The following is a 52649-nucleotide window of genomic DNA, read 5'->3' as shown; positions in this document are numbered from 1 at the left end:
GTGTCCAGCCGGACGGACGCAAGGGTGGGGGGGGGGGGGGAGGCCGGGCGGGTGGGGGGGGGGGTTAACCCCCCTCCCCCGCTCTCCCCCGGCGGGTGGCCGGCCCCGCCCACTCGCCGGCGAGCAGCGAGTACAGGTACGAGTCGGACCGGACCCCGTCCTCGGAGCGGTCGTGCCGCAGCCGCCCCTCCAGCCGGAACCCCAGGCCGCCGAGCACCCTGACGGAGGCCGTGTTGTCCACCGCCGTCCGGGCGGTCAGCCGGTGCAGGCCCAGCTCCCCGAAGGCGAAGCCGCAGAGCAGGCCGACGGTCTCGCCCGCGTAGCCGCGGCCCCAGCACTCGCGGGCCAGCACGCACCCGAGGTCGCCGGCGCGGTGCCCGCCGAGGGTGAGCGAGGCCTGCCCGATCGGCGGCGCGTCCCACGGGTCCTCGGCGTCGGCGAGCCGCGTGACGGCGAGCCGGTAGGTGTCTCGCTCCTCGGCCAGCGCCTCCTCCAGGTAGAGCTCCACCTGGTCGGCGCAGTCCTCCAGGCCGCTCGGGCCGAACGGCAGGTACCGGGTGACCTCCGGGTCGCCGAACAGCGCGTGCAGCGCGGCGACGTCGCCCTCGGTGTGGTGGTACTCGCGGAGGGCCAGTCGCGGGCCGGTGAGTCGTACGGGGACCATGGCTGCCGACCCTATCCCCGCCCGGCGGCTACCGTTCGGACCATGAACGACGAAGACCTGCGGCTCGCCCCGCGCACCAAGGCCGCCGACCTGCTCTCCTGGGCGGCCGAGCAGGGCCGCGCACCGGTGGCCGAGGAGCCGCTGCGCGCGGTGCTGGCGCTGCTGGAGCTGGGCGAGGGCAGGATGCACGACGGCTGGCCCGAACTGACCTCCGACGCGGTGGAGCACCTGCTGTACGAACGGCTCCACCTGTACGTCCAACCCGCCCCCGAGGAGGACCCGCTCGCCTACGGCGAGGCCGTCCGGCTGCTGATCGACCACCAGCGGGCGGTCCGGCGGCTGAACGCCAAGCGCCAGGAGCGGCTGCACGCCGAGGCCGAGTGGCAGGGTGAGGTCGCCGCCGGGCTGCTGCGCCGCGCCGACCTGGTGACCTGGCCCCGGCTGTACGCGCTGCTGCTGTACGCGTACGGGGTGGACGTCACGGACCCGCAGGCCGTACGGGACTGGCTGGCCGGCTTCGGCGAGCTGGCGCCCGAGGAGCGGTCGGCCGCGTTCGAGGCGCTGGTGCCGGCCGGCTGGCTGGACGAGCCGGACGAGCAGGGCTGGGGCCCGGGCCGGGTGCTGTCGGTGGGCATGGCCACGGACGGCGCGCGTCGGCTGCTGGAGCAGGGCCTGATGCGCCGCAGCTACCGCAACCTGGCCGAGCTGACCGCCCTGGGGCGGCCGATGCCGGACGAGCTGGCCGGGGACTTCGAGCGGTTCGAGGAGGCGGCGGTCGGCGCGGCCCTCGACCTGTTCGGCGAGTGGACGGTGCCGGGGCTGCCGCGGCTGCTGGTGACGGAGTTCCCGGAGCTGGCGCCGGAGCCGGGCCAGGAGGAGATCGAGGCGTACCTGGCGCAGCTGCCCGCCGAGGAGTGAGGACGCGCGGAGCCCCCGGGCCGGGGGCTCCGCGGCCGCGTCAGGGGTTGAGGCCGTGCTGCTGGAGCCAGGGCTCCGGGTCGACCGGGGCGCCGCCGCCCGGGCGGACCTCCAGGTGCAGGTGCGGGCCGGTGACGTTGCCGGTCGCGCCGACCTTGCCGATCTGCTGGCCGCCGGCGACCGGGCCGGAGCCCTTGGTGATCGAGGAGAGGTGGCAGTACCAGATCTCGGTGCCGTCGGGCAGCGTCTCGACGATCCGGTAGCCGTACGAGCCGGCCCAGCCGGCCGAGGTGATGGTGCCCTGGCCGAGCGCGTGGACCGGGGTGCCGGTGTCGGCGGCGAAGTCCAGGCCGGTGTGCAGGTTGGCCCAGTAGCGGGCGCTCTGGCCGTAGTGGGCGGAGAGCCGGTAGTCCGTCACCGGGAGGGTGAGGGCGGCGGCCTTGGCCCGCTCGGCCTCCTCGGCGGCGCGCTTGGCCTCGGCCTCCTTGGCGGCGGCCTTGGCGGCGGCCTCCTGCGCGGCCTGGAGGCGGGCGCTCTCCTCGGCGGCGGTGCGCTGGCTGTCGGCCTGGTGCTGGATGCGGGCGGCGAGCGCGAGGCCGGGGTCGGCGGCGAGCGCGACCGGGGTCTCGTCGGGGGCCTCGATGGCGGGGGCGGCGGCCGGGGTCGCCGAGGCGAAGCCGGTGGCGCCCAGGGTGGCGGCGACGGCGGTGACGCCGAGCAGCGGGGAGGCCCCGCGGGTCTGACGCGGCATCCGGTGGCGGTTGGTCTCGGCCTCCGCGGCGAAGGCCTCGGGACCGAAGTCCTCGGGGCCGTCCGTGCCGGGGTGGTCGAGGAGCTGGGTACCGGCCGCGAAGCCGGCCGGGTGTGCCGGGGTGTGCGTCGACGCCACGGAGGCGCGCTCCTTTCCTTCCTTCGCGCCTACCGGGTTAGCTGACGGGTTCGGAGCAGGAAGGTCTCCTACGGCCGGGCCGGAGCCCCGCCGATTCACCCCAAGGAACGTGGTTCCCCGGCTCCCTGGCCTGCCCGGAGGCCGGCCGGCGGGATTAGGCGACGGCGCACGGTGCCGTCTGGTTACGGCGTTGACGACCGCGCTGCGTTATCAAACGTTAATCCTAGGAGGCCCTGATTCCAAGCCATCCGTTTGGAGCAGCTTAGGCCCTGGTGAACGAACGTCAACGAACGACCCCTCATGCGGGCCCCCTCATGCACGGGCCCATCTGAGTACCCCTACTCATGTGCGGCCCGTCCCGGCGGCCACATCCTGGCGCCATGAACGCACCGATGCAGACCCGCACCACGGCCGCGTACTACGTCCAGGCCGTCCTCTCCTTCGCCCTGTCGGGCACCGCCCTCGCCGTCGGGATCGCCCGCCTGCCGGTGGGCGGGTGGACCAGGGCGTTCCTCGGGCTCGGCCTCCTCTACACCGTCACCTCCGCGTTCACCCTGGCGAAGGTGATCCGGGACCGCCAGGAGTCCAACGAGATGGTCACCCGGGTCGACCAGGCCCGGCTGGAGAAGCTGCTCAGCGAGCACGACCCGTTCAAGGTGGACGGGGTCTGAGCGCCTCCCCCGGCGCCGGGCGGTGCGATCGCTTGACGGCTAAGGCTATTAGCCTTAGCTTTATGGCTATCGGCAGCACCGCCGATTTCCCGCACCGGCGGCCCGAGGAGGACCACCCATGAACGGCACCGTCACCCCGAGCACCCAGTACCTGACCGTTCCCGGCGGCAGGATCTCCTACGACGACACCCGGCAGGGCGACGGCACCCCCGTCGTCCTGCTGCCGGGCATGCTCGACAGCCGGGCCGCCTACCGACACCTGCGCCCGCTGCTCACCGCCGCCGGCCACCGGGTGGTCACCATGGACCTCCGGGGCTTCGGCGAGTCCTCCCTGGTCTGGGACGACTACGGCCCGGCCGCCCTGGCCGGCGACGTCCTCGCCCTGCTCGACCACCTCGGCATCGAGCGCGCCGTCCTCGCCGGGAACTCGTACACGGGGGCGACGGTCGTCAAGGCCGCCGGGGACGCGCCCGAGCGGGTCGCCGGGATCGTGCTGATCGACGCCTTCATCGAGAACCCGCCGCCGGGCGCCCTGATGCGCGGCGCCATGGGCCTGCTGGGCGCCGCCTTCGTCCACTGGCCGGCCGCCTGGGGCTTCTACCTGCGCAAGATGGCCTTCCCCGGCGCCAAGCCCGCCGACTTCGACGCGTACGTGGACGGGCTGGTCGCCGCCCTGCGCACCCCCGGCCGCAGGACCGCCACCCGCGGGTACGTCCGGGGCGACTCGATGCCGGTCGGCTGGACGGCCGCGGTGCGCTGCCCGGCGCTGGTGGTCATGGGCAGCGAGGACCCCGACTTCCCGAAGCCGGAGCTGGTCGCCGACCGGCAGGCGGCCGCGCTGGGCGGCGCGCGGAAGGTGATGATCGAGGGCTCCGGGCACTACCCGATGGCCGACAACCCGGCGGCCACCGCGGACGCCCTGCTGCCGTTCCTCGCCGAGCTCGGCTGAGTCCGGCCCCGCCCCGCCCACCGAACTCCGCACGAAGGACCCGAGCCCATGCCCCGCGTAGGACTGACCCCCGAGCAGGTCGTCGACCACGCCCTCGCCCTCATCGACGACCAGGGCACCGAGGCCCTCACCCTGGCCTCGGTCGCCGCCCGGGCGGGCGTCGCCACCCCCTCGCTGTACAAGCACGTCAGCGGCGGCCTCGCCGAACTGCGGCGGCTGATCGCCGTCCGGGTCACCGGGGACCTCGCCGACCGGCTGGCCGAGGCGGCGGTCGGCCGCAGCGGGGACGACGCCGTGGCCGCCGTCCTGCGCGCCTACCACGCGTACGCCACCGAGTACCCGCACCGCTACGGCGCGCTCCCCCAGGCCCCGCAGCCCGACGACGAGCTGACCCGGGCCGCCGGGCGGCTGGTCGGCGTGATCATCGCCGTCCTGCGGGAGTACGGCCTCGACGGCGCCGAGGCGGTCCACGCCGCCCGGACCGTCCGCTCCCTCGCCCACGGCTTCGCCTCGCTCGCCGCCGCCGGCGCCTTCCAGCTCGCCGAGGACCTCGGCACCACCCACGACCGCCTCATCACCACCCTCACCACCGGCCTGCGCACCTGGCCCGCGTAGCGGGGCGCGATGGGGGCGTGCGACGGGGACGTGCGACCGGGGCGCGCCCACCCGACGGGGGCGCCCTCGCACCGGACGACGCCCCTTGGGAACACCGTGCGCACGAACCCCACACATTCCGGGACGCGATCCGGCCAACCGGCTCGAATCCGACGCTCGTCGCCGAGGCCGGTCGGACCGGCTCGATGCCTCGTCAGGCCGGGCGGTCGCGGGCGAACCAGTGCCGATTGACGCCGAATTGACTCGATATTGACGAGATCCGGTCACTTGGCGAGATCCGTTCACACCTTCGTAGGATCATCACCCTAGAATTCGCGGCGTGACGATGACTCAGTGGTCCGTAACGGCAACCGGCGTGCTCGCCGTCCTCGCCCTCGTGGCCGCCGCGCGGTACCGCGCCGTGTCCGTCACCCAGCGCGGCCGCGCCGACCGGCTGCAACGTGAACTCGCCACCCTCCAGGAAAGACTGGCCACCGAGCTGGCCCGCCGCGGCGCCGACCTCGCCGCCGTCCAGCAGGAGCACGAGCACACCGCCTCCACCCAGCGGGCCTTCCTCAGCGTCGCCCGCCGCATCCTGGTCATGGCCCACGACCAGCAGGCGCTGCTGGACGAGATGGAGCGCACCCACGACGACCCGGCCCTGCTGGAGGGCCTGCTCAAGGCCGACCACGCGGCCGCCCAACAGGCCCGGCTGGCCCAGACCCTGGCCGTGCTGTGCGGCGCGCGGGCCGGCCGGCACTGGCCGGAACCCGTCTCCCTGGAGGACGTCGTCCGCGGCGCCCAGTCGCGCATCCTGCCGTTCCAGCGCGTGGTGGTGCGCAGCCGGATCGAGACCGCGGTGGTCGGGGCCGCGGCCGAGGCGCTGATCCACGCGATCGCCGAGCTGCTGGACAACGCCACCCGCTACTCCCCGCCCAGCACCCAGGTGTTCGTCACCCTGATGCCGGTGCACAACGGCGCCGTCATCGAGATCGACGACGGCGGCGTCGGCATGCCGGAACAGGCCGTCGCCAAGGCCGCCGCCGCACTGGCCGGGGGCAGCACCCTGGAGGTCTCCCGGCTGGGCGAGGTGCCGCAGTTGGGCCTGGCCGCGGTCGGCCGGCTCGCCGAGCAGTACGGGTTCCGGGTCACGCTCAGCTCGGCGCCCTCGCCGTACGGCGGGGTGCGGGTGGTCCTGCTGCTGCCGAACGCGCTGCTCACCGACCCGCTGCCGCCCACCGTCCCCGGCCTCGGGCCGGACGACCGGGCGTTCAGCCCCGACCCCCGGCCGGCCCCTCCCGCCGGCCACCCCCTGGTGGAGACCCCGCCGCCCGGCCGGCCCGCCGCCACCGGCGACACCCCGCCGCCCCTGCCCCGCCGCAGCCACCGCCGGGGCCGTACCGGCCGCGCCGCCCAGCACGCCGCTCCCCAGCCGCCGCCCGAGCCGCCCTACCGCTCGGCCCGGGACGCGCAGGCGTTCATGGCGATGTTCCAGGCCGGCACCGCCAGCGGTCGATCGGCCGCCCGGACCCAGCTCCCGCCCGGCCCCCACTGACCGTTCCCCGCTTCCCCCGACTTCCCCAGCGCTCCGGAGATTCCCATGACCACCACCCCCGATCTCGGCTGGCTGCTCGCCGACATCATCGCCGTCCCGCAGGTCCAGCACGCCGTCGTCGTCTCCAACGACGGCCTGGAGATCGGCCGCAGCGGGGACATCGCGCGCGAGGACGCCGAACGGCTGGCCGCCGCCTGCTCCGGGCTCCAGTCGCTGGCGCGCGGCGTCGCGGCGGGCTTCGGCGGGCCGGGCAGCGCCACCCGCCAGATCATCATCGAGTACGGCGGCGGCTACCTCTTCGTGGTCGCGGCCGGGGCCGGCGCGCACCTGGCCGTGGTGGCCGGCGAGGCGGTCGACGCCGGGCTGGTCGCCTACCAGATGCAGGTCCTGGTCGAGCGGATCGGCGCCCACCTCACCAGCCCGCCGCGCGTCGACCACGCGTCGGGGGGCCACCGGTGAGCGGCCCGGTCCGGCCGTACGTCATCACCGGGGGGCGCAGCCGCCCCACCCGGGCCGAACTGGCCGTGGAGAGCCTGGTCAGCGCGTTACCCGGGCCCACGGAGCTGCCCGAGCACCCGCTGCTGAACCGCGAGCACCGGCGCATCCTCGGCCTCTGTCACAGTCTGCTGTCCATCGCCGAGGTGGCGGCCCACCTGGGGTTGCCGCTCGGCGTGGTCAAGGTGCTGGTCGGGGACCTGTGGGACCTCGGCGCCGTGCAGGTGCTCCCGCCCGTTCCGCAGGCCGAACGCCTGCCCGCAACCCTCCTGGAAGAGGTGCTCGTTGGCCTCCGCCAACTCCGCTGAAGCCGTCCCCGGGGCCTCCGGGTCCGCCGAGGGACCGCAGTACCTGCCCTCCTCGGTGCAGGGCGCCGTCAAGATCCTGGTCACCGGCCCGTTCGGGGTGGGCAAGACCACCCTGGTCGGCTCGCTCAGCGAGATCACCCCACTGCGCACCGAGGAGACCATGACCGCCGCCAGCAGCGGCATCGACGACCTGACCGGGCGCCCCGGCAAGACGACCACCACGGTGGCACTGGACTTCGGCCGGATCACGCTCAACTCGCGGCTCGCGCTGTACCTGTTCGGCACGCCCGGACAGCAGCGGTTCTGGCCGCTGTGGGACGACCTGTCGCGCGGTGCGCTCGGCGCCATCGCCATGGTCGACCTGCGCCGCCCGGACGAGAGCTTCGACGTGCTCGGCCGGCTGGAGGAGCAGCGCATCCCGTTCGCGGTGGCCGTCAACACCTTCCCGGACACGCCGAGTTACCCGGAGGAGGAGCTGCGGTCGGCGCTGGACCTGCTGCCGGAGGTGCCGATCCTGTTCTGCGACGCCCGGGACCGCCGGCAGTCGTACGACCTGCTGATCGACTTCGTGGACCACCTGCACCGCAGCTCGATCCTGGAGCTCCAGGGATGACCGCCCCCGAACCCCCCGGCACGCCGCCCGGGTGCCCGGTCGCCCACGGCGGCGGCCTGCCCGGCGGGCTGCCCGTCGGCGTGCCGCTGACCCCGCTGTACGGCCCGGCCCTCGCCGAGGACCCGCACGGCCTGTACGCCCGGCTTCGCGAGCGCTACGGGCCGGTCGCGCCGATCGAGCTGGAGCCCGGGGTCGAGGCCTGGCTCGTCCTCGGCTACGGCGAGCTGCTCGAACTCACCCGCAACGAGGCGCTGTTCTCCAAGGACTCGCGCCGCTGGCGGGTGCCCGCCGAGGGCCGGCTGGCCCCCGACTCCCGGCTGCTGCCGATGACCTCCTGGCGGCCCACCCTGCTCAACCTGGACGGCGCCGAGCACCAGCGGCTGCGCGCCGCCGTCTCGGACACCCTCGCCCAGATCGACCACCGCCAGCTGCGCGGGACCACCGAGGCCGCGGCGAACGGGCTGATCGACGACTGGGGCCCGGACGGCACCGCCGACCTGGTCGCCCAGTACGCGGAGCGGCTGCCGCTGCTGGTCTTCACCCAGCTGCTCGGCCTGCCCGCCGACGCCGGCCCGTACCTGATCCGGCTGATCAACGACATCTCCGACAGCGGCGCCGAATCGGTGCGCGCCAACGAGGAGTTCCACACGATCGTGGTCGACCTGGTGCGGCGCCGCCGGGCCGAGCCCAGCGCCGACCTCACCTCCTGGCTGCTGGCCCACCCGGCCGCGCTGACCGACGAGGAGGCGGTGCACCAGCTGGTGGTGATGATGGTCGCCGGGAACGAGACCACCATCGGCTGGACCGGCAACACGCTGCGGCTGCTGCTCACCGACCGCCGCTTCCGGGCCACCCTCACGGGCGGGCGGCTGACCGTCGCCGACGCGCTGGAGGAGGTGCTCTGGCGCGACCCGCCGACGCAGAACTTCCCCGGCCGCTGGGCCACCAGTGACACCGTGCTCGGCGGCCAGTACATCAGCCGGGGCGACCTGCTCGTCCTCGGCCTGGCCGCGGCCAACGCCGACCCCGCCGCGCAGGGCGTCTCGGCCGCCGCGCAGGGCTCGCTCGGCGGCAACCGGGCGCACCTCGCCTGGGGCGCGGGCAAGCACGTCTGCCCGGCCCAGCACCCGGCCCGGATCATCGTCGAGACCGCCGTCGAGACCCTGCTCCACCGCCTGCCGGACCTCCAACTGGCCGTTCCGGTGGGAGACTTGACCTGGAGACAGTCGCCGTGGGCGCGGGCCCTGACCGCCCTGCCGGTGCTGTACAGCGCGTTCACCCCGCCCCGCCCGCCAGCTCCCGAGAGGCCCGCATGGACACCGCCACCGGCTCCGGAAACCGCGCCGAGCCCATCAGACTCGACCCTTACGGCCGTGACCAGCACGGCGAGAACGCCCGACTCCGGGCGGCCGGGCCCGCGGTCCTGGTGGAGCTCCCTGGCGGGGTGGTGGTCTGGGCGGTAACCCACCACGAGACCCTCCAGTCGCTGCTGGCCGACCCCCGGGTCGGCAAGGACCCCCGGCTGTGGACCACCTTCCGGGAGAACCGGCTGCCGGACAACTGGCCGCTGCTCAGCTTCGTGACCGTCCCCGGCATGGTCACCGCCGACGGCGAGGACCACCGGCGGCTGCGCGGGCTGGTCTCACAGGCCTTCACCCCGCGCCGGGTGGCCGCGCTGGCGCCCGCGATCGAGGCCCGGACGGTCGCGCTGCTGGACCGGATCGCCGAGTTGGAGGGCGAGTTCGACCTGCGGCGGCACTTCGCCTACCCGCTGCCGATGCAGGTGATCGGCGAGCTGCTCGGCCTGGCCGTGGAGCAGCAGGACGATCTGCACGAGCTGTCCGACACCCTGGTCTCCAGCTCGGCCACCCCGGCCGAGGCGCTCGCCGCGAAGCTGGGCCTGGACCAGTTGCTGGCCTCGGTGGTGGCCGCCAAGCGGGCCGAGCCCGGCGACGACCTGACCAGCGACCTGATCGCCGTCCGCGAGGCCGGCCAGCCCGGTGAGCGGCAGCGGCTCAGCGAGGCCGAGCTGGTCGGCACCCTGCTGCTGATGCTGGTCGCCGGGCACGAGACCACGCTCAACCTGATCACCAATGCCGTGCGCGCGCTGCTCACCCACCCCGACCAGCTGCGGCTGGTGCTGGCTGGGGAGCAGCCGTGGTCGGCGGTGGTCGAGGAGACGCTGCGCCACGACTCCCCGGTCGGGCAGTTCCCGCTGCGCTACGCGATCGAGGACATCGCGGTCGGCGACGTGGTGATCCGGCGCGGCGAGGCGCTGCTGGCCTCGTACGCGGCGGCCGGGCGGGACTCCGGGCACCACCCGGACGCGGACCGCTTCGACCTCACCCGGCAGCCCGCCAGGCACCTGTCGCTCGGCCACGGCCCGCACTTCTGCCTCGGCTCCGGGCTCGCCCGGCTGGAGGCGGAGACGGCGCTGCGGCACCTGTTCGCCCGCTTCCCGGGGCTGGCCCTGGCGCCGGGGCGGAGTGAGGAGCCGATCGCGTCGTTCGTCAGCAACAGCGTGCGCGCCCTGTGGGTGACGGTCTGAGCGTGCACGGGTGACGGTGCGGTCCTGCCGGTTACCTGAGGGCGGTGCGGGTCGTTCGGCAGGGCATGAAGAAACTCGCCACCCTGGCCGCCCTCACCATGGCCGGCCTCGCCCTCGCCGTCCCGGCGGCCTCCGCCACCACCCAGACCGCCTCCTCGCCTGACGTCACCGGCGGGCTCACCGACGGGCTCACCCTCTCCCCGGCCGACCTGGCGCTGAGGACCGCCGGCAAGCTCCCGGTGGTCGGGAAGGCCGCCAACGAGATCGAGGCCATCGGGGACAACCAGATGGAGCACCCGGGGCTCAGCGGGCACGTCCTGAACTGACCGGCCCGTGGACTGACCGGCCCCGATCCGGTGTCCGGCCCGTGGGCAGCCGACCGACCCCCGAACGGCCGGCCGTCCACGGCGCCGCGGCGCGCGGGGCTCAGCCGGCGGACAGCCGGTTGAGTTCCGGGTAGCCCAGCCCGTCGGCGAGAGCGGTGTAGGTGCCGCTCGCGTACACCTCCTCGGCGGCTCGGCGGACCGCCGCGTACGCCACCTCGGCCAGGCCCGGGCCCAGGCTGATCCGGGCCACGCCCAGCTTCGCCAGCTCGGCGACCGGCGGGGCGGCCGGGCCGGCCAGCACGTTCAGCGGTGCCGGGACGGCCTCGACCAGGGCGGCGATGGTCTCCGGGTCGGACACCCCGGGGACGAAGACCCCGTCCGCGCCCGCCGCCAGGTACGCCCGCAGCCGGTGGACCGCGTCGTCCAGCCGGCCCTCCGGCGCGCCGATCCCGCGCAGGAAGACGTCGGTGCGCGCGTTGACGAAGAGCGGCACCCCGGCCGCGTCCGCCGCCGCCCGGGCGGCCGCGATCCGCTCGGCGGCCTCCGCCGGCGGGCGGCCCTCGTCCTCCAGGTTCACCCCGACGGCGCCGGTGGCGAGCAGCGCGGTGACCGTCTCGCCGACCCCGGCGGCGGTGGGCGCGTAGCCGCTCTCCAGGTCCGCGGTGACCGGCAGGTCGACCGCGCTGACGATCCGGGCGGTCCGGGCCAGCACCTGTTCGCGGTCGGCGCCGCCGCCGTCCGCGCTGCCCAGCGACCAGGCGACGCTCGCGCTGGCCGTCGCCACCGCCCGCGCTCCCGCCTCGGCCACCAGCCGGGCGCTCGGCACGTCCCAGGCGTTCGCCAGCACCAGGGGCTCGCCCGGGCGGTGGAGCTCGCGCAGCAGCCGGGCCTTCTCCCGCCGGACGACCGGGTCGACGGCGCTCACTTCGCCGCCGGGCTCATCCGGGTGGAGATGCTGAGCCGGTTCCAGACGTTGATCGTGGCGATGACCGCGATCAGCTGGGCCAGCTCGCTCTCGTCGAACCGGGCGGCGGCCTCCGCGAAGACCGCGTCCGGCACGTGGCCCTCGGTCACCCGGGTGATCGACTCGGTGAGGGCCAGGGCGGCGCGCTCGCGGGCGGTGAACCACGGGGTCTCGCGCCAGGCCGGGAGGGAGAGCAGGCGGTGGTCCTGCTCGCCGAGCTTCTCGGCGTCGGTGGAGTGCATGTCGATGCAGAAGGCACAGCCGTTGATCATCGAGGCGTGCACCTTGACCAGGTGGGCGAGCCGCGGGTCCAGGCCCTGGCGGGAGGCCCGTTCCACGGCGATCATCGCCTGGTAGTACTCGGGCGCGAGCTTGAACATGTCGAGTCGCTGCTCGGGGGCGGGCACCGGGGCCCCGTTCGTACCGGCGGTCTCGTTCGTCGTCATGCCGCCAGCCTAGGAGCGCGGTGGCCTGCCGTCCTGGTGCGTTCGGCCGCCCGGTTCTTGGGCCACTTCCGGGGTGCGAACGGCTGTGCGAGGATCGCCGCATCGCAGGTGGCCGAGATCAGGGGGCAGTGGGGTGTGCACGGCGTTCGTCAGCATCGAGCCGGGAGCGGCGGTCCCGGTCCTGCTGCTGTCCGTGCGGGACGAGTACCTGGGCCGCGCCTGGCTGCCGCCGGACCACCACTGGCCGGAGCGGCCCGAACTGCTCGGCGGGCTGGACCTCGTGGCGGGCGGCACCTGGCTGGCCGTCGACCCGGTCCGGCGCACCGCCGCCTGCCTGCTGAACGGCTTCGGTCCGCTCGCCCCCGCCGACGCCCGGCTCACCCGCGGCCGGCTGCCGCTCACCGCCGTCCGGGAGGGCGGCATCGGCCACCTCGACCTCGGCCCGTACGACCCGTTCCACCTCGTCCTGGTCCGGCCCGACGGCGCCCGGGTGTCCAGCTGGGCGGGCGGGCGGCTGGTGGAGCGCGAACTGCCCACCGGGCTGAGCGTGGTGCTCAACGACGGGCTGGAGGGCCTGGCCGCCGAGGGGGCGGCCTCCGAGCGGATCCGCGCGCTGATGGCCGCGCGCGCCGCCCACTTCCGCGCCCGCTTCACCGCCGAGCCCCGGCCCGAGCCGACCGGCGCGCAGCCCGCCGCGGCGGCCTGGGACCGGTGGCTGCCGATCGTCACCGGGGACGGCCTGGCGCCGGACGCGGACGCCGCGCTGGTCCAGCGGCGGGACTTCGGCGACGGGCGGATCTGGGGCTCCTCGTCGATCTCGCTGCTGGCGTTCGGGCCGGAGCGGGTGCGCTACGACTTCTCGCCGGCGCCGGCCGCCGCGGACGGATCGGGGTGGCGCCGGATCGCGGTGGACTGACCGGCCCGGCCCCGCCCGCGGCAAAAAAGACTTGAGCCTTACGCTGCGGGAGGCGGCATCGTGGCGCGGGCCGAGCCCGAAGGAGACCCGCCATGGACCGCCCCGAGCGCCCCCGCCGCCTGCTCCCCTTGCTGACCGTCGCCCTGCCCCTGGTGGCCGCGCCCGCCGCGGTGACCGCCGTCGCCCTGCTCGGCGACGCGGCGCACCGGGTCGTCCCGTCCGCCACCGTCCTGGCCGCCGCGGCGGCGGAGCTGCTCGGGCACCTCTGCCCCAATGTCCTTCAGCCGTACGGTCGGTGAACTTCTGACGGCGGACACGACCGGGGTTGGCGAACGTCTACATGTGCGTAGTAGCTTCGCGACGGCCCCGGATCCGGGCGGCCACCGACCCCCTCCCCGAGCGAAGGTGCGCGATGTCGACCCTGACCTACCCGGAAGCGATAGGCGTCGGCCTGCTCCAGGGCGTGACGGAACTCTTCCCGGTCTCCAGCCTCGGCCACAGCATCCTGGTGCCCGCCCTGCTCGGCGGGAAGGTCCAGCACGACCTCGACATGACCGCCGAGGGCTCCTCCTACCTCGCCGCGCTGGTCGCCCTGCACCTGGCCACCGCCCTCGCGCTGGTGGTCTACTTCCGCAAGGACTGGGTCCGGGTGATCGACGGGCTGTTCGGCTCGGTCCGGCACCGCCGGGTGGAGACCCGCAACGAGAGGCTCGCCTGGCTGCTCGTCCTGTCCACCATCCCGGTCGGCGTGGCCGGCCTCGCCCTGGAGAAGGCGCTGCGCAACGCGCTCGGCAAGCCCGTCCCGGCGGCGGTCTTCCTCGCCCTCAACGGACTCGTGCTGCTCGGCGCCGAGCGGCTCAAGCGCGGCGGCACCGGGCGCCGCCGCGCGGGGCACGCCGCCCCCGCGGCCTCCGGCTCCGCCTCCGCCGACGGGCCGGAGCCGGACCCGGCGATCGCCTCCGACCAGCGGCTGACCAGGCTGAGCTTCGGGCAGGGCGCCTGGATCGGCGCCGCCCAGATCCTCGCGCTGTTCCCCGGCATCAGCCGCTCGGGCGTCACCATGAGCGCCGGCGTCCTGCGCGGCCTGCACCACGAGGACGCCGCCCGGTTCTCCTTCCTGCTCGCCACCCCGGTCATCCTGGCCGCCTCGGTGCTGAAGGTGCCCGAGCTGTTCCGGCCGGAGAACTCCGGCGTGCTCGGCCCGGTCCTCGCGGGCAGCCTCGCCGCCTTCGTGGCCGGCTACGTCTCGGTGCGGTTCCTCACCAAGTACTTCGAGACCCGCAGCCTGACGCCGTTCGCGGTCTACTGCTTCCTGGCCGGCGCCGCCGGTGCGGTCTACCTGTCGCTCTGAGCCATCCGGACCGCCCCGGCCAGGATCCGGGCGAGTTCGGCCGGGCGGGAGAACATCGGCCAGTGCCCGGTGTCCAGCTCCACCAGCCGCCAGTGGCCGGCCGAGACCAGCTCGGCGACCACCGGCGGCGGCTCCGGCCAGTCCAGCAGGCACTTCACGTACACCGCCGGAAGCGCGGCCAACGGGCCCTCCAGGAACGCCGGTTCGGTCAGCGACGGGCCCGGGTGCGGGGTCGCCCCGGCCGCGATCCGGTTGATCTGGCCGACCGTCAGCCCCTGTTCGGCGAACTCGGCCGGAGGCAGCGGCGGCCACCAGCCCCCGTGCGCGGCGAGGTCCGCCCGCAGCGCCGCCGGCTCCGGCAGCTGGTCGGCGAAGGACTCCCCCGACACCGGCACGTTGGCGTCCACCAGGACCAGCCCGGCCAGCCGCTCGCCGATCCGCTCGGCGGCCTGCCCCACCGGGATGCCCGAGTAGCTGTGCCCGACCAGCACCACCTCGCGCAGGTCCAGCCGCTCCACCTCGGCGACGACGTCCGCCACATGCGCCTGCTGCCCGGCGGGCACGCCACGCTTCTCCGCGAGCCCGGAGAGCGTCAGCGGGTACGCCCCGTGCCCGGCCTCCCGCAGCTGCGCCGCCACCTCGTCCCACGCCCAGGAACCCAGCCAAGCACCCGCCACCAGCACAAAGTTCGCCATGGGCGGCACCGTAGCGCGCGGCCGCGACGGCGGCCCGGGAACCGCCGGGAAACAACACGTGGAGGAAGCGTGGCGACCGTGCCCGGCCCCGGCACCGGCACCGACGTCGGGCCCGGCGCCCCGCCGTGCCACGGGAGAATGGGCCCGTGAGCACCTCCTGGACCTCCTTCGGCGGCGACCTGCACCTGGACCTCACCGAGCGCCGGGCCGCCGGCGCCGGGCTGCGGGCCGCCCTGGAGGACGCGCTGCGCGAGGCCGTCCAGGACGGGCGGCTCGCCCCCGGCACCCGGCTGCCGTCCTCCCGGGCCCTCGGCGAGGACCTCGGGATCGCCCGCAACACCGTGGTCGAGGCGTACGGCCAGCTCACGGCGGAGGGCTGGCTCAGCTCCCGGCAGGGCTCCGGCACCACCGTCGCCCGGCGGAGCGTGCCCTCGCCCGCCGTACGGCCGGCCCGGCCGCCGGCACCGCGGCGCCGCGCCCGCCACGACCTGATGGCCGGGCGGCCCGACCTGTCGCTCTTCCCCCGCACCGCCTGGCTCGCCGCCGCCCGCCGCGCCCTGGCCACCGCGCCGCACGAGGCCCTCGACTACGGCAGCCCGCTCGGCCGGATCGAACTGCGGCAGGCGCTCACCCACTACCTGGCCCGGGTCCGCGGCGTCCGCACCGACCCCGACCACCTGCTCGTCTGCACCGGCGTCACCCAGGGCCTCGGCCTGGTCTGCGCGGCCCTGCGGGAGCTCGGCGCCCGCTCCCTGGCCGTCGAGGAGTACGGGCTGCCGCCGCAGCACGCGACCGTCCGGGCCGCCGGGCTCACCACCGTGCCCGTGCCGCTGGACGCGGACGGCGCCCTCGTCGACCGGCTCGACGCCCGGGCCGGCGCCGTCCTGCTCACCCCCGCCCACCAGTTCCCCACCGGAGCGGCGCTGCCCGCGGAGCGGCGGGCACAGGCCGTGCGGTGGGCGCGGGAGCAGGACCGGTACGTCATCGAGGACGACTACGACGGCGAGTTCCGCTACGACCGGCAGCCGCTCGGCGCGATGCAGGCGCTGGACCCGGACCGGGTGGTGTACGCCGGGACGGCCGCCAAGAGCCTCGCGCCGGGCCTGCGGCTGGCCTGGCTGGCGCTGCCCGACGCGCTGGTCGAGCCGGTGGCCCGGCTGAAGACGCGGGCCGACACGATGTCCCCGGTGCTGGACCAGCTGACGCTGGCGGAGCTGATCACCTCCGGCACGTACGACCGCCACGTGCGGCGCTGCCGGCTGCACTACCGGCGCCGGCGCGACCAGCTGGTGGCGGCGCTCGCCGATCACGCCCCGCACGTCCGGGTCACCGGCATCGCCGCCGGCCTGCACGCCGTCCTCCAGCTGCCTGCCGGCTCCGCCCCCGAGGCCGAGCTCCTCGCCCGCGCCGAGCGGGCCGGCCTCTCCCTGTCCGGCCTCGGCTGGCACCGCGCCACCGGCCCGGCCCCCGCCGGCACCCCGCCCGCCCTTGTCATCGGCTACGCCACCCCGCCCGACCACGCCTTCCCGGCGGCGGTCCAGGCCCTCTGCGCACTGCTGCGCGAGGCGTGAGCGGGCCGCCCGACCGCTCCCGCACCGGCGCCCGGACACACCGGACGCCCGCCTCCCCCGGGGGTGGGAGGCGGGCGTCCGGGGCCCTGACTACTTGTTGCGGCTGCCGAGTTCGAACAGGAGGATGATGAAGCCCGCGAAGGCGTGGCCGCCGACGGTGTAGATCAGCAGGCGGAGGTAGATCCGCTTGTTGGCCCACTTGCCGGCGTCCATGGTCTTCGGGCCGGCCGGGGTGTCCGGGGCGAGGGTGGTGGTGGGATCGGCCATGGTGATCTCCTCCGGGGTGTTCTGACGGCGGCTCAGTGGGCGGCGGTGGGGCCGCCGCCGAGGCAGAGCTCGCCGCCCGGGCTCTGCAACAGGGTGTGGACGAAGAGCAGTTCGACGCCGGCGTCCGACTCGGCGGCGATGCAGTGCGGGGTGAGCGAGTCGTAGTGGGCGGAGTCGCCCACACCGAGGTGGTGGACGCGGTCCCCGAGGGTGACCCGGAGCGCGCCCCTCAGGACGTACAGCCACTCCTCGCCCGGGTGGACCCGGACCACCGCGTCCTGGACGCCCGGCGGGACGTGCACCCGCAGGGCCTGCATGGCGCGGCCCGGGGCCCCGGCCCGGCGGTAGCCCCAGCCACCGGCCCGGCCGGGCTCGATGTCGCCGCCCCGGACGATCGGGTCGGGCTCGGCGAGGGTCTCGCCGAGCAGTCCGGAGACCGAGGTCCCGTAGGCGCGGGCGAGCCCGAGCAGGACCGGCAGCGACGGCTGCCGGCGGCCGGTCTCCAGCCGGGACAGATAGGCTGGGGAGAGCCCGACCCGCCCGGCGGCCACCTCCAGCGTGAGGCGGCTGCTGAGCCGGTGCTCGCGAAGGCGGGCGGCGAGGCCGGCGACCTCCTGGTCGTCGAGCTGTTCGCCTGCGGCGGCGGCACCGGTGGAGCTGCTGGTCATGTGTCCAGTGGACACCCGCCGTGCCCGCCGGGCAAGGAATTTGCCCCAGAGGCAAGGAGTAGGGACTTTCGGCCCCCTCCCGCGCTCAGGGCCGCGGGATGTTCCGCAGATTGCTCCGGGCCAGGTCGATCATCCGCCCGACGCCGCCCGAGACCACCGTCCTGCTCGCCGCCAGCGCGAAGCCCTTCAGCTGGGCGGCGGTGATGCGCGGCGGGATGGACAGCGCGTTGGGGTCGGTGACCACGTCCACCAGCGCCGGGCCGGGCCGCTCCAGCGCCTCCGCCAGCACCTCCCGGACCCGGGCCGGCTCGGTCACCCGCTTCGCCTGGATGCCCATCGCCCGGGCGATCCCGGCGTAGTCCACGTCCCCGTTGTCGATCTCGGACTCCGGGTAGCCGGAGACCAGCATCTCCAGCTTGATCATGCCGAGCGCGCCGTTGTTGAAGACCACCGTCTTCACCGGCAGCCGGTGCTTGGCCACCGTGAGCAGCTCGCCGAGCAGCATGCCGATCCCGCCGTCGCCCGCCATCGCGATCACCTGCCGCCCCGGGCAGGCGAGCTGGGCGCCGATCGCGTGCGGGAGGGCGTTGGCCATCGAGCCGTGCAGGAAGGAGCCGATCACCCGGCGGCGGCCGTTGGGCTGGAGATAGCGGGCGGCCCAGACGTTGTTCATGCCGGTGTCCACGGTGAACACCGCGTCCTCGGCGGCCACGTCGTCCAGCACCGCGGCGACGTACTCGGGGTGGATCGGCAGGTGCTTCTCGATGTCCCGGGTGTACGCGCCGACCACGTCCTCCAGCGAGCGGTAGTGCTTGCGCAGCATGGCGTCCAGGAAGGCGCGGTCGCGCTTGGCGTCCAGCAGCGGCAGCACGGCCCGCAGGGTGGCGGCCACGTCGCCGTGGACGGCCAGGTCCAGCGCGGTGCGGCGGCCGAGCCGGGTGGCGTCGTGGTCGACCTGGACGGTGTGCGCCTGCGGCAGGAAGGAGTCGTACGGGAAGTCGGTGCCGAGCAGCAGCACCAGGTCCGCGGAGTGCAGCGCCTCGTGGCAGGCCCCGTAGCCGAGCAGGCCGCTCATCCCGACGTCGTACGGGTTGTCGAACTGGATCCACTCCTTGCCGCGCAGGGAGTGGCCGACCGGGGCGTTCAGGGCCTGCGCGGCCGCCATCACCTCGGTGTGCGCGCCGCGCACCCCGGCCCCGCAGAACAGCACCACCTTGCGGGCCGCGTTGAGCAGCCGGGCCAGCTCCTGGACCTGGGACCAGGGCGGCGCGGCGACGGCCTGCTCGGTGAGGAAGTGGCTGGTGCCGGTGGGCGCGGTGGCGGACAGCGCGGCGACGTCCCCGGGGAAGGCGAGCACCGAGACGCCGTGCGAGCCGAGCGCGTGCTGGATGGCGACCCGCAGCAGCCGGGGCAGCTGGGCGGGGGTGGAGAGCATCTCGCACCAGTTGCTGCAGTCGGTGAACACCCGCTCGGGGTGGGTCTCCTGGAAGAAGCCGGTGCCGATCTGCCCGGACGGGATGTGCGAGGCCAGCGCGAGCACCGGCAGGCCGCTGCGCTGGGCGTCGTACAGGCCCTGGATGAGGTGGGTGTTGCCGGGGCCGCAGGAGCCGGCGCAGACCGCGAGCCGGCCGGAGAGCTCGGCCTCGGCGGCGGCGGCGAAGGCGCCGGCCTCCTCGTTGCGCACGTGCACCCAGCTGATGCCGTCGGCCCGGCGGATCGCGTCCACGACGGGGTTGAGGCTGTCGCCGACGACGCCGTAGACCCGCTCCACCCCGGCTTGCCGGAGCACCTCCACCATCTGTTCGGCCACGCTCGCCACGGCTGCGCTCCTTCGGTCGCCACGGGACACCTGCACCCTCCGCCGTGGCGGGGGCGGGCGCAGCCGGGGTGGGCCGGACGGGTGAGGGCGGCACCGGGACACCGCCCTCACCCGTCCGAGCCCCCGGCCTACTCCGCCGCCAGGTGGTCCTGCTGGCCGAGCTTGCCCGCCACCAGGCCCGCCTGGGGCTGGCGGCGGGCCGGTTCGCGGCCCGGGGGCTGGGAGACCCGCTCCTGGGCCGGCGGGACGGTGGTCGGCAGGGTGACCGGGGAGCCCGCCTTGACCTGCACCGCCTCGCCGTCGTGCCGCAGGTGGAGGATGTCGCCGCGGCGCAGCGTGTAGGTCGTCCCGTCGTGGCTGATCCGCACGCCGAGCAGGTGCCCGCGCACCAGCAGCGAGAAGCTCAGCCGCATCAGCCCGGACGGCAGCCGGGGGCGGAACGAGAGCGAGTCGCTGTGGTCGCGCAGCCCGCCGAAGCCGGCCACCAGCGCGACGCAGGCCCCGGCGAGCGAGGCCATGTGCAGGCCGTCGCGGGTGTTGCCGCCGAGGTCGTGCAGGTCCATCAGGGCAGCTTCGGCGGTGTAGTCGTACGCGAGGTCGAGCTGGCCGACCTCGGCGGCGATGACCGCCTGGGTGCAGGCGGAGAGCGAGGAGTCCCGGACGGTCAGCCGCTCGTAGTAGGCGAAGTTGCGGGCCTTCTGCTCGTCGGTGAAGGCGTCCCCGCGCACCTGCATGGCGAGCACCAGGTCGGCCTGCTTGACCACCTGCTTGCGGTACAGGTCGAAGTACGGGTAGTGGAGCAGCAGCGGGTAGTTCTCGGGCGGGGTGTTCTCGAAGTCCCAGACCTGGTGGTGGGTGAAGTCGTCGGCCTGCGGGTGGACACCGAGCTTCTCGTCGTACGGGATGTACATCGCACTGGCCGCGTCGCGCCAGGCGGCGGTCTCCTCGGTGTCCACCCCGAGCATGGCGGCCTCGTGCGGGTGGCGCACGGCGGCCTCGGCGGCGGCGCGCAGGTTGGCCTGCGCCATCAGGTTGGTGAAGACGTTGTTGTCCGCGATGGCGCTGTACTCGTCCGGGCCGGTGACGCCTTCGATGCGGAACCTCCCCTCCACGTCGTGGTGGCCGAGCGAGCGCCACATCCGGGCGGTCTCGACGAGCAGTTCGAGCCCGTACTCGCGCTCGAACTCCTCGTCCCCGGTGGCCCGGACGTAGCGGGCCACGGCGGCGGCGATGTCGGCGCCGATGTGGAAGGCCGCGGTGCCGGCCGGCCAGTACCCGGAGCACTCCTCGCCGCGGATCGTCCGCCACGGGAACACCGCGCCGGCCAGGCCGAGTTGGACCGCCCGCTCGCGGGCCAGCGGCAGGGTGGTGTGCCGCCAGCGCAGCGCCTGGTTCACGGCGTTGGGCAGGCAGTAGGTGAGCACCGGCAGGACGAAGGTCTCGGTGTCCCAGAAGCTGTGGCCGTCGTAGCCGGGCCCGGTCAGGCCCTTCGCGGGGATGGCCCGCTCCTCGCTGCGGGCGCCGGCCTGGAGGACGTGGAAGACGGCGAACCGGACGGCCTGCTGGAGTTCGACGTCGCCCTCGATCTCGATGTCGCTGGTCTCCCAGAACTCCCTGAGGAATTCGGCCTGTTCGGCGATCAGGCCGTCCCAGCCGGTGTACCGGGCGGCGGTCAGCGCGGCCTCCACCTGGTCCCGGACGGCGGGCAGCGAGCGGGTGCCGGACCAGCCGTAGGCCATGAACTTGGCCAGCCGCAGCCGCTCTCCGGCCTTGAGCACGGTGGTGACGCTGATCCGGCAGTGGTCGGCCTCGGACTCGGCGACGGTGTCGGACTGCTCCGGGCCGTCGATGACGTGGTCCATCCCGGCCGCGACCCGGATGCCGCTGTAGCGGGTGCGGTGCACCAGGACGGCCTTGAGGTCGCTGGCGTGGTGCGCCTCGGGTTGCAGCGGCGCCTCCAGCACGGCGGCGGCCCGCGGGTCCCCCTCCGGGCTTCCGGGCAGCTGCTCGTTGGCCACCAGCTCGGACTGGAGCACGATCCGCACCGGGCCGTCCACCGCCTCGACGCTGTACTCGACGGCGGCGATGGCGCGCTGGGTGAGCGAGACCAGCCGGGAGGAGCGCACCCGGATCGTCCGCCCGGCCGGGGAGGTCCACTCGGCCTCGCGGTGCAGCAGCCCCTCGCGGAAGTCCAACCAGCGCTTGTGGCTGACGAGTTCGCCGTAGCGCAGGTCGAAGGGCTCGTCGTCCACCAGCAGCCGGATGATCTTGCCGTTGGTCACGTTGATGACGCTCTGGCTGGACTCCGGGTAGCCGTAGCCGCCCTCGCCGTACGGCAGCGGGCGCAGTTCGAAGACGCCGTTGAGGTAGGTGCCGGGCAGGCCGTGCGGCTCGCCCTCGTCCAGGTTGGCGCGCAGCCCGATGTGCCCGTTGGAGAGCGCGAAGACGGACTCGGCGCGCGCCAGCGAGGCCAGGTCCAGGCCGTGCTCGGTGATCTGCCAGGGGTCGATCGTGAAGGTGTCCGAGGGACTCATGCGCACCCCTCAATGACTAGCTCGCTCATGCGCCCACCTCAATGACTAGCTCGCTCACGCGCCCTCCTCGCCGCTCGCTCACGCGCCCTCCTCGCCGCTCGCTCACGCCTGTTCCCCCAGCAGCTCGGAGAGGTCCTGGACGACCACCGAGGCACCGTCCCGGCGCAGTTCGGCGGCCTGGCCGACGCGGTCCACCCCGACCACCGCGCCGAAGCCGCCGGCCCGGCCGGAGGCGACCCCGGCGAGCGCGTCCTCGAAGACCGCGGCGTGTGCCGGCTCGACGCCCAGGGCGCGGGCCGCGTACAGGTAGGTGTCGGGGGCCGGCTTGCCGGGCAGACCCTCGGCCTTGGCGACGTTGCCGTCCACGATCACCTCGAAGAGCTCCTCGATGCCGGCCGCCCGCAGCACGTCGCGGCAGTTGGCACTGGAGGAGACCACCGCGCTCGGCAGCCCGGCCGCGCGCAGCCGGTGCACGTAGTCGACCGAGCCCGGGTACGGCTGGACGCCCTGCTCCCGGATCAGCCGTAGCACGGTGTCGTTCTTGGCGCGGCTGATCCCTTGCACCGTACGGGAGTTGGGCGGATCGTCCGGCGTGCCCTCGGGCAGTTCGATGCCCCGGCTGCGCAGGAAGGCGCGGGTGCCGTCCAGGCGCGGGCGGCCGTCCACGTAGGTGTCGTAGTCGGCGACGGCGTCGAAGGGGACGAACTGCCCACCGGTGCGGGCGGCTTCGGCGCGCAGGAAGGCGTCGAAGGTGTCCTTCCAGGCCGCGGCGTGCACCTTCGCGGTCTGGGTGAGCACCCCGTCGAGGTCGAAGAGGAAAGCACGGATGTCGTCCGGTAGCCCCAGCATGGGTGCAGTCTTACCCGGGATCGCGGGGGATACCGCCCATTCCCGGCGGCGCGTCGCGGGAAGGGCGGCTTCCCGATGCCCGCCGTACCGGGGCGGGGGCCGGCCAGGTGCGGCGGCACAGGGCGAGGTGGGGCCGGGCCGGGCGGGGGGCGGCTACGGGGAGTCGGGCATCTGCGCCTCGGGCGACTGGATCACGGCGAAGACCGCGCCCTGCGGGTCGTCGACCACGGCCATCCGGCCGGCCTGCATGTCGAACGGCGGCTGGATCACCGAGCCGCCGGCCTTGACCAGGGCGTCCACGGTGGAGTCGGCGTCGTCGACCAGGAAGTACGTCATCCAGTGCGAGGGGGTGCCGGGCGCCAGGTACTTCGGGATCGCCTGCATGCCGCCCACCGTGCGGTCGCCGACGTTGAGCGAGAAGTAGCCGTCCATGCCCTGGATGGTGGCCGGGCGCAGCCCCAGGGCCGGCTGGTAGAAGCGGCCCGCCGCCTCGGTGTCGGCGGTGTTGAGCTCGTTCCAGACCAGGGCGCCGGGCTCGTTGACCACGCCCGCGCCGATGAAGTCCATCGCCTGCCAGACGCCGAACACCGCGCCGGTCGGGTCGGCGGCGACCAGCATCCGGCCGATCGTGCCGACGTCCATCGGGTCGTACAGGACGGTGCCGCCGGCCTCGGCGATGGACGTCCTGGACGCGTCGGCGTCGTCCGAGGCGAGGTAGGTGGTCCAGGCGACCGGCGGCGTCGGCTGCCCCTCCGGCGCCATCTGCGCCATGATCCCGGCGACCGGCCTGCCGTTGAGCGTGCACACGGCGTAGCCGCCGAACTCGGCCGGGCCGACCTCGCCCTGCCAGCCGAACAGGTCGCGGTAGAAGTCGAGCGCGGCCTGCTGGTCGCTCGCCATCAGGTCGACCCAGCACGGGGTGCCGGGCTTGTACGGATCGGTGACTACGGGCATTGCTGGGCCTCCCGGAGGCGGTGGTGGCCGGCTGTGGTGGTCGGGGCGGTCGGGCCCCCGGATCGGGTCGGGGCCGTCGCACCGGGCGGGCCGTCGGGTCCTCGGACCGGCCGGGCCCTGCGGGGTCCGGCCGGTCCGGGACGACGGCGGTACACCGCCACCATCGGCCCACCGCCGCGATCCCGCCACCGGACGGCGCCCTGGCGGGCGACCGGCGGCCACGGGGGTCACGGGCCGTCGTGGCGGTGCGCGGTGACGAAGTACGGCTGCACCTTGCCGCTCTGGGCGTAGTCCTTGAGCCGGACCAGCAGTTCCGCCCAGGTGCCGGCCACCGCCGGGACGCCGTCCTCGCTGCCCGGCTGCCAGCCGCCGTGCCGGAACAGCAGCCGGGTGCGCTCGGCCGGGGCGGACTGGTCGGGTCCGGCGGGGTGGTCGGGAGCGGCGGCGTGGTCGGGAGCGGCGGGGTGGTCCGGAGCGGCGGGCCGGCCGGGTGGCGCGGGCTGGTCCGCCAGTTCCCAGCTGATCCAGGTGCCCGCCCAGTGCGGCGGGAAGGACCCGGCGTTGGTCCACACCACCCGGTCCCGGTCGGCCCGCTCCACCCGCAGCCGGAACGGCTCCGGGACGTCGGGGAAGTCGAACAGCAGCACGTCGCCGTCCCGGTCCACGGCGGTGGTCCACCAGGCGGTCAGCCCGTCGTGCGTGGTGAGCGCGGCGAGCACCACCTCCCGGGGCGCGGCGATGTCGAGCTGGAGGGCGATCTCGGGCATGGGGTCCGCCTTTCGCGGTGACCGCGGATACGCGCGGTCCCCTCCCGGCCCACCATGGCACGACCCCCGGGCCCGCGCGCCCGGAGGACGCCGGCCCGGGGGTCGTCCCCGCGCTGCCGTGCGGCGACCGAGGTCAGCCGCCGCTGCCGTAGCTGGTGTTCGCGCAGATGTCGTCGTCCGCCGAGCGGGCGTCGTTGGTGATGGTGGTCGGCAGCGGCTGCGGGGGCGCCTGGACCCCGGGGGTGGTCGGCGCTCCGCCGGCGGGCGCGCCGGCGCCCAGCCCCGCCGCGGCCGCGTAGTCCTGGCCGACGATCACCGAGATGCCCCGCGAGCTGCTGGCCTCCAGGCTGGCGCCCGGGAACAGCTCGGCGACCTTCTCGGCGTTCGCCTTCTGCCCGGAGCCGTACTCGATCGTGGTGGTCTTGTACTTGGTGCTCATCGCCTGGCCGGCCGTGTTGGCGGTGAACTTGGCACCCTTCAGCAGTTCGGTCGCCTTGCCCGCCAGGCCGTTGGTGAGCGTTCCGTTGTAGACCGCCACCTTGATCGCGGAGTTGGCGGCGTCCCCGGCCGGGGCGGGCGGGGTGGTGGGCGGCGCGGGCTGCTGCGGGGCCGGGGTGGTGCCGCCGGCCGGAGCGTCCGGCTGCTGGCCGGTGGCGTTCTGGCCGTCGATGGTCTGGTCAGCCTTGAGGGTCTCCCAGAGCTTGTTGGCGTCCGCCTCGACCAGGTCGATGTTCTTGTCCTGGGTCCGGTAACGCCAGGGCGCCGTCACGAACTTGAGGTTGTGCATGTCGATGTTCTTCAGCGACAGGCCGAAGGACAGCAGCTTGTCCGCCGAGTCCAGACCCGGGTCGACGGTCAGCGACTTGGTGGCGGCGTCGGCCAGCGGAAGGAGGGTGGTGGGGCTCATCCCGTCCTTCTTGATCTTGGTGGCGAGCGAGCTGAGGAACGCCTGCTGGCGCATCATCCGGCCGATGTCCGAACCGTCGCCGATGCCGTGCCGCAGCCGGACGTAGTCCAGCGCCTGCTGGCCCTCCACCGTCTGCTTGCCCTGCGGCAGCACGACCGCGCCCTTCTTGGGCAGGTTGGGGTTGATGTCCCCCTCGTAGATCGGCTTCGGCAGGCAGACGTCCACGCCGTTCACGGCCTTGGTCATCGCCGCGAAGCCGTTGAAGTCGACCACCAGGGTGTGGTCGACCCGGATGCCGGTGACCTTCTCCACGGTGTTCTGGGTGCAGGCCGGGTTGCCGTCGTCGCTGCCGCCCATGGAGAAGGCCGCGTTGAACAGGTCGGTGTTCCCGCCCTTGGTCCACTTGCCGTTGGGCAGCTTGCAGGACGGCATCTGGACCATCGCGTTGCGCGGGATCGAGATGCCCACGGCGTGCTTGTGGTCGGCGTACACGTGCAGCAGGATCGTGGTGTCCGAGCGCGCGCCGCCGTCCTCGCCGCCGCCGAGGTCGGAGTTGTTCTTGCCGCGGCTGTCCGAACCGATCAGCAGCACGTTGACCGGCTTGTTGCCGTCCGCGTCGGCCTGCGCCTCCGGCGGGCGGTTGCGCGCTATCGCGTCGCCGTCGAAGGACTTGATGTTGGCGTTCAGCTTGAGGTAGATCGCGCCGCCGACACCGGCCAGGACCACCAGCACGCCCGCCGTCGACCAGGCGACGATCTTCTTCACGTTCTTCTTGGGCTTGGCGCCCTTGCGCGCCGCCGCCCGGCCACCGCCGCCCGCCCCCGCCGCGCCGCCCGCCTCCGCCTTGCCGCCGCCCCGGCCGCCCTTGCCCTGCCCGGCGCGGCGAGCCTCCGCCCGGCCGCCGGACCGCGGGGGCGGCACGGCGCCACCGTCCTTCGCGCCTCCGGTCGTGAGCGCACCGGGCGCGTCCTCGCCCCGAGCCGGGCCCTCGCCCCACTGACCTGACATGCGCGTACCTTTCACCGACGGAAGCGACGCCCCTGACGATCCGGCGCACCGCACACAGGGAGACGGCCCGGGCCGTTCCCAGGTTGCACATACGACCGTCAGCCCTATCGACGATCGCGACTTCCGATCATATTTAGGCCCAACGCGATCACCGACCTCCGGTCCGCAGGCAATCCCACCGATCAACGGATGACACCCCGGCAGAACACCCGAAACCGCCCGATTCCGATGTGACTTACGCCACTCCCCCGCTCCCGCGCCCCCGGAATCCCCACCGACCCGGCTGCCCCGCACCCCGGCCGCCGGCCCGTGCGCACCAGGGGAGTTGTCGACCGGCCGGAGAGCGTCGCACCCGCGCACCGGACGGTGACGGCCCCGGCACTCGACGTCGGGCGGCCGGGCGAAGGGGCCCGGAAGACGACAGCACCCCGGCGTCCACGACGACCGGGGTGCTGCCCGAACCACGGTGGGCCACCAGGGGCTCGAACCCTGAACCTACGGATTAAAAGTCCGCAGCTCTGCCAATTGAGCTAGTGGCCCGCGGCCCTCAAGGCGCCGGGGGTGCCGGGTGGGAGGGCCATGGCGATCCTACCCGGTGGGGCCCAGGGCTCCGCCAGTGGATTGCGTGGCGTGCCGGGGTGTGGAGCGGGCCTTGAGGCGGGGTGTAGTGGGTGGCGCGGACGCGGCGGAGCCAGTCCTCGGCGGGGCGCCGGTCGGGGGCGGCGGGCAGGACTCCGGGGCGGTCGAGGCGGTCGGCGGCGTCGGCGAGCAGGGATTCGGCGAGGGCCGGGCGGTCGGCGAGGCGTTCGCCGAGGTCGCGGACGCGTTCGGGGTCGGGCAGCCGGATCAGGTTGCGGCCGGTCTCGTGCAGGCGGACGGCCTGCTCGACCAGCCGGACCAGGTGCCGGGCGTGTTTGGCGGCCCGTCGGCGGGTGGCCGGGTCGGCGGTGTCGCGGGTGAGCAGCTTGCGGAACTGCCGGTCGGCGTAGCCGAGATGGGCCTTCCGCACGGCGGGCGCGCTGAGGAAGGAGGAGCGCAGGCCGACCAGTTCGTCGCCGAGCGGGGTGCGGACCTCGTACAGGTCGTCCGGCAGCCAGACCAGCTCGGAGGCGGTCGGGTTGCAGTTCAGCGCCAGCCGGCACCACTTGGCGGCCTCGTGCAGGGTGAGGTCGGGCGCCGTGGTGACGTGGGACTCGGCCGGGCGGTCGAGGCCGTGCAACTCCTCGGTGGGGACGGCGAACAGGCCCAGCCGGTCGACGTCCGAACCGGCGTGGGCGAAGCCGTACGCGGTGGAGCCGACGATGCCGGAGAGCAGGACGGTGCCCGAGGGCGGGACGGTGCCGGGGAGCAGGGCGGTGCCCGAGGGCGAGGCGGTGCCGGGGACGGCCTGGTCGGCGGGCACGGGCGGACTCCCCTCGGGAACGTACGGACGGGTACCGCATCCTCGCCCGAGCGGGCCGCGCCGGGCGAGCGAATTCCGGTCCGGGGCCCGACCGGCCGCCGATACTGGGCCCATGGAGCACCACCCCCACCCCGATCCCCCCGTCGACAGGCTGCGCGCCTGGTGGTCGCACCGGCAGTGGCTGGACGGCCCGCGCACCGGCGCCTCCGCCGCCGAGGTGCTGGCCGCCACCGGCTGGGCCCGCTCGGTGGGCGGCGCGGCGCCGTACCTGGGCCTGTTCGCCCGGGCCGGGCTCGGCCGGGCGGCGGTGGACGCGGCGGTGGCCCGGCTGGAGGTGCACGAGCTGCCGGCCGCGCGCGGCTGCACGTACGTGCTGCCGGCCGCCGACTTCGCGCTCGGCCTGGCCGTCGGCGCCGCCGCCCCGGCGGGCGAACTGGCGGCGGCGGACAAGCACCTGGGAGTCGGCCGGGACGAGGTGGAGAAGCTCTGCCTGGCCGTCGAGCGGGTGCTGTCCGAGGACGAGCCGCTGGCGCCGGCCGCGATCCGGGAGGCGGTCGGCGACGCCGTCCGGCCGCTCGGCGAGCCGGGGCGCAAGCGCGGCCTCACCACCACCCTGCCGCTCGCCCTCGGGCTGATGCAGTCGCGCGGCCGGATCCGCCGGGTGCCCGTCAACGGCCGTCTGGACCAACAGCGTTACGGCTACGTCGGCTGGGACCAGCCGGTCGCCGGGGACGCCGTCGACCTCGCCCACCGCTACTTCTCCTGGGCCGGCCCGGCCACCCTCCGGCACTTCCGCTGGTTCTCCGGCTTCACCGCCGCCACCGCCCGCCGCGCCGCCGCCGAGGCCGGGCTGGTGCCGGTCGTGCCCGGCTCGGAGCTGCTGCTGCCGCCCGCACTCGCCGAGGAGTTCGCCGGGTTCGAGGTGCCGGCCGAGCCGCACCACACCCTGCTGGCGGGCATCGACGGCATCCACCTGCTGCACCGCGACCTGCCCCGGCTGCTCGACCCCGCCGACGCCGCCCGCCCGCTGCCCGCCGGCCGGGCAGGGCGCGTCTTCGGCGGCGAGGCCGACCCGCAGACCCACGTGGTGCTGGACCGCGGCCGGATCGTCGGGCTCTGGGAGTACGACACCGAGCGGGCCGAGATCGTCCTGCTGCCCTTCGTCCCGCTCGACGACGCCCTACGGGAGGCGGTGGCCCGCACCGAGGCGTTCGTCCGGGAGGAGCTCGGCGACGCCCGCGGCTTCGGTCTCGACTCGCCGAGGAGCCGCGCGCCGAGGATCGCCGCGCTGCGGGCCGCCGCGGCGGCGGCGAAGGCAGCTGGAAAGGCCTGAGGCGCCGAACGGGCGGTAGCGTACGGCCATGCCAACCACCCCCACCGACGAGGTCCTGATCGTCACCGGCGCCGGGCGCGGCATCGGCGCCGCCACCGCCCTGCTGGCCGCACGCCGCGGCTACCGGGTCTGCGTCAACTACCGCACCGACGAGGCCTCGGCGGCCTCCGTCGTGGACACGATCCGGGCCGAGGGCGGCACCGCCCTGGCGGTCCGCGCCGACGTCACCCGCACCGCCGAGGTGGAGCGGCTGTTCACCACCGTGGACGACGAACTCGGCCCGCTCACCGGGCTGGTGAACAACGCCGGCACGCTGGAGAAGCAGTGCCGGCTGGAGGACATCGACGAGGACCGGCTGAACCGGATCTGGGCCGCCAACATCACCGGCCCGTTCCTCTGCGCGGCCCAGGCCGTCCGCCGGATGTCCACCCGGTACGGCGGGCGCGGCGGCGCCATCGTCAACGTCGGCTCGGCCGCCTCCCGGATCGGTTCGCCGAACGAGTACGTCGACTACGCGGCCGCCAAGGGCGCGGTGGACTCGATGACCCGCGGCCTCGCCCTGGAGGTCGCCGCGGAGGGCATCCGGGTCAACACCGTCCGGCCAGGGCTGATCCACACCGGCATCCACGCGCTCGGCGGCGAGCCCGGCCGGGTCGACCGAGTCGCGCCCAATCTGCCGATGCGCCGCGGCGGGCAGCCGGAGGAGGTCGCCGAGGCGATCCTCTTCCTGCTCTCCCCGGCGGCCTCGTACACCACGGGAGCGTTCCTGGAGGTCTCGGGCGGCCGCTGAACAGCCGGTCGCGCCCCGGAGGGGCCGGTTTCGGACAGCGCCGTCCCGCCACCGAGCCGCCCCCTCCGGTTTCCTTCCGCCGGCCCGCCCCCGCCCGTACGGTGGTCGCCATGACCGATGCCTTCATCGACATCCCCGGGGTGCGCAACTTCCGTGACGCGGGCGGGGTCGGCGCCCTCCGCCGGGGAGTGCTGTACCGCTCCGGGTCGTTCCACACCCTCACCGAGGAGGGCGCCCGGCGGCTCAAGGCCCTCGGCCTGCGGACGGTGTTCGACCTGCGCAGCCCGTTCGAGCTGGACACCTGGCCGGACCAGCGCTTCGACCTCGACCACGAGACCCTCAACCTGCCCACCCTGCCCGACAACCGCGGGGACGGCCGGTACTGGCCCGAGGACCAGGCCGCCCTCTACCCCTTCATGGCCGAGACGGCCGGCCCCTCGATCGCCGCCGTCGTCCGCCGCCTCGCCGCGCCCCGGTCGTCGGCCGCCGTCGTCCACTGCGCCGTCGGCAAGGACCGCACCGGCCTCACCATCGCCGTCCTCCAGTCCCTGCTGGACGCCTCCGAGGCCGAGATCACCGCCGACTTCCTGCTCTCCAACCTCGGCCTCGGCCTCGACAAGGGCCCCGTCCCGTACCTCGACGAGACCGGCGCCGAGCGCCTGTCCCGCCCGGTCGGCGCCGAACTCCTCGCCTCCTCCCTGGCCTGGATCCACGACCACCACGGCACCATCCCCGGCTACCTCCGCCACCACGGCGCCACCGACACCGAACTCGACGCCGTCCGCGCCAACCTCTCGGTGTGAGCCGGGCCCTGTCCGGCCCCGGCTAGGCCTGGCGCTCGAAGCGCCACCACTGGGCCGGGGAGTCGACGTCCTCCCACTGGTGGACGTCGGCCTCCGGGCGCTCGCCCGCCGTCAGGGGCTTGCCGCTGATGAAGCTGCTGACGGTGTAGGTGCCCGGGGCGTCGACGTGGGCCTCCAGCAGCCACTCCTGGGCGCCGAAGGCGTTCGCGGACCACTGCTGGATCCGGACGCCGTCCTCCGTCGAGGCGCCGGTGACGTCCAGGCGCTTGCCGCTGCCGGCGTTCTCGATGAAGAACAGCGCGCCGCCGGGGTGGACGGCGGTGAGGCGCCAGAGCTGGGCGTCGGTGCCGTCGTCCGCGCCGAGGACGATCCGGGCGCCGCCGCGCCGGGATCCGTCGGCGACCCGCAGCAGCAGGCCGCTGCCGACGTTGCGGATGAGGTAGCTGCCGTCGGTGATCTCGGGGTCCGTCGTGCTGTCGGTCACGGTCGCAGTCTGCCACCGGGCACCGACAGGCCCGTACGGCGGGCGGCCGGGCCGGGGCGTCTCCGGTGAACGGGTCCGCGGCGCTTCCGGCGGCCGGGCTTGAGGCGTTTCCGGTGAACGGACCGGGGCGTTTCCGGTGAACGGACCCGGCCCCCTATGCTGCGGCGAATGTCCACCGAGCAGATACCGCCACACCGTCAACAGCCCACGTTCACCGATGCCGTGGCCGCCCTGGAGGCCGTGGTCGCGGCCGGGGACGACGAGGGGTTCGGCCCCGCCCTCGGCCTGGTCGGCGGGCTGTTCGGCGCGGCCGATCCGGCGGAGCGGGTGACGGCCGGCCCCCGGCTGGCCGCGCTGCTGCCGGACGCCCCGCCGTTCCCCCGCGCCCACCTGGCCATGGTGGTGGGCGCCTGCGTCGAGCACGGCGCCGACCCGGTCGCCTGCTCCGGCCCGGTGCTGGCCGGCCTGCGCGGGGCGCTGACCGGCGCTCAGCTGCTGGTGCGGCGCTGGGTCGCCACCGGCGGCGGCCCGCTGCCCAGCGCGGAGGACGACGATCCGGCCGAGGCGCACGAGCGGATAGCCGACCCGGCGCACCTGGACGACTGGCACGCCCACCTGGCCGTGGTCGCCTGGTGGACGCTGCACCTGTGGCAGCAGGCGGCCTGGGCGGTGTACGCCCACGCCGAGGCCCGGGCCGAGGCCCGCGCCTCGGGGGTGACCGAGGTGATCCTGGAGCTGTTCGAGCGCTACCAGGGCGAGCAGCACGACTTCAAGGGCCTCGTCCACCTGGCGCTGGTGCTGGACGACGAACCGCTGTTGGTGCTCGACCGCCCCACCGGCACCGGCTACCTGCTGCGGATGTCCGGCCTGAGCGACACCTTCCAGCTGCACACCCTGCTCGCCGACGTGCTGATCGGCGGCGGTCACCTGCCCGGCACCCCGCAGGACCCGGAGGTGGTGGCGCTGGCCCGCACGGCGTTCCTGGACGGCCGCCGGGTGGTCGCCACCGGCGCCTTCAACCTGGTCGCGCCGGACGGCTCCTGGATCTGGAACGAGGGGACGCCGAGCGACATCCCGGTGGTGGACGGCGTGCGCACCCTGGTGCTGGAGCCGCTGCCGTACGAGCGCAGCTGGTCGGCCGGGCGGTTCATCCAGGAGGTCCCGGGCGACCTCTGGCTGGAGCGGGTGCTCGATCCGGCGGAGGCCGCCCGCAGGCTGGCCGCCACGACGCCGGGGCAGTCGCCCGCCGAGGCGTTCCGGTAGGAGGCCCCGGCGGCGCCGTCCGTTCACCGGGTTATGGTCGGAAAACCGTGGTCGGAGAACCGGCACAGCCCCTACGAGTGGAGTCGACGATGGCGAAGGTCCCGAACGTGCTCACGGCCGCCGCGCCCGCCGCGCTGACCGCGGCGAGCGGTCTGGTCGGCGGTTACGGCGTCGCCCGATGGAGCGGCCGGCGCGAACTGGGCGGCGCGGTGCTGGCGGTGGCCGGCGCCGGGGCGGCCGCGCAGTGGCGCCGGACCGGGGGCACCGGCACCGCGGCGGCGCTGACCGGCCTGTACCTGGCGGCCTTCGGCGGCTCCCACCCGCTGGCGAAGAAGATCGGCGCCTGGCCGTCCGTCTTCGCCGTGACCGGCGTGGTCGCGGCGGCGTCCACGGCCGCCACGGCGCTCTGCGCCCGGAAGAAGTAGCCGCCGGCCGGTGGCCGCCGACTGCCGGCCGGAAGGTACCGGGTACCGCTACCGGCTACCGGCCGGGCTCCGGCTACCGGGCCACCGGGCCACCGGGCCACCGGGCCACCGGGCCACCGGGCCACCGGCCGGATGCTTCCGGCTACCGGTCCGCCTCGCCGAACCGGGCCTCGAAGGCGGCCCGGTTCGCCGAGACCGGCGAGCGGTCCCACACCGCGAACACCACCCGCTCGAAGGCCGCCCCGTACCGGTCCAGCGCCCCCTCGAAGGCCTCGGCGACCTGCGCCGGGTCGTTGCGGAACACCCCGCAGCCCCAGGCGCCGAGCACCAGGGTCCGCACCTCGTGCCGGGCAGCCGCCGCGAGCACCCGCACGGCCCGCTCGGCGAGCACGCCACGGACGTCCGTCCCGGCCGAACGCCGCTCCAGCTCACCGGCGTTGGGCGCGGGCGAGGTCAGGAAGGTGACGGGGTACGGCCGCGCCAGCAGCTCGCCGCGCCCGTCGCGGATCACCGGCACCGCCGGTGAGACGATCACCCGGTGGCTGTACCTGAGGTCATCGGAGGCCCGGTGCGCCGCGTAGTAGTCCGGCGCCTCCAGCAGGCAGCTGTACAGCAGCGCGCTGCGGCACAGGTCCTCCTCCTGGGCGCGGGCGCCGCGCAGGTAGCCGCCGCCGGGGTTGCGCGCCGAGGCGAAGTTGAGCACCCCGACCGGGCCCGCCCCGGCGTCGGCCAGCCGGCCGGCGGCCTGGACGCTCCCCTCGGCCGTCACCTCGATCCGGCCGCCCCGCGGCCCCGGACCACGGTCCCCCTCGGCCAGCAGCGCGTCCAGGTCCTTCGGCGCGTACGACACCGTGCCGGCCTTCGCCGCCGCCAACTCCTCCCCCAGCCGCACGAGTTCGCCCCCGGCCGTCCGGTAGCTCCCCCGCTCGGCGATCTCCTCGTTCACCCGTGCCACATCGTGCAGTCTGCTGCTCATGGCCGTGACGCTACGGGACTACCGCCGCCGCATGCCACAGGTTATTCTCACCCCCAGAACAACACCTCGGGGGGACACGGCGAGGTGTGGGGGGAACGCGAAGGGCCCGCTCCGGGGTACGGAGCGGGCCCTTCGTGGGTTCAGCCGGGTGGAGTCCAGCCGGATGGCTTCAGCCGGATCGGCTCAGCCGGATGGCTTCGGCCGGAGCGGCGTCAGTTCTTCCAGCGCGGCTTGCGGTCGTCGCGGTCGAAACCGCCCGAGCGGCGGTCGTCGCGGTCACGGCCACCGCCGAAGCCCCCACGGTCGCGGTTGAAGCCACCGCGGTCGGACTGCGGACGGCCGCCGGAGCGGTGGTCGTCGCGGCGCGAGAACGGACGGCTGCTGCCGCCGCGCTCGTCGCGGTCACGGCCGAAGGACGGGCGGTCGCCGAAGGAGCGGGCCGGACGGTCGCCGAAGGAGCGGCCGCCGCGGTCGTCGCGGTCGCGGTTGAAGCCACCACGGTCACGGTCGCCACCGAAGGAACGGCCACCACGGTCGTCACGGTCACGGCCACCGCCGAAACCGCCACGGTCACGGTTGAAGCCACCACGGTCACGGTCGCCACCGAAGGAACGGCCACCACGGTCATCGCGGTCACGGCCACCGCCGAAACCGCCACGGTCACGGTTGAAGCCACCACGGTCACGGTCGCCACCGAAGGAACGGCCACCACGGTCGTCACGGTCACGGCCACCGCCGAAACCACCCGAACGACGGTCGTCGCGGTCACGGTCCCGGCCGAAGCCGCCCGAACGGCGGTCGTCGCGGTCACGGTCCCGGTCGCGGTCACGGTCACGGTCACGGCCGAAGGCCGGACGCTCGCCGCGCACCTCGCGGTACGACGGAGCACGCTCCTCGCCCTGCGGCGCGGTGGCCGGGGCCTCTGCGGCCGGGGCGGCCTCGGTCGCGGCCGGCTCGCCGGACTCGGCCTCGGCGGCCGGCGCCTCGTCCTCGATGCCCAGCTCGGCCCGCTCGCGCGCCGCGCGGGCGGCCAGGCGGTCGGCCTCCTCGCGCAGCTCGGCGGCGCGGCGCTGCGCGCGCTCCAGCTGGCGGGTCATGTCGGCGATCTCGCGCTCGGCGGCACCGGCGATGTTGGCGGCGCTCTCGGCCTGGACCTCGGTCAGCGAACGGGCGCCGGTGATCTTGGCGACCTCCGCGTCGAAGGCGTGGTCCAGGATGTGGCGCGAGGCGTCCACGCCCGCGTCCTCCATCAGGCGGAAGACGCCACGGCGCTGGTGCGGCAGCACCAGGGTGACGACGGCGCCCGAGCGGCCGGCGCGCGCGGTGCGGCCGGAGCGGTGCAGGTAGTCCTTGTGGTCGCCGGCCGGGTCCACGTTGAGGACCAGATCGATGCCGTCGACGTGGATGCCGCGGGCGGCGACGTCGGTGGCGACGACGACGTTGGTGTAGCCGTCCTTGAAGTCGCCGAGGACGCGGGTGCGGGCGCCCTGGGTCATGCCGCCGTGCAGCGCGTCGGCCTTCACGCCGGCCTCGATGAGCTGCTCGGCGACGCGGTCGGCGCCCATCTGGGTGCGGACGAAGATGATCGTGCGGCCCTTGCGGGCGGCGATCGCGTTGGTGATCGGCGCCTTGTCCTTGGGCTTCACCACGAGGATGTGGTGGGTCATGGTGGTGACCGCGCCGGCCGACGGGTCGACCTCGTGGGTGACGGGGTTCTTCAGGTAGCGCTTGACCAGGGTGTCGATCTCGTTCTCCAGGGTGGCGGAGAACAGCAGGCGCTGGCCGCCGGCCGGCACCTGGTCGAGGATCTCGGTGACCTCGGGCAGGAAGCCCATGTCGGCCATCTGGTCGGCCTCGTCGAGCACGACGGTCTTGACGTCGTCCAGCTTGGCGGAGCCGCGGTTGAGCAGGTCGCGCAGGCGGCCGGGGGTGGCGACCAGGATGTCGACGCCGCGCTCCAGCGCGTAGATCTGGTTCGACATCGAGGTGCCGCCGCAGACGACCTTGAGGCGCAGGCCGAGCACCGAGCCGAACGGCTCCAGGGCGTCGGCGACCTGCATGGCCAGCTCGCGGGTCGGGACGAGGATCAGGCCGCGCGGGTGCTTGGGCTTGGTGCGCTCGCCGTCTGCGAGGCGGGTGAGCAGCGGCAGGCCGAAGCTCAGGGTCTTGCCGGAGCCGGTGCGGCCACGGCCCAGGACGTCCTTGCCGGCCAGCGCGTCCGGGATGGTCGCGGCCTGGATCGGGAACGGGGTGGTGACGCCGCGCTTGGCGAGGGCGCGCACCACGTCGTCGTGCAGGCCCAGGTCACCGAAGGTGATGGTCGGCTCGGCGGCCGCCTCGTCGGTGGCCTCCGCGGCCTCGGCGATCACCTCGTCGGTGGCGGTGTCGGGGGTGTCGTTGGTGTCGGTGACATCGGCGGCGGCCTCGTTCGCGGGCATGGCGAAGCGGGCGTCGTCAACGAGAGACATGCAAAACCTTCCGGAAGTGGCACGCGCCAAAGTCCGGGGTTCTGTTTCACAACCGCCTCTATGCGGTCAGCCACGGATCGCCGGAACGCGCCAAGGGCGCCGATGAAAGCAGGGCGCCAGTCAAATGGATCAAACGAACGATCTACCACCATAGAGGAGCCTCGGGATCGGAGGCAAACCCCCTGCTCAAGTCGTTAGTGCGGGGCGACTCTCGGGCTCGGCGCCGAGGAACCGGAGCTTCCGGAGGACGGGTCCGGGGCCGGCGGGACGGTCGCGGCGGGCGAGCTGTGCTCGGGCGCGGGCGTGCTCGACGGGTGGTTGCTGGGGGTAGCCGAGGGCGTGCCGGCCGAGCCGCCGCCGGAGCGGCCCTCCCCGGTGCCGCCCGCCCCGCCGGTGCCGCCGGAGCCCCCGGACATGGGTCCGCCGGGGTGGGGCACCGAGCTGGTGTTCGAACCGCCGGCCGTACCGCCGCCAGGCCCGCCGTCGGGAGCGCCCGCTCCCGGTACCGGCACCACCCCGGCCACCGAACCGTTCGCCCCGGACACCGCGTCGCCGGTCACGGTGGTGGTGGACCCGCCCGACCCGCCCTCGCCCTGGAGGCCGCCCGTCCGCTCCGGGTGCCCGGAGGTCCCGCCCGGGTGCCCGGCCCCCGGCGAGGCCGAGGGCCCGCCCGTCGCCCCGGGCTTGGCCGCCGGTCCGGCCTGCCCGACCGGCGCCACCCCGTGCTTGTCCTCGGCGGCCGGACCGACCGACATGCAGCCCGTCAGCCCGAGCCCGGCCATCGTCAGCAGCGCCGCCGCCCGTACCGCGCGCGAGCGCGGGGACGCCGCCGCCCGCCCCCGGGCCGTACCGGCCGCGGCCATCCGCGCCCGCACCGTCCGTACCGCCCGCACCGCTCGTGCCGCCCGTGCCGCCCGTACCGAAGCCACTGAGGTCCCTCTCTACCGCCCCACCCGGGCCGCCCACTCGCGCGCGGCCGCTTTCGGTGCCCAACGCGCGCCCGGCCCGGCGGGACACGGGCAGCGGGAAAGCTCGCCCGGCGGGGCCGGTCCCCGCGCGCCGCCACCCGGCCGGGAGCGCCGCCGCTCGGCCCCGGGCGCCGCCGCTCGACCCGGGGGCACGGCGGCTTGGCTCCGGAGCACGGCGGCTTGGTCCGGCACGGCGGCTTGGCTCCGGAGCACGGCGGCTTGGCCCCGGAGCACGGCGGCTTGGCTCCGGAAGGCCGTGGCTCAGCCCCAGAGCGCCGTGGCCAGCTCCGCTCCGGCGTACACCGCGGCCAGCCCGGCCGCCACGCTGCCGGCCACGTTGGCCAGCGCGTACCGCCCGGCGCCGGTCTCGGCCAGCCGCAGGGTCTCGTACGAGAAGGTCGAGTACGTGGTCAGCGCGCCGCACAGCCCCGTCCCCAGCAGCAGTTGGAGGCGCGAGGAGGCCGCGCCCGCCGCCACCGCGCCGGTCACCAGACCGAGGATCAGGCAGCCGGCCACGTTCACCGTGAACGTCCCCCACGGGAACACCGAGTCGTGCCGGGACTGCACCGCCCGGTCGGTCAGGTACCGCAGCGGCGCGCCGACCATCGCGCCCACCACGACCAGCAGCCAGTTCACCCGGCGGCCTCCGGTCCGCCCCGCTCCGGACCATCCCGCCCCGGGTCCTCCTGCCCCGGGTCGTCCTGCCCTTGGTCGCTCTGCCCCGGGTCGCTCCGCCCCGGGCCGCCCCGCTCCGGACCACGGCCCGCGTAGGTCACCACCTCGCAGCGGTCCAGCAGCACCAGCCCCTCCGCCACCAGCCCGTCCAGCTGCGGCAGGAACGCCCGCACCCGCTCCTCCTCGTCCACGATCACCACTGCCACCGGCAGGTCCTCGCTCAGCGACAGCAGCCGGGTGGTGTGCACCAGCCACGAGGCCCCGAAGCCCTCGATCCCCCGGAACACGCTCGCCCCGGCCAGACCGGCCGCCCGCGCCCGGTGCACGATCTCGCTGTACAGCGGGCGGTGGTGCCACCGGTCGCTCTCCCCGATCAGCACGGTCAGCCGCAGCGCGGGCCCGCTCAGCCGGCTCATCGCACGCCCCCGCCTCTTCCGGTCGCGCCCCGTCCGCTCGCGCTCCGTCCGGCCAGGCCCCGCTCGGCCCCGCGGCGGACCGCCCGGTGGATCAGACGCCTGGTCAACCCGGCCGCCGCCCACACCGCGAACAGCGCTCCCAGCAGCGTCAGCCCGAGGTACCCCAGGGCGGGCCCGAGCCGGCCGGCCTCCAGCAGGCGCCGGATGTCCACCGCGTACGTCGAGAAGGTGGTGAACCCGCCCAGCACACCGGTGCCGAAGAACGGCCGCACCAGCGGATGCGCCTGACGGCCCTCGGTGAGCACCACCAGGAACACCCCGATCACCGCGCAGCCGACCACGTTGACCAGCAGCGTCGTCCACGGGAAGGCCGTCGGGGCGGTCCGGAGGCCGAGCCCGGCGGCGTACCGGGCGGCCGCCCCGACCGCCCCGCCCACCGCGACCACGGCCACCGCCGGCCCCTGCCCGCGCAGCCCCGGCGGACGGCCCTCGCGGCGGCTTCGACGGCCCTCGCGACGGCCCTGACGGCTGCCTTCGCGACCGCCGCCCGGCGCCGCGGCCACCTGCCGCGTCCGGGCCGGGCCGTCCGCGGTGTCTCCCAACGCGCCTTCCGAAGCCGTCACAGCCCCATCAAACACCGGCCTCCGCCACCTGGCACACCGTCATCCGACACCGGACAATGATCCGGTGGAGATGACCCGGGAAGAGTTCGAGACGCTGGTCAGCGACGCCCTCGACCAGATCCCCCCGCAGCTCGCGGCCATGATGGACAACGTCGCGATCTTCGTCGAGGACGAGCCCGACCCGAGCGACCCCGAACTGCTCGGCCTCTACGAGGGCACCCCGCTCACCGAGCGCGGCGAGTGGTACGCCGGCGTCCTGCCCGACCGCATCCTGATCTACCGCGGCCCCACCCTGCGCCACTGCGACACCCGCGAACAGGTGGTCGAGGAGGTCCGCACCACCGTCATCCACGAGGTCGCCCACCACTTCGGCTTCGACGACCACGAGCTGGACGAGCTGGGCTGGTCCTGACCCCCGCGACCGCCCCCGCCCCCACCCGGCCGAAACCCGTTTTGGCGATCCGCCCCGCATCCCATATGCTTCTCGACGTCCCCGAACGCCGGATACGGCAAAGGACAGGCCGCAAGCCCTCATCGTCTAGTGGCCCAGGACGCCGCCCTTTCAAGGCGGTAGCACGGGTTCGAATCCCGTTGGGGGCACGCAGTACCGTAGTAAAGTGCAGTGCCGCAAGACCTAAGTGGGCGACCACTACAAGGTCCCGTGGAGCAGTTGGTTAGCTCGCCACCCTGTCAAGGTGGAGGTCGCGGGTTCAAGTCCCGTCGGGATCGCTCGTCTCGCAAGAGACGGTGCAGTACGGCCAGGTAGCTCAGTTGGTACGAGCGTCCGCCTGAAAAGCGGAAGGTCGCCGGTTCGACCCCGGCCCTGGCCACATAGCCTGACCAGGCACGATGCCCCTGAAGCGAATCGCTTCGGGGGCATTTTCGTGCCGATTGACGCCAACGCTGACGCCAACGGCCCCGAATGGCCCTGGCTCTGGGCAGCCACGATGGCTGTTCCCGGCAATGGGAGCACATGACGTCGATCACAGGACGCTGCCCCGCAGGGATGGCCGGCGTCCGCAGAATCCCGTTGATCCCCTCCAGCCGAGACTGACACGATCGTCCGGTGGTGACTCCGGAGGACGTCGTCGGTCGGCAAGTGCAAGGCGTGACGTGCTCGTGGTTCCACGACCGCGACGGCGGTGGCGAGCCCGAGCTGTTGCACATGTGGCTGCATGTGGAGGACCTCGGCCCGGTCCGGTTCCACACGCTGGACCACATACTTGATCTTCGGATCGATGAGCCCCACGACTGCTACGACATGGACATGCTTGGGCATGTCACGGTCAGCGCCGCACCGGATGAGTTCCCTCTCGCACCGTTCGCAGGCAGCGAGGTCGTCTCCATCCAGCACATCCGACAGCGGTCCATCGACAGCCGCGTCGGCTTCAAGGTGACATTCCAGGTTGGAAGTGTTCGGATCCTCGCTCTGGCTGATGATCTGGTCGTCACGGCAGCCAGGCTGCCGGGGGGCTGGGAAGACGACCTGGTTCTTGATCCACCGGACACCGACCCGGCGTCCGAGGCTATGCTCCGCATCCTTGCGGAGCAGACTCAGGTCTGCAGGGCGGCACGGGAGGCAGTACTTACAGGCGGTGCCTGCAGGATCGGGGACGGAGTGGTCCCCGCGGAGGTGCTGGCCGGTACTTACGCTGTCCGGCTCGAACACACCAGGGCCGCGAACATCGAGACTATCGGGCTGCCCGAGACCGTGGCGGCCCTGAGGGAGCACGGCGCTCAGCCGGTCCAGCTGGGGTCCATCGACAGTCCGGACGACTCATGGCACTTCGCGGTCTTCCTCGCCGCTGACGGTTCGCTGGCGGCCTGCACGGGCGTTCGAAAGATCAGTCCCGAAACAACCGGGGATCACGGGGAGACTCGATCATGACGGGCAATGCACGAGGGGCGGAGATCGCCGGCTCAGGAGTGGACTGGTCGGGAGTTCGTGAGCAGGTTCTGGCCCTGCGGGACGCCCCGTTCGCGGGTGAGGTCTTCGGGGCTCGTTGGCAGGGTTTCGGGCATGACTTCCTGGTGGAGCCGCCCCTCAGCAAGACCGAGCTGGCGGAAGCCGAGGAAGAACTCGGCGTGTCCCTTCCGCCGGACCACCACCGCACCTTCCTCCTCGAAGTGGGCGCGGGCGGAGTTCCACGACTGACCGCCACGTACCGCCCGATCTGGCACGCCTGTGGCACGCCTGTCAATCCGCCAGGAGATCGCGCCGGTCAGTACCAGCGTCGATAGCGATTACTTGAAACGACCGACTTATCCGACTTTTTGAGGTTGCACCTGCCGCATAGTAGCTGCAGATTCGTCAGGTCGTTGAGTCCGCCTTTCGCCAGGGGGACCATGTGGTCATAGTTCGCGTCTGGAAACGTGTCAACAAGACCTGACAAATCCGTTCGACACGATGCGCAGCGCCCTCGCTCGCGATAGAATACCGCCCTCTTAGCCCACACTGGAGGACGCACCCGCTTAAGTTCGCCAGTGCCAGAGAACAGTCGAGCTGCTTCCTCATCCTCCTCCGCCAGGTACCTCGGATCTACATCTTGCAGGCGCCCGGCAAGATGCCTGTTGAGTCCCTCTAGGGCTCGACGGTTGAGGAACATAACAAAGAAGACCTCCTCAGCAATCCTCATGAGCAGATCTTCATATACCTGAGTCAGCATCAGGTCTTGGTGGTGCTCATAGCATGCGTCTTCCACCCACGTAGGCGTGCGCTGCCGGAGGATCCCGTCCTCCCCTCGGATAAGTTCACGTTCCTCCGGGATGAAGAATTCCGGCTCCTCGACCAGGCCATACAAATTAAGGGCCAAATCGACAGGAAGAATCCACTGGGGATGCACAGGATCGGGCCCCCATGGGACACACACCGGCCCGCTGGTGTCTTCCGCGAAAATATCGTCAGCAATATACCTGATGATCCGATGAAGGGCCGTATCCTTCTGCCAACTGGGGGCGAAAGCAAGAATGCCATCCTCAAGGAACAGCACCTCCAGCTCCCGCAAGTAATTGACCGGATTCAGGCAAATATCCTCGACTCGCGTCGCAATCCTGTACGTACGAAAGTACTCGTGCTCGATCCATTGGCTCTTCCCTGGCACGATTCCCCTCCACCGAGATCAACCTGGTGTCCAGACTATCGAGATTCATGCCCCGGTGCGGATGCTTCGGGATCAGCGAGGGCAGCGGAGCGGTTTTGGCCGGCATTCTGTCCGGTCTGGGATCGAGCATGATCGGGGGGCCGTAAGCTGCTGTGACTCGAGCAGTCCTATCTCGCGGCGTACCGCGCCCGGGACAACGAGTGGGAGAAACGCAACGACGAGATGACCGCTGGGGCCGTATGTGTCAGCCACGAGGGACGCGGCTACTACACATGGCCCGTCGTGACCGGGCCCGAACGTGGCACCCTCTGGAAGGACCTACAGACTTGCGACGGCCCCGCGAGCCGGTCGCTACCAACTGGCCACCGTGTCAGCTTCGGCGGGTGGTACCCGGACTGGCTGGCCAGGGCGACCGGCCAAGCTAACGGTCAGTGAGCCCCAACCACATACGACACTTGTGCCCGGCAGGACCCCGAGGGTTGGGTCCTGCCGGGCACAAGTGGACCTAATGAGCCAGAGCGCGAGGCTAGGAGAGCGCCTCCCCGAGGCGGCTCAGGGCCTTGAGGCGCTCGGCGAGGGAGGCGTGCGCGTAGACCTTCATGGTCACGCCGACGTCACTGTGGCCGGCGATCTCCCGGACGATGTGCGGGGGGACGCCGAGGTCGAGCAGCAGGGTGATGCAGGTGTGGCGAAGGTCGTGGAAGCGGAGGTCGTCCAGGCCGAGGCGCCCGCGGACCGCGTGCCAGCTGCGGCGCAGGTTGTCCGGCTCGTACGGGGTACCGATCCGGGACGGGAAGACGAGGTCGTTCTCCTGCCAGTCCATGCCGGCGGCGGCCCGCTCGACGGCCTGACGCTCCCGGTGGTCCGCCAGAGCGGCGAGGACCGGCGCGGGCAGCGGCAGGGTGCGCTCGGAGGACAGCGTCTTGGGCAGGACGAGCCGCAGCTCACCGTCGACCCGCTGGAGGTTGGTGCTCACCGTGAGGGTGCCGCGCTCCAGGTCGACGGAGCTCCAGCGAAGGCCGAGCAGCTCGCCCCGGCGCATGCCGAGCATCAGCGCGAGCACGTACAGGGTGTGCAGGCGGTGGCCGCTCAGCTCCTTGAGCACGAGCTTGGCCTGAGCGGTGGTCAGGCCCTTGCCGATCCGATAGTCGGGCGCGGGGACCTTCACGAGCTTGGCCACGTTCTTGTGGATCAGCTCCTCTCGGACGGCGTGCTCCAGCGCGTTGCGGAGCACGGCGTGCACGGACTGGATCATCCGCGCGGACAGCAGCCGCTTGCAGCACTCGCCTGCGGCACAGCAGATCGGCTTGGGCCGCTGCGCGTCCCAGCCGCCCTTGCAGCACTGGCACTCGGCCCTCACCCGGTTCAGCCAGACGCGGACCTCCTGGGCCCGCAGGTCGCGCAGCCGCTTGGTGCCGAGGCCGGGTATGAGGTGGACGCGAACCACGCTCTCGTAGCCCTGGTAGGTCTTGGGCCGGCGGTTGGGCAGGACCTCCTCGGCGAGCCAGTAGTTGAGGTACTGGGCGACGTTGGAGTCGGTGTCGGGCAGCGGGATGCCGTTGATGGCGTCGGCCTGCAGCTCGACGAGGGCGTTGTGGACCTCGTCCCAGGTCTTGCCGTAGATGGAGACCCGCTTGCGAAGGCCGGAGGTGGTGATCACGTACGCGCGGCCGTGGTAGCGGCCGTCCTTGCGCAGGGTGATGCTGCCCGAGCCGTTGGGGTTGCGCTTGGCCATCAGGCCGCCACCTCCGCGAGCTCGGCGACGAACGTACGCACGGCGGCGGCCGGGACGCGGCGGGAGCGGCCGATGGTCACCGAGGGCAGACGGCGGGTGCGGATGAGGTCGTAGACGGTGGAGCGGCCGAGCTGGAGCTGGGCCATGACGTCCGGGATGGTCAGCAGGAGCTGCTCGTGCGGGGCCATGGCGTCGGCCGCGCCCGCCGGAGCGGCGGCAGGTACCGAGACGAGGACCGGACCGCCGAGCGAGCCGGCGGCTTCGGCGGAGGTGAGCGACGGCGGCGCCGGGACCTTCGGCGAAGCAACGATCGAGAGTGCCATGCTAGGGACAGGACCCTTCAGTTGGCGGGCGCGCGAGCGCCCAGGTGCGGAGGGATCTGGCCCGGCAGGGGCGAAGGTTTGGCGACTGGACGCCTCTGCCGGGAACAGGAGAGAAGTCCCGACCGGCCCCGGTGCGGGGCGGCGGGTGACTGGGAAGAAGCTGTCGGCCTGAAGGCAGGACCGGGACGTGGTCACCGGCGACAGCGTTGATGGACCGTCAGATCGGTCTGTGGGCCGCGATGGCGGCAAGCATGGCAGGTACGGCGAGACGGCCGAGGATGACCTCGGCCTGCGCCGGGCCAGTGGCAGTCTGGCCGACGGCATGGCGACGCGTGGACAGCACGCGGTTCCTTCCCCGGTGGTTGGTGGGCGGCAACCCGGCACCGTGGTTGATCGTCGTGGATGGGCGTTTCACGCGGTTGGTAGCCGCAGTGGGGTGTGACAGTAGCTCTGGATTCCGGCCGCACCAAATGGCAGGGCAACGGCCGGGGAGTGCTCGGGCGGTCGGCCCGGAACGGGCTCGTTACTGGGCGGTCTCCGAGGACTCCAGGTAGGCGAATTCATCAGGCAGCGCGGGGGGCACGACCTCCAGTTCGCGCATGCGAGCACGCCAGTTGCGGAGCGACTGGATGTCTCGCGCGTGAATCCTGTCGAGCTCGGCGACCATGTCGAGGAACTTCGCCCGGTGCTCGGGATCTCTGGCCAGGGCCGCCTCGCGGCGCTTCTCCTCGCCCAGCTCGCGGCTGAGCATCGCGACCGAGACGAGGATGCCGTGTTCGCGGAACATGTTGAGCACGGTCTGCGTGGGCGCCTTCATCGCCTCCTCCCGCGACTCACCAGTCACCCAGGCCACCGCGTCCCACATCGACACTTCCCGCCCCGGCAGCACCTCGATGGTGGGCGCGGTGCCGAGGGGGAAGAGCATGGTGATCGGGGGCACGCCGAGGACCTCCGCAAGGACGAGGAGCTCGGCCACATCGACACTCGCCCGCCGGCCGCTCTCGAGGTTGGCGATCACAGTGCGCGGGATCGGGTACCCGAGCGCGGCGCAAGCGTCGGTGACGTCCTGGGCGCTCAGGCCGAGCTCCTTGCGCCGAGCTCGAAGAGCATCGGCGACGCGGGCTGTCACCTTGGACGGCCAGTCGATCTGTGTCATGGATGCAAAATTAGCTCCGATTGTGTGTCGCCGCAAGTCCGTGGTAGGGATTGGGGCATCGACTTCCCGACCTGCCGGACGAGGTGAGCCCATGACTACACAGGAAGACCGGCCTGCTGTGTTGCAAGCCGAAGCCGAGTTCCCCAGACCTTCGCGCGGTGGCGCCTTCCGTCGCGCCGGCGCGTAGCCGAGCGGGCTCGCGCCCAAGCGCTGCCGGGAGACCGTGTCGAGCAGCCTCGCGACACCGGGCGGACCGCCCTGTCTGCCGTGAGCGGATGGGGCCACTTCGCGTTGGATCTTCGAGGGGGCTCGACATAGTGTCGAGCTCGCGCCGCCAAGCGGAAGGTCGCTTCAACATCCTCTGCACGGCTGGCAGTTGACCAGATCTGCTGCGGCCTCACCGAAGAGGCCACCCACCTACACCGAGGCCCTCGGTGCTACCAACACCGAGGGCCTCCACGGATCCCCTAACCGCCCATCCACGACGATCGACCGCGGTGACCGGATTGCCGTCCGAAATGTCACCGGGGAAGGAATCTCCGTGCCCCAGCGTACGACGCCGCGTGCCGCCAGCGCACGCCTTGTCTCGCACGCCTCCTCCTCGAAGGCGGGGTGGTAGGCCATGGCGCGCATCCGCACCATCAAGCCCGAGTACCCCGTCTCGGAGGACCTCGCCTCGGTCTCCCTGACCGCCGAGCGCACGTTCGTCTGCCTGCTCACCCAGGCCGACGACGAGGGACGCCAGCGCGACAACGCGGCCGTCCTCAACGGCGCCCTGTGGTCGCTGCGGCCCGAGCACACCGCGCTCGACACCGAGGACGAGCTTCGCCAGCTGGCCGAGACCGGCCTGATCTGCCGGTACACCGGCTGCGACGGCCGCCAGTACCTCCACGTCACCAAGTGGCACGAGCACCAGAAGATCTCCCACCCCACCCCCTCGCGCCTGCCCGCCTGCCCCGTCCACGAGCCCGCCGGCTGGTGCGGCAAGTGCAAGGCCAAGGGCCAGGGCTGCGCGCGCCCGGCCCCGGAGAACTTCCGGAGCCTTCCGGAACCGCTCGCGCCCCTCGCGGAGACCGTCCCCGCCCAACGGCCCTTCTCCGCCGACCCCGATCCCACCCCCGCAGCAGCCCGGCCGGTGCCAAATGCGGCAGCTCCGAGCGAAAGTGCAGGTCAGACGGCTTCTCCGGAGTCCCTCCGGAGGGCTCCGGAGAACGTCGTGCCTGGACCATGGACCTTGGACCATGGATCTACCCCTGAAGGGGGCGGCGTCGCCGCGCCCACCCCGGCCCCCTCGTCGGCAGCACCCGACCGGGACGGCCCGGTCCTGGTCGCCGCGCCCACCGGCAAGCCGTCGGTGAACGCGGGCGACCTGGTGGCCGAGTACGTCGCCGGCTGCCCGAAGCCGGTACCGGCCAAGGTGCGGGGCCACCTCGGCAAGGTCATCAAGGACCTGCTCGACGGCGGCACCAGCGACGACGACATCCGCGCCGGGCTGCGGCTGTACGCGGCGAAGCCGATGAGCCCGAGCGTGCTGCCGAGCATGGTCCACGAGGCGATCAACGCCCAGCCCGCCGTACCCTCCCGCGCCGGGCAGAGCGCTGCCCGGTCCCCGTACCGGCCCTTCGCCAACCCGGCCGACGCCCGCGACTACTACGAGGGGGACCTGTGACCAGCCTGCCCAACCCCCGCCGCACGGACGAGCGTCGCGAGCCGCAGCCGGCCTCCGGCGCGGTCCTGCGCCTGGAGCGGATGCTGGCCGCCAAGGGCATCGACCCCGACCGGCCGCTGCCCGACACCGACCAGCCCTCCACCGCGCTGGAGCTCGCCGACCGCCGCATCCCGCCGCGCTACCGCCTGGCCGTTGCCGACCACCCGGAGGTCACCACCTGGGTCCAGCAGGTCACCCTGGCCTGCCGACCCGGCCCCGGCGGCACCCCGGGCATCGCCCAGGGGCCCTCGCTCCTGATCGCCGGACCCACCGGATCGGGCAAGACCCACCAGGCGTACGGGGCGATCCGCAGCCTGCTGAAGGCCGGTGTTCGTCTGCGCTGGAACAAGCTCACCGCCACGGAGCTGTACGCCTCCCAGCGGCCCCGCCAGGGCACCGATACCGAGCGGGAGATGCGCGATCTGATGACCTGCTCGCTGCTGGTCCTCGACGACCTCGGCGCCGCCAAGGCGTCCGAGTGGACCGAGGAGCTCACCCTGCGGCTGGTCGACCACCGCTACGAGCACCTGCTCCCGACGATTTTCACCACCAACCTGGCGCCCGGCGACATCAAGAACGCCCTCGGCGACCGCACCGCCTCCCGCCTCGCCGAGATGTGCGAACGCGCCATCCTCACCGGCACCGACCGCCGCAGGCGAAGCGCAGCCTGACCGGCGCCGGTGCCCAGCGCACCCCGGCCGGTGCGTCGGCCTCCCCGAACTTCACCCCACCACCGCCTTGCCGCTTCGGCACGCCCGCCACGGCGAGGCCACCCCTGGAGCACCACCGTTGACCACCATCGCGATACCCCCTGCCCACACTCCGACCGTCCGGGTCACCCTCTGGGACCGGCTCGCCGTCGCCCTGCTCGGCGTCCTCGGCTTCGTCCTGTCCTACGACGCGCTGCGGCAGATGGCCGGCGCGACCCACGTGCGCGGACCGCTCACCTACCTGTTCCCGATCATCATCGACGGCTTCATCGCCTACGGCGTCCGAGCCCTGCTCGTCCTGCGCGACGCCAGCTGGCCCGCCCGCGCCTACGCCTGGACGCTCTTCGCCGGAGCGACCGCCACCAGCGTCTGGGCCAATGCCCTGCACGCGGTCCGCCTCAACCAACTGCCCACCGATGGCAGCGGGCTGAGGCTCACCGACACCGTCGTCGGTGTCCTGTCCACCCTCGCCCCGCTCGCCCTCGGCGGCGCCGTCCACCTCTACATCCTCATCGCCCGCCACGGCCACGACACCCCAACCGCCACCGGTGAGCAGAACGCCCTTCCGCGCACCGAGACTTCTGCCGACCCGGTGACCGCCGACCCTGAACCGGAGTTCCGGCCGGAACGGGCGGAGGACCGCAGCGACGAGAACGCGCTCCTGACGCTCATGTCCGCCGCCGGACTTCTGCCCGCAGAGTGGCGCGACGCGCTGCCCGACCCCGAACCGGCAGAAGCCGACGACCGACCGGCCGATGACCCTGACCCCCAGGCCGAAGCCGCCGAAGGTGCCGTCGGGGCGGAGAACAAGCCGATCGGGCGTCCGCCGGGCGCGCCGATGGAGCGGCTGCTGGAGGTGGGCCGCGCGGCGGTCGCCGCCGAGGGCCGTCTCACCCGCGCGATCGTCGAACAGGCCGTGCGCGACGCCGGCCTTCCGCTCGGCAGTACCCGCCTCACCGAGCTGATGCGCAAGCTCCGCGAGGAGCAAGCCGACAAACAGAACCCTCCGCACCCCGAGGCCAACTGACCGGCCCTGGTGTCCGGCTGACCGGCCCGGTCGGTCAGCCGGACACCGACTTCTGCCGACCCGCCGCCGCACTCGGCAGAAGGCCACCACCGCCCGGTCAGTGCGCCCTGGCCGGACTCGACTCGCACCGCGGACACCAGTCCCACCGGCGGTCGGTCCCAGGAAGACCGCGCCTGACACGTCGCCCATACCTGCGAACTACGGCACGGCCAAACCGGCAACCACCCGGACACTGCCCACCCACACACCCACCAGCAAGAATCACCAGCCGCCACCAAGGAACGACACGCGTGAACCCCGTCCGACGAACCCTGCACAGCCTGCTCGGGAAGCCTGTAAGCTCCCAGGACCGCAACGGAGTTGACCACCTCCCTGCCCCTGGCGGAGCAAGCGAGTGCATACGAGGCCCCTACGGGGCCACGCACGCGGACGTCCCCGCCCCAGAGGGCGTGGACGAGCCGGTGCTGCCGAGGGCGACAGCACCGGAGCTTCACCGCGAGGGCGCGGCGAAGAAGGAGAAGCCCACCGACACGCCGTCCGAGCCCATCGCCGACGTGCTGACGCTCCCGGTTGCCAGCTCTTCCGCGAGCGCCGCCCGCCGCGCACAGCGCGCCCCGAAGCGTCGCCGCCGCGACCCCGATAACCCCTTGCCGAAGAAGGTCGGCTTCCGCTGCACCGAAGCCCAGAAGACGCGTATCGAGCAGCTGGCCGCCGCAGCCGAACTGAACGTTGCCGCCTACCTGGAGCGCAAGGCGCTGGCCGATGACTCCACCGGCATCACCACCCGCGACGAGCAGTTGGAGCGGGCCATCACGGCACTCGACGCGGCACGCGGCCAGCTGGCGCCGGTCGGCAACAACGCCAACCAGATCGCCTACCGGCTCAACGCCGGCATCGGCGTCGAACCGGGCCCTGCGGCAGCCGTCCTCGACAGGGCCCTGGCCCTGGTCGCCGAGGTCCGGACGGCCATCGCGGAGGTCGACGCCTCGGCCATGCGCCTGGCGAAGGCGAAGCGCCGATGATCAGCAAGCCCATACGCGGGTCCAAGACGCACGGCGCGCTCAAGTACCTCTTCGGTCCAGGCAAGGCCAACGAGCACGCCGACCCGCACATCGTCGCTTTCTGGGGCGGCTTCGCCCCCGACCCCGGCCGCGACCCAGGCGACCCAGATGCCACCCTCGTCCAACTTCGCGACGCGCTCGACCTGCACGTGGTCCGCTACGGCAAGCCGGTCACCCAGCACGTCTACCACCGCCCGGTGCGCGCCGACCCGACCGACCGCATCCTCAGCGACGAGGAGTGGGGCACCGTCGCCCGCCGGATCGTGGCTGCCGCTGGCATCGCACCGGACGGCGACCCGAACGGCTGCCGCTGGATCGCCGTGCGCCACGCCGACGACCACATCCACATCCTCGCGACCGTCGTCCGGGCGGACCTCACGCAGGCCCGCCTGCGTGGTGACCAGTACCGCGTTGAGGACGAGCTCACTGAGATCGAACGCGAGTACAAGCTCAAGGACCTCTCCGACACCCGCACCCGCGAGTACCGGGATGCGATCCCCAAGCGCGCCAAGGGCTCCGAACTGCGCAAGGCCCAGCGCCTCGGCCAGGAGGGCACCGACCGCGACCGCCTGCGAGCCGCCGTACGCCAGGCCCTGGCCGGGGCTGCGGACGAGGAGGAGTTCACCGCCCGGCTCGCCGCGAAGGGCGTGCTCCTCGCCGTGCGCCGCGCGCCCTCCGGCGACGTGACCGGCTACAAGTTCGCCCTCCCCACCGGCGACGAGAGCGGACCGATCTGGTTCTCCGGCAGCAAGCTCGCCTCCGACCTCACCCAGCCGAAGATCCAGGCACGCTTCGCCCTCGGCGTCGACGAACCCGCCTTCCCCACGCCCGACCCCCGCACCTGGCCCGCTGACGGCCGCCACCGGGCCAGCACCACCATCGAACGCGCCTACCTGGCCTTCGACGACGACCAGGACGCCGCGCGCGCGGAGGCGGTGATCCGAGGCGGCATCGAGGTCCTCGACACGCTCGCCGCCACCAGCCCGACCCTCAGCAGGAAGGAACTCCACAAGGCCGCACGGGCCCTTGAGTACACCCGCACCGCCCACACCCGCGCAGCCGGCGCCGAACTGCGCGTGATGCGCTCCGCCGCCCGCGAACTCCTCCACGCCGGGCCCTCCACCGGCCGGGGCGAGGACGGCACGGCCGCCGCCACGGCCCTGACCAGCCTCGTCCTGCTCGCCATCGTGATCGCCAAGTGGCACGCCGCCCAAGGCCACCGCCACCAGGCCGACGCCGCCCGCACGGCGGCCGACCACCTGCGCGCCGCCTACACCCGGCAAGCAGCCAAGCCGATCGCCCACCTCACCCTCGAAGGCCGACTCCTCCCCAAGCCCGACCACGACCGGCAGGCCGACGCCGTCCGCCGCACCCTGCCCGCCGACCAGGCCACCCGGCTCCTCGCCGAGGAGAACTGGGCAGCCCTCGCCGCCACCCTCGCCCAGGCCGAAGCCGCCGGCCACAACCCGACCACCCTGCTAACCAACGCCGCCGGACGCCGCGAACTCGCCACCGCCGACTCACCCGCCGCCGTCCTCACCTGGCGCATCCGCCGCGACGCCAACCTCCCCGCCCCCGCACCGGCCGCCACCCCCGACGAACTGCGCACCAGGGCAGCCCGCGCCCGCACGACCAGCCGCACCATCGGCACACCGGCTACCCCGGTCATCACACCGCCGACGCCGGTCGCCCCCGACCAGGTGCGCCGGACGCGCTGACCAACCCGGCTGGGCGGGTGCGGAGCCTCCGCCCCCGCCCACCAATCCCGCCCAGCACGGACGTCACCCGTCAGCCGCCGCCGAAAGCAGGACCCAGCCAACGAAGCAGACCGACCCGAGGAAACCGGCTCAGCCGGAGCGCCACAACTCCCCTGCAGCAAGGTGACGGTGTCGATTCGATGTCCTTCTCGCTGGGAGGGATCCATTCCAGCAGCGCACGTCGTATGGTCCCGTGCTGCCCCACTGCCGGCTCGAAGGGACCGCATGACCGACTACGACCACGACTTCTACAACCCCGCCCCCGAACCCGCGCGTGCCGTCATCCGCGCCGTCCCGTACCCCGCCGAGCTCAACCCGCGCGGCATCACCATCACCTGCGCCGGCTGCGGCGCCCGCCGCGACTGGCTCCTCCTTGCCGTCCACGACCAGATCTTCGTCCGCTGCCGCTGCGCGCACGAATGGCGCGAGCCCGACCTCACCCGGGCCGACTTCGACCTGCACTACACCGAACCCGAGCACGAGTGGGACGACTTCGACACCGCCATGAGAGCCCTCGCCTTCGACGGTCTCCTCGCCGGAACGACCTGGAACCTGGACTGAGGTCACGCCGCACCCGCCGCTGTTCACCTCCGACGGTTGCCGCGTCACGTCCGGACGAGCGAGGACAGCGGGGCACACGGGCGGCGCTTCGGCTACCGGCGGAGGTCGACCTGGATGACGGCGTGGCGGCCGTTGGTGCGCCACGGCGTCCCGGCGCTGTCGAGCTGAGCGACGACGGCAGCATCCACGCCGACGATCACGTCCGATTTCAGCGTCCGCAGCGCCGTGACGGCTGAGGGGAAGTGGCCGGCCACCTCGGTGAACGCAGTGGTGGGCGGCCACAGCTGATCGCCCACCAGCCGCCGGTAGTTGAGGTCACCCTTGAGGATCGTCATCGCTGCGCCGGTGAACTCGGACCGGAGGTCGGCGGGCATGTAGTGGAACGGCAGCGGCGCGCAGAAGAACGGGTGCGTGCGGACCACGAGCGCGCCGCTGTTCATCGCTCGCCACAGCCGTTCGCCGATCGTCCTGGCGGCCGCAGTGGCGGCGGTGCGCAGGCGCTCGACGGTGGCGAGGACATCGGCCATCGTCGCATCCGACACGTAGGGCGTGTTTCAGAAGTGGATCTTGCAGTAGGAGGATCGCGCGCGGTGCGGCGCGTCTACCTTTGCTGTTGAACCACTGCGGTGCCGCTGTCC

The 52649-nt window shown here is 73.5% G+C and carries 54 protein-coding genes, 4 tRNA genes, 1 pseudogene and 1 riboswitch; of the genes and pseudogenes, 32 read left to right on the top strand and 27 right to left on the bottom strand.

Translation table 11 applies throughout. The features are described from left to right. Positions 1-64 precede the first annotated feature (64 nt). The gene (locus tag ACZ55U_RS24410; RefSeq protein WP_465528908.1) at positions 65-664 is read right to left on the bottom strand and encodes a GNAT family N-acetyltransferase; all 600 of its coding nucleotides are present in this window, start codon (positions 662-664) and stop codon (positions 65-67) included. Positions 665-706: 42 nt separating this feature from the next. On the opposite strand from ACZ55U_RS24410, the gene ACZ55U_RS24405 reads away from it, so the two are divergent. Further along, entirely contained in the window at positions 707-1582 is an 876-nt protein-coding gene (locus tag ACZ55U_RS24405) for a hypothetical protein (RefSeq protein WP_465528906.1), read from the top strand. Positions 1583-1622: 40 nt separating this feature from the next. On the opposite strand, the gene ACZ55U_RS24400 is transcribed toward ACZ55U_RS24405, so the two are convergent. After that, entirely contained in the window at positions 1623-2471 is an 849-nt protein-coding gene (locus ACZ55U_RS24400; RefSeq protein WP_465528904.1) for a M23 family metallopeptidase, read from the bottom strand. Positions 2472-2483: 12 nt separating this feature from the next. Next, positions 2484-2642, bottom strand: a riboswitch (cyclic di-AMP (ydaO/yuaA leader). A 209-nt stretch (positions 2643-2851) separates the two neighbouring features. On the opposite strand from ACZ55U_RS24400, the gene ACZ55U_RS24395 reads away from it, so the two are divergent. The 10 genes from ACZ55U_RS24395 to ACZ55U_RS24350 all read left to right on the top strand — a co-directional run bounded on the left by ACZ55U_RS24395 (position 2852) and on the right by ACZ55U_RS24350 (position 10530). Then, positions 2852-3142 (top strand): YiaA/YiaB family inner membrane protein, encoded by a 291-nt coding sequence (locus tag ACZ55U_RS24395; RefSeq protein ID WP_465528902.1) that lies wholly within the window; start codon positions 2852-2854, stop codon positions 3140-3142. A gap of 118 nt (positions 3143-3260) precedes the next feature. Then, positions 3261-4091: an alpha/beta fold hydrolase gene (locus tag ACZ55U_RS24390; protein ID WP_465528900.1), complete on the top strand. Its 831-nt coding sequence runs from the start codon at positions 3261-3263 to the stop codon at positions 4089-4091. 48 nt (positions 4092-4139) lie between these two features. Beyond that, positions 4140-4706, top strand: a complete 567-nt coding sequence (locus ACZ55U_RS24385; protein WP_465528898.1) for a TetR/AcrR family transcriptional regulator — start codon at positions 4140-4142, stop codon at positions 4704-4706. Between the two features lie 325 nt (positions 4707-5031). Then, positions 5032-6240, top strand: a complete 1209-nt coding sequence (locus tag ACZ55U_RS24380; protein ID WP_465528951.1) for an ATP-binding protein — start codon at positions 5032-5034, stop codon at positions 6238-6240. A gap of 45 nt (positions 6241-6285) precedes the next feature. Further along, positions 6286-6699 carry a roadblock/LC7 domain-containing protein gene (locus ACZ55U_RS24375; RefSeq protein ID WP_465528896.1) on the top strand — a complete coding sequence of 138 codons (414 nt, stop codon included), beginning with the start codon at positions 6286-6288 and terminating at the stop codon, positions 6697-6699. Further along, a complete protein-coding gene (locus tag ACZ55U_RS24370) occupies positions 6696-7043 on the top strand; it encodes a DUF742 domain-containing protein (RefSeq protein WP_465528894.1) in 348 nt (115 codons plus the stop codon). Before ACZ55U_RS24375 ends, ACZ55U_RS24370 begins: the two co-directional genes overlap by 4 nt. Next, a complete protein-coding gene (locus ACZ55U_RS24365; RefSeq protein ID WP_465528892.1) occupies positions 7021-7656 on the top strand; it encodes a GTP-binding protein in 636 nt (211 codons plus the stop codon). Before ACZ55U_RS24370 ends, ACZ55U_RS24365 begins: the two co-directional genes overlap by 23 nt. After that, a complete protein-coding gene (locus ACZ55U_RS24360) occupies positions 7653-9119 on the top strand; it encodes a cytochrome P450 (protein ID WP_465528890.1) in 1467 nt (488 codons plus the stop codon). Before ACZ55U_RS24365 ends, ACZ55U_RS24360 begins: the two co-directional genes overlap by 4 nt. After that, positions 9104-10204, top strand: coding sequence for a cytochrome P450 family protein (locus ACZ55U_RS24355; protein ID WP_465528888.1), 1101 nt, complete (start codon positions 9104-9106; stop codon positions 10202-10204). Before ACZ55U_RS24360 ends, ACZ55U_RS24355 begins: the two co-directional genes overlap by 16 nt. A 44-nt stretch (positions 10205-10248) precedes the next feature. After that, the gene (locus ACZ55U_RS24350; RefSeq protein WP_465528886.1) at positions 10249-10530 is read left to right on the top strand and encodes a hypothetical protein; all 282 of its coding nucleotides are present in this window, start codon (positions 10249-10251) and stop codon (positions 10528-10530) included. Positions 10531-10630: 100 nt separating this feature from the next. On the opposite strand, the gene ACZ55U_RS24345 is transcribed toward ACZ55U_RS24350, so the two are convergent. Further along, positions 10631-11455 (bottom strand): isocitrate lyase/PEP mutase family protein, encoded by an 825-nt coding sequence (locus ACZ55U_RS24345; RefSeq protein WP_465528884.1) that lies wholly within the window; start codon positions 11453-11455, stop codon positions 10631-10633. Continuing rightward, positions 11452-11940: a carboxymuconolactone decarboxylase family protein gene (locus tag ACZ55U_RS24340; RefSeq protein ID WP_465528882.1), complete on the bottom strand. Its 489-nt coding sequence runs from the start codon at positions 11938-11940 to the stop codon at positions 11452-11454. Before ACZ55U_RS24340 ends, ACZ55U_RS24345 begins: the two co-directional genes overlap by 4 nt. A gap of 133 nt (positions 11941-12073) precedes the next feature. On the opposite strand from ACZ55U_RS24340, the gene ACZ55U_RS24335 reads away from it, so the two are divergent. From ACZ55U_RS24335 to ACZ55U_RS24325, 3 genes are all read left to right on the top strand, one after another. Continuing rightward, positions 12074-12856 (top strand): NRDE family protein, encoded by a 783-nt coding sequence (locus ACZ55U_RS24335; protein ID WP_465528880.1) that lies wholly within the window; start codon positions 12074-12076, stop codon positions 12854-12856. Between the two features lie 92 nt (positions 12857-12948). Beyond that, positions 12949-13155, top strand: a complete 207-nt coding sequence (locus tag ACZ55U_RS24330; RefSeq protein WP_465528878.1) for a hypothetical protein — start codon at positions 12949-12951, stop codon at positions 13153-13155. A gap of 113 nt (positions 13156-13268) precedes the next feature. Beyond that, positions 13269-14207, top strand: coding sequence for an undecaprenyl-diphosphate phosphatase (locus ACZ55U_RS24325; protein WP_465528876.1), 939 nt, complete (start codon positions 13269-13271; stop codon positions 14205-14207). Here ACZ55U_RS24325 and ACZ55U_RS24320 read toward each other — a convergent pair. Further along, complete coding sequence (locus ACZ55U_RS24320) at positions 14192-14902, bottom strand: alpha/beta fold hydrolase (protein WP_465528874.1); 711 nt, start codon at positions 14900-14902, stop codon at positions 14192-14194. The two genes, ACZ55U_RS24325 and ACZ55U_RS24320, sit on opposite strands and share 16 nt — an antisense overlap. A 146-nt stretch (positions 14903-15048) precedes the next feature. On the opposite strand from ACZ55U_RS24320, the gene pdxR reads away from it, so the two are divergent. Then, a complete protein-coding gene (gene pdxR, locus ACZ55U_RS24315; protein WP_465528872.1) occupies positions 15049-16473 on the top strand; it encodes a MocR-like pyridoxine biosynthesis transcription factor PdxR in 1425 nt (474 codons plus the stop codon). A gap of 90 nt (positions 16474-16563) precedes the next feature. Here the strand turns inward: pdxR and ACZ55U_RS24310 are convergent, their stop codons facing one another. From ACZ55U_RS24310 to ACZ55U_RS24265, 10 genes are all read right to left on the bottom strand, one after another. Further along, complete coding sequence (locus ACZ55U_RS24310; protein WP_465528870.1) at positions 16564-16740, bottom strand: DUF6126 family protein; 177 nt, start codon at positions 16738-16740, stop codon at positions 16564-16566. A 32-nt stretch (positions 16741-16772) separates the two neighbouring features. Then, positions 16773-17408 (bottom strand): helix-turn-helix domain-containing protein, encoded by a 636-nt coding sequence (locus ACZ55U_RS24305; protein ID WP_465528868.1) that lies wholly within the window; start codon positions 17406-17408, stop codon positions 16773-16775. An 85-nt stretch (positions 17409-17493) separates the two neighbouring features. Next, on the bottom strand, positions 17494-19206 hold the full coding sequence (locus tag ACZ55U_RS24300) for a pyruvate dehydrogenase (RefSeq protein WP_465528949.1): 1713 nt from the start codon (positions 19204-19206) through the stop codon (positions 17494-17496). 149 nt (positions 19207-19355) lie between these two features. Next, positions 19356-21761, bottom strand: a complete 2406-nt coding sequence (locus tag ACZ55U_RS24295) for a glycoside hydrolase family 65 protein (protein ID WP_465528866.1) — start codon at positions 21759-21761, stop codon at positions 19356-19358. 102 nt (positions 21762-21863) lie between these two features. Beyond that, complete coding sequence (locus ACZ55U_RS24290) at positions 21864-22610, bottom strand: HAD family hydrolase (protein ID WP_465528864.1); 747 nt, start codon at positions 22608-22610, stop codon at positions 21864-21866. Between the two features lie 153 nt (positions 22611-22763). Next, entirely contained in the window at positions 22764-23564 is an 801-nt protein-coding gene (locus tag ACZ55U_RS24285) for a VOC family protein (RefSeq protein ID WP_465528862.1), read from the bottom strand. A 227-nt stretch (positions 23565-23791) separates the two neighbouring features. Next, positions 23792-24331, bottom strand: a complete 540-nt coding sequence (locus ACZ55U_RS24280; RefSeq protein WP_465528860.1) for an SRPBCC family protein — start codon at positions 24329-24331, stop codon at positions 23792-23794. Between the two features lie 133 nt (positions 24332-24464). Continuing rightward, the gene (locus tag ACZ55U_RS24275) at positions 24465-26246 is read right to left on the bottom strand and encodes an LCP family protein (RefSeq protein ID WP_465528858.1); all 1782 of its coding nucleotides are present in this window, start codon (positions 26244-26246) and stop codon (positions 24465-24467) included. Positions 26247-26713: 467 nt separating this feature from the next. Continuing rightward, a tRNA-Lys gene (locus tag ACZ55U_RS24270) sits at positions 26714-26786 on the bottom strand. A 7-nt stretch (positions 26787-26793) separates the two neighbouring features. After that, positions 26794-27648 (bottom strand): nucleotidyltransferase domain-containing protein, encoded by an 855-nt coding sequence (locus ACZ55U_RS24265; protein WP_465528856.1) that lies wholly within the window; start codon positions 27646-27648, stop codon positions 26794-26796. Between the two features lie 112 nt (positions 27649-27760). Here ACZ55U_RS24265 and ACZ55U_RS24260 point away from each other — a divergent pair, with 112 nt between their 5' ends. From ACZ55U_RS24260 to ACZ55U_RS24250, 3 genes are all read left to right on the top strand, one after another. After that, the gene (locus ACZ55U_RS24260; RefSeq protein ID WP_465528854.1) at positions 27761-28981 is read left to right on the top strand and encodes a DNA glycosylase AlkZ-like family protein; all 1221 of its coding nucleotides are present in this window, start codon (positions 27761-27763) and stop codon (positions 28979-28981) included. 28 nt (positions 28982-29009) lie between these two features. Further along, the gene (locus ACZ55U_RS24255) at positions 29010-29771 is read left to right on the top strand and encodes an SDR family oxidoreductase (RefSeq protein WP_465528852.1); all 762 of its coding nucleotides are present in this window, start codon (positions 29010-29012) and stop codon (positions 29769-29771) included. Between the two features lie 110 nt (positions 29772-29881). Continuing rightward, a complete protein-coding gene (locus ACZ55U_RS24250; protein WP_465528850.1) occupies positions 29882-30574 on the top strand; it encodes a tyrosine-protein phosphatase in 693 nt (230 codons plus the stop codon). Between the two features lie 22 nt (positions 30575-30596). On the opposite strand, the gene ACZ55U_RS24245 is transcribed toward ACZ55U_RS24250, so the two are convergent. Then, positions 30597-31058, bottom strand: a complete 462-nt coding sequence (locus ACZ55U_RS24245; protein ID WP_465528848.1) for an RICIN domain-containing protein — start codon at positions 31056-31058, stop codon at positions 30597-30599. Between the two features lie 168 nt (positions 31059-31226). Between ACZ55U_RS24245 and ACZ55U_RS24240 the strand changes: the two genes are divergently transcribed. Together ACZ55U_RS24240 and ACZ55U_RS24235 are read left to right on the top strand one after the other, a co-directional pair. After that, the gene (locus ACZ55U_RS24240) at positions 31227-32321 is read left to right on the top strand and encodes a hypothetical protein (protein WP_465528846.1); all 1095 of its coding nucleotides are present in this window, start codon (positions 31227-31229) and stop codon (positions 32319-32321) included. 89 nt (positions 32322-32410) lie between these two features. Beyond that, entirely contained in the window at positions 32411-32746 is a 336-nt protein-coding gene (locus ACZ55U_RS24235; protein WP_465528844.1) for a hypothetical protein, read from the top strand. 142 nt (positions 32747-32888) lie between these two features. On the opposite strand, the gene ACZ55U_RS24230 is transcribed toward ACZ55U_RS24235, so the two are convergent. The 6 genes and pseudogenes from ACZ55U_RS24230 to crcB (ACZ55U_RS24205) form a co-directional block, all read right to left on the bottom strand. Continuing rightward, a complete protein-coding gene (locus ACZ55U_RS24230; RefSeq protein WP_465528842.1) occupies positions 32889-33722 on the bottom strand; it encodes a TIGR02452 family protein in 834 nt (277 codons plus the stop codon). 212 nt (positions 33723-33934) lie between these two features. Beyond that, the gene (locus ACZ55U_RS24225) at positions 33935-36190 is read right to left on the bottom strand and encodes a DEAD/DEAH box helicase (protein WP_465528840.1); all 2256 of its coding nucleotides are present in this window, start codon (positions 36188-36190) and stop codon (positions 33935-33937) included. A gap of 194 nt (positions 36191-36384) precedes the next feature. Continuing rightward, complete coding sequence (locus tag ACZ55U_RS24220) at positions 36385-37053, bottom strand: hypothetical protein (protein ID WP_465528838.1); 669 nt, start codon at positions 37051-37053, stop codon at positions 36385-36387. Between the two features lie 366 nt (positions 37054-37419). Continuing rightward, a complete protein-coding gene (gene crcB / locus ACZ55U_RS24215; protein WP_465528836.1) occupies positions 37420-37794 on the bottom strand; it encodes a fluoride efflux transporter CrcB in 375 nt (124 codons plus the stop codon). A gap of 116 nt (positions 37795-37910) precedes the next feature. Then, a pseudogene (locus ACZ55U_RS24210) lies at positions 37911-38249 on the bottom strand (DUF190 domain-containing protein); the annotation flags it as partial. Then, positions 38246-38722: a fluoride efflux transporter CrcB gene (gene crcB, locus ACZ55U_RS24205; protein WP_465528947.1), complete on the bottom strand. Its 477-nt coding sequence runs from the start codon at positions 38720-38722 to the stop codon at positions 38246-38248. The pseudogene ACZ55U_RS24210 and the gene crcB (ACZ55U_RS24205), both read right to left, overlap by 4 nt. A 220-nt stretch (positions 38723-38942) precedes the next feature. Here crcB (ACZ55U_RS24205) and ACZ55U_RS24200 point away from each other — a divergent pair, with 220 nt between their 5' ends. The 6 genes from ACZ55U_RS24200 to ACZ55U_RS24175 all read left to right on the top strand — a co-directional run bounded on the left by ACZ55U_RS24200 (position 38943) and on the right by ACZ55U_RS24175 (position 41113). Then, positions 38943-39284 carry a metallopeptidase family protein gene (locus ACZ55U_RS24200; protein WP_189913567.1) on the top strand — a complete coding sequence of 114 codons (342 nt, stop codon included), beginning with the start codon at positions 38943-38945 and terminating at the stop codon, positions 39282-39284. A 115-nt stretch (positions 39285-39399) separates the two neighbouring features. Then, a tRNA-Glu gene (locus ACZ55U_RS24195) sits at positions 39400-39472 on the top strand. Positions 39473-39527: 55 nt separating this feature from the next. Then, a tRNA-Asp gene (locus tag ACZ55U_RS24190) sits at positions 39528-39601 on the top strand. Positions 39602-39628: 27 nt separating this feature from the next. Next, positions 39629-39702: transfer RNA gene (locus ACZ55U_RS24185), tRNA-Phe, on the top strand. Between the two features lie 236 nt (positions 39703-39938). Beyond that, entirely contained in the window at positions 39939-40760 is an 822-nt protein-coding gene (locus ACZ55U_RS24180) for a hypothetical protein (protein WP_465528834.1), read from the top strand. Further along, the gene (locus tag ACZ55U_RS24175) at positions 40757-41113 is read left to right on the top strand and encodes a hypothetical protein (protein WP_465528833.1); all 357 of its coding nucleotides are present in this window, start codon (positions 40757-40759) and stop codon (positions 41111-41113) included. The genes ACZ55U_RS24180 and ACZ55U_RS24175 overlap by 4 nt, the downstream gene beginning before the upstream one ends. Here ACZ55U_RS24175 and ACZ55U_RS24170 read toward each other — a convergent pair. From ACZ55U_RS24170 to ACZ55U_RS24155, 4 genes are all read right to left on the bottom strand, one after another. Then, positions 41095-41973, bottom strand: coding sequence for an HNH endonuclease (locus ACZ55U_RS24170; protein WP_465528831.1), 879 nt, complete (start codon positions 41971-41973; stop codon positions 41095-41097). The two genes, ACZ55U_RS24175 and ACZ55U_RS24170, sit on opposite strands and share 19 nt — an antisense overlap. A gap of 526 nt (positions 41974-42499) precedes the next feature. Beyond that, positions 42500-43708 (bottom strand): tyrosine-type recombinase/integrase, encoded by a 1209-nt coding sequence (locus tag ACZ55U_RS24165; RefSeq protein ID WP_465528829.1) that lies wholly within the window; start codon positions 43706-43708, stop codon positions 42500-42502. Next, complete coding sequence (locus ACZ55U_RS24160) at positions 43708-43896, bottom strand: helix-turn-helix domain-containing protein (protein WP_030459204.1); 189 nt, start codon at positions 43894-43896, stop codon at positions 43708-43710. Before ACZ55U_RS24160 ends, ACZ55U_RS24165 begins: the two co-directional genes overlap by 1 nt. Before the next feature lie 658 nt (positions 43897-44554). After that, positions 44555-45187 (bottom strand): helix-turn-helix domain-containing protein, encoded by a 633-nt coding sequence (locus ACZ55U_RS24155; protein ID WP_465528827.1) that lies wholly within the window; start codon positions 45185-45187, stop codon positions 44555-44557. A 622-nt stretch (positions 45188-45809) separates the two neighbouring features. On the opposite strand from ACZ55U_RS24155, the gene ACZ55U_RS24150 reads away from it, so the two are divergent. From ACZ55U_RS24150 to ACZ55U_RS24125, 6 genes are all read left to right on the top strand, one after another. Next, complete coding sequence (locus ACZ55U_RS24150) at positions 45810-46856, top strand: hypothetical protein (RefSeq protein WP_465528825.1); 1047 nt, start codon at positions 45810-45812, stop codon at positions 46854-46856. 80 nt (positions 46857-46936) lie between these two features. Next, a complete protein-coding gene (locus ACZ55U_RS24145; protein WP_465528945.1) occupies positions 46937-47566 on the top strand; it encodes an ATP-binding protein in 630 nt (209 codons plus the stop codon). A 118-nt stretch (positions 47567-47684) separates the two neighbouring features. Further along, positions 47685-48632: a DUF2637 domain-containing protein gene (locus ACZ55U_RS24140; protein WP_465528823.1), complete on the top strand. Its 948-nt coding sequence runs from the start codon at positions 47685-47687 to the stop codon at positions 48630-48632. Positions 48633-49081: 449 nt separating this feature from the next. Continuing rightward, positions 49082-49654, top strand: a complete 573-nt coding sequence (locus ACZ55U_RS24135) for a plasmid mobilization protein (protein ID WP_465528821.1) — start codon at positions 49082-49084, stop codon at positions 49652-49654. Next, complete coding sequence (locus tag ACZ55U_RS24130; RefSeq protein ID WP_465528819.1) at positions 49651-51411, top strand: relaxase family protein; 1761 nt, start codon at positions 49651-49653, stop codon at positions 51409-51411. The genes ACZ55U_RS24135 and ACZ55U_RS24130 overlap by 4 nt, the downstream gene beginning before the upstream one ends. Positions 51412-51675: 264 nt before the next feature. Continuing rightward, positions 51676-52011 carry a hypothetical protein gene (locus ACZ55U_RS24125; protein ID WP_465528817.1) on the top strand — a complete coding sequence of 112 codons (336 nt, stop codon included), beginning with the start codon at positions 51676-51678 and terminating at the stop codon, positions 52009-52011. A gap of 92 nt (positions 52012-52103) precedes the next feature. Here ACZ55U_RS24125 and ACZ55U_RS24120 read toward each other — a convergent pair whose 3' ends face one another. Continuing rightward, positions 52104-52553 (bottom strand): ARMT1-like domain-containing protein, encoded by a 450-nt coding sequence (locus ACZ55U_RS24120; RefSeq protein ID WP_465528815.1) that lies wholly within the window; start codon positions 52551-52553, stop codon positions 52104-52106. Between the last annotated feature and the right edge of the window lie 96 nt (positions 52554-52649).

This window comes from Kitasatospora sp. NPDC034533, assembly GCF_055575155.1.
The sequence above is the reverse complement of the archived record's forward strand: the minus strand, read 5'-3'. Positions and strand labels throughout refer to the sequence as shown.

Coding starts and splice junctions, on each gene's coding strand:
- ACZ55U_RS24410 (WP_465528908.1), bottom strand. CDS start 664: ATGGTCCCCGTACGACTCACCGGCCCGCGACTGGCCCTCCGCGAGTAC.
- ACZ55U_RS24405 (WP_465528906.1), top strand. CDS start 707: ATGAACGACGAAGACCTGCGGCTCGCCCCGCGCACCAAGGCCGCCGAC.
- ACZ55U_RS24395 (WP_465528902.1), top strand. CDS start 2,852: ATGAACGCACCGATGCAGACCCGCACCACGGCCGCGTACTACGTCCAG.
- ACZ55U_RS24390 (WP_465528900.1), top strand. CDS start 3,261: ATGAACGGCACCGTCACCCCGAGCACCCAGTACCTGACCGTTCCCGGC.
- ACZ55U_RS24385 (WP_465528898.1), top strand. CDS start 4,140: ATGCCCCGCGTAGGACTGACCCCCGAGCAGGTCGTCGACCACGCCCTC.
- ACZ55U_RS24380 (WP_465528951.1), top strand. CDS start 5,032: ATGACTCAGTGGTCCGTAACGGCAACCGGCGTGCTCGCCGTCCTCGCC.
- ACZ55U_RS24375 (WP_465528896.1), top strand. CDS start 6,286: ATGACCACCACCCCCGATCTCGGCTGGCTGCTCGCCGACATCATCGCC.
- ACZ55U_RS24360 (WP_465528890.1), top strand. CDS start 7,653: ATGACCGCCCCCGAACCCCCCGGCACGCCGCCCGGGTGCCCGGTCGCC.
- ACZ55U_RS24340 (WP_465528882.1), bottom strand. CDS start 11,940: ATGACGACGAACGAGACCGCCGGTACGAACGGGGCCCCGGTGCCCGCC.
- ACZ55U_RS24330 (WP_465528878.1), top strand. CDS start 12,949: ATGGACCGCCCCGAGCGCCCCCGCCGCCTGCTCCCCTTGCTGACCGTC.
- ACZ55U_RS24325 (WP_465528876.1), top strand. CDS start 13,269: ATGTCGACCCTGACCTACCCGGAAGCGATAGGCGTCGGCCTGCTCCAG.
- ACZ55U_RS24320 (WP_465528874.1), bottom strand. CDS start 14,902: ATGGCGAACTTTGTGCTGGTGGCGGGTGCTTGGCTGGGTTCCTGGGCG.
- ACZ55U_RS24310 (WP_465528870.1), bottom strand. CDS start 16,740: ATGGCCGATCCCACCACCACCCTCGCCCCGGACACCCCGGCCGGCCCG.
- ACZ55U_RS24305 (WP_465528868.1), bottom strand. CDS start 17,408: ATGACCAGCAGCTCCACCGGTGCCGCCGCCGCAGGCGAACAGCTCGAC.
- ACZ55U_RS24300 (WP_465528949.1), bottom strand. CDS start 19,206: ATGGTGGAGGTGCTCCGGCAAGCCGGGGTGGAGCGGGTCTACGGCGTC.
- ACZ55U_RS24295 (WP_465528866.1), bottom strand. CDS start 21,761: ATGAGTCCCTCGGACACCTTCACGATCGACCCCTGGCAGATCACCGAG.
- ACZ55U_RS24290 (WP_465528864.1), bottom strand. CDS start 22,610: ATGCTGGGGCTACCGGACGACATCCGTGCTTTCCTCTTCGACCTCGAC.
- ACZ55U_RS24285 (WP_465528862.1), bottom strand. CDS start 23,564: ATGCCCGTAGTCACCGATCCGTACAAGCCCGGCACCCCGTGCTGGGTC.
- ACZ55U_RS24280 (WP_465528860.1), bottom strand. CDS start 24,331: ATGCCCGAGATCGCCCTCCAGCTCGACATCGCCGCGCCCCGGGAGGTG.
- ACZ55U_RS24275 (WP_465528858.1), bottom strand. CDS start 26,246: ATGTCAGGTCAGTGGGGCGAGGGCCCGGCTCGGGGCGAGGACGCGCCC.
- ACZ55U_RS24260 (WP_465528854.1), top strand. CDS start 27,761: ATGGAGCACCACCCCCACCCCGATCCCCCCGTCGACAGGCTGCGCGCC.
- ACZ55U_RS24255 (WP_465528852.1), top strand. CDS start 29,010: ATGCCAACCACCCCCACCGACGAGGTCCTGATCGTCACCGGCGCCGGG.
- ACZ55U_RS24250 (WP_465528850.1), top strand. CDS start 29,882: ATGACCGATGCCTTCATCGACATCCCCGGGGTGCGCAACTTCCGTGAC.
- ACZ55U_RS24240 (WP_465528846.1), top strand. CDS start 31,227: ATGTCCACCGAGCAGATACCGCCACACCGTCAACAGCCCACGTTCACC.
- ACZ55U_RS24235 (WP_465528844.1), top strand. CDS start 32,411: ATGGCGAAGGTCCCGAACGTGCTCACGGCCGCCGCGCCCGCCGCGCTG.
- ACZ55U_RS24230 (WP_465528842.1), bottom strand. CDS start 33,722: ATGAGCAGCAGACTGCACGATGTGGCACGGGTGAACGAGGAGATCGCC.
- ACZ55U_RS24225 (WP_465528840.1), bottom strand. CDS start 36,190: ATGTCTCTCGTTGACGACGCCCGCTTCGCCATGCCCGCGAACGAGGCC.
- ACZ55U_RS24220 (WP_465528838.1), bottom strand. CDS start 37,053: ATGGCCGCGGCCGGTACGGCCCGGGGGCGGGCGGCGGCGTCCCCGCGC.
- ACZ55U_RS24200 (WP_189913567.1), top strand. CDS start 38,943: ATGACCCGGGAAGAGTTCGAGACGCTGGTCAGCGACGCCCTCGACCAG.
- ACZ55U_RS24175 (WP_465528833.1), top strand. CDS start 40,757: ATGACGGGCAATGCACGAGGGGCGGAGATCGCCGGCTCAGGAGTGGAC.
- ACZ55U_RS24165 (WP_465528829.1), bottom strand. CDS start 43,708: ATGGCCAAGCGCAACCCCAACGGCTCGGGCAGCATCACCCTGCGCAAG.
- ACZ55U_RS24160 (WP_030459204.1), bottom strand. CDS start 43,896: ATGGCCCCGCACGAGCAGCTCCTGCTGACCATCCCGGACGTCATGGCC.
- ACZ55U_RS24155 (WP_465528827.1), bottom strand. CDS start 45,187: ATGACACAGATCGACTGGCCGTCCAAGGTGACAGCCCGCGTCGCCGAT.
- ACZ55U_RS24150 (WP_465528825.1), top strand. CDS start 45,810: ATGGCGCGCATCCGCACCATCAAGCCCGAGTACCCCGTCTCGGAGGAC.
- ACZ55U_RS24145 (WP_465528945.1), top strand. CDS start 46,937: ATGCTGGCCGCCAAGGGCATCGACCCCGACCGGCCGCTGCCCGACACC.
- ACZ55U_RS24130 (WP_465528819.1), top strand. CDS start 49,651: ATGATCAGCAAGCCCATACGCGGGTCCAAGACGCACGGCGCGCTCAAG.
- ACZ55U_RS24125 (WP_465528817.1), top strand. CDS start 51,676: ATGACCGACTACGACCACGACTTCTACAACCCCGCCCCCGAACCCGCG.